51 protein-coding genes and 3 tRNA genes (1 of these 54 cut by a window edge) are annotated in these 45,184 nt (G+C 48.2%); 32 read left to right on the top strand and 22 right to left on the bottom strand.

All coding sequences use genetic code 11. The features are described from left to right. Positions 1–146: 146 nt before the first annotated feature. The 7 genes from ACHA8N_RS16525 to ACHA8N_RS16495 all read left to right on the top strand — a co-directional run bounded on the left by ACHA8N_RS16525 (position 147) and on the right by ACHA8N_RS16495 (position 3,592). Positions 147–223, top strand: a tRNA-Met gene (locus ACHA8N_RS16525). A 33-nt stretch (positions 224–256) separates the two neighbouring features. Next, a tRNA-Met gene (locus tag ACHA8N_RS16520) sits at positions 257–333 on the top strand. 107 nt (positions 334–440) lie between these two features. Then, complete coding sequence (gene tsaE, locus ACHA8N_RS16515; RefSeq protein WP_147510169.1) at positions 441–887, top strand: tRNA (adenosine(37)-N6)-threonylcarbamoyltransferase complex ATPase subunit type 1 TsaE; 447 nt, start codon at positions 441–443, stop codon at positions 885–887. Further along, on the top strand, positions 884–1,537 hold the full coding sequence (gene tsaB, locus ACHA8N_RS16510) for a tRNA (adenosine(37)-N6)-threonylcarbamoyltransferase complex dimerization subunit type 1 TsaB (protein ID WP_147510170.1): 654 nt from the start codon (positions 884–886) through the stop codon (positions 1,535–1,537). The genes tsaE and tsaB overlap by 4 nt, the downstream gene beginning before the upstream one ends. After that, positions 1,530–1,988: a ribosomal protein S18-alanine N-acetyltransferase gene (gene rimI / locus ACHA8N_RS16505; RefSeq protein WP_393966360.1), complete on the top strand. Its 459-nt coding sequence runs from the start codon at positions 1,530–1,532 to the stop codon at positions 1,986–1,988. Before tsaB ends, rimI begins: the two co-directional genes overlap by 8 nt. Next, a complete protein-coding gene (gene tsaD / locus ACHA8N_RS16500) occupies positions 1,985–2,992 on the top strand; it encodes a tRNA (adenosine(37)-N6)-threonylcarbamoyltransferase complex transferase subunit TsaD (RefSeq protein ID WP_393966359.1) in 1,008 nt (335 codons plus the stop codon). Before rimI ends, tsaD begins: the two co-directional genes overlap by 4 nt. A 30-nt stretch (positions 2,993–3,022) precedes the next feature. Beyond that, on the top strand, positions 3,023–3,592 hold the full coding sequence (locus ACHA8N_RS16495; protein ID WP_393966358.1) for a hypothetical protein: 570 nt from the start codon (positions 3,023–3,025) through the stop codon (positions 3,590–3,592). Positions 3,593–3,637: 45 nt separating this feature from the next. Here ACHA8N_RS16495 and ACHA8N_RS16490 read toward each other — a convergent pair whose 3' ends face one another. Beyond that, positions 3,638–4,303: a haloacid dehalogenase type II gene (locus ACHA8N_RS16490; protein ID WP_147510174.1), complete on the bottom strand. Its 666-nt coding sequence runs from the start codon at positions 4,301–4,303 to the stop codon at positions 3,638–3,640. 158 nt (positions 4,304–4,461) lie between these two features. Here ACHA8N_RS16490 and ACHA8N_RS16485 point away from each other — a divergent pair, with 158 nt between their 5' ends. Then, positions 4,462–5,115: a TVP38/TMEM64 family protein gene (locus tag ACHA8N_RS16485; protein ID WP_147510175.1), complete on the top strand. Its 654-nt coding sequence runs from the start codon at positions 4,462–4,464 to the stop codon at positions 5,113–5,115. A gap of 18 nt (positions 5,116–5,133) precedes the next feature. Here the strand turns inward: ACHA8N_RS16485 and ACHA8N_RS16480 are convergent, their stop codons facing one another. Together ACHA8N_RS16480 and ACHA8N_RS16475 are read right to left on the bottom strand one after the other, a co-directional pair. Beyond that, complete coding sequence (locus ACHA8N_RS16480) at positions 5,134–5,589, bottom strand: flavodoxin (protein WP_393966357.1); 456 nt, start codon at positions 5,587–5,589, stop codon at positions 5,134–5,136. Positions 5,590–5,695: 106 nt separating this feature from the next. After that, the gene (locus ACHA8N_RS16475) at positions 5,696–6,016 is read right to left on the bottom strand and encodes a winged helix-turn-helix transcriptional regulator (protein ID WP_012371654.1); all 321 of its coding nucleotides are present in this window, start codon (positions 6,014–6,016) and stop codon (positions 5,696–5,698) included. A 183-nt stretch (positions 6,017–6,199) separates the two neighbouring features. On the opposite strand from ACHA8N_RS16475, the gene ACHA8N_RS16470 reads away from it, so the two are divergent. Together ACHA8N_RS16470 and ACHA8N_RS16465 are read left to right on the top strand one after the other, a co-directional pair. Continuing rightward, on the top strand, positions 6,200–6,598 hold the full coding sequence (locus tag ACHA8N_RS16470; protein ID WP_026831818.1) for a DoxX family protein: 399 nt from the start codon (positions 6,200–6,202) through the stop codon (positions 6,596–6,598). Positions 6,599–6,621: 23 nt separating this feature from the next. Continuing rightward, complete coding sequence (locus ACHA8N_RS16465; protein WP_393966356.1) at positions 6,622–7,215, top strand: flavin reductase family protein; 594 nt, start codon at positions 6,622–6,624, stop codon at positions 7,213–7,215. A gap of 67 nt (positions 7,216–7,282) precedes the next feature. Here the strand turns inward: ACHA8N_RS16465 and ACHA8N_RS16460 are convergent, their stop codons facing one another. Both ACHA8N_RS16460 and ACHA8N_RS16455 read right to left on the bottom strand, forming a co-directional pair. After that, positions 7,283–7,675: a hypothetical protein gene (locus tag ACHA8N_RS16460; protein ID WP_147510179.1), complete on the bottom strand. Its 393-nt coding sequence runs from the start codon at positions 7,673–7,675 to the stop codon at positions 7,283–7,285. Further along, the gene (locus tag ACHA8N_RS16455) at positions 7,675–9,576 is read right to left on the bottom strand and encodes an ABC-F family ATP-binding cassette domain-containing protein (protein WP_393966362.1); all 1,902 of its coding nucleotides are present in this window, start codon (positions 9,574–9,576) and stop codon (positions 7,675–7,677) included. The genes ACHA8N_RS16460 and ACHA8N_RS16455 overlap by 1 nt, the downstream gene beginning before the upstream one ends. A 156-nt stretch (positions 9,577–9,732) precedes the next feature. Here ACHA8N_RS16455 and ACHA8N_RS16450 point away from each other — a divergent pair, with 156 nt between their 5' ends. From ACHA8N_RS16450 to ACHA8N_RS16400, 11 genes are all read left to right on the top strand, one after another. Then, a complete protein-coding gene (locus tag ACHA8N_RS16450; protein ID WP_012371649.1) occupies positions 9,733–10,392 on the top strand; it encodes a redox-sensing transcriptional repressor Rex in 660 nt (219 codons plus the stop codon). Continuing rightward, positions 10,392–10,595, top strand: coding sequence for a twin-arginine translocase TatA/TatE family subunit (locus ACHA8N_RS16445; RefSeq protein WP_026831823.1), 204 nt, complete (start codon positions 10,392–10,394; stop codon positions 10,593–10,595). Before ACHA8N_RS16450 ends, ACHA8N_RS16445 begins: the two co-directional genes overlap by 1 nt. Positions 10,596–10,602: 7 nt before the next feature. After that, entirely contained in the window at positions 10,603–11,382 is a 780-nt protein-coding gene (gene tatC, locus ACHA8N_RS16440) for a twin-arginine translocase subunit TatC (RefSeq protein ID WP_393966355.1), read from the top strand. A gap of 107 nt (positions 11,383–11,489) precedes the next feature. Further along, a tRNA-Ala gene (locus tag ACHA8N_RS16435) sits at positions 11,490–11,562 on the top strand. Between the two features lie 230 nt (positions 11,563–11,792). Continuing rightward, positions 11,793–15,536 carry a S8 family serine peptidase gene (locus tag ACHA8N_RS16430; RefSeq protein ID WP_393966354.1) on the top strand — a complete coding sequence of 1,248 codons (3,744 nt, stop codon included), beginning with the start codon at positions 11,793–11,795 and terminating at the stop codon, positions 15,534–15,536. A 151-nt stretch (positions 15,537–15,687) separates the two neighbouring features. Beyond that, positions 15,688–15,846, top strand: a complete 159-nt coding sequence (locus tag ACHA8N_RS16425) for a hypothetical protein (RefSeq protein WP_014971497.1) — start codon at positions 15,688–15,690, stop codon at positions 15,844–15,846. A gap of 96 nt (positions 15,847–15,942) precedes the next feature. Beyond that, positions 15,943–16,392 (top strand): hypothetical protein, encoded by a 450-nt coding sequence (locus ACHA8N_RS16420; RefSeq protein ID WP_393966353.1) that lies wholly within the window; start codon positions 15,943–15,945, stop codon positions 16,390–16,392. A gap of 14 nt (positions 16,393–16,406) precedes the next feature. Then, on the top strand, positions 16,407–16,883 hold the full coding sequence (locus ACHA8N_RS16415) for a hypothetical protein (RefSeq protein WP_393966352.1): 477 nt from the start codon (positions 16,407–16,409) through the stop codon (positions 16,881–16,883). 26 nt (positions 16,884–16,909) lie between these two features. Next, complete coding sequence (locus ACHA8N_RS16410; RefSeq protein ID WP_393966351.1) at positions 16,910–17,371, top strand: hypothetical protein; 462 nt, start codon at positions 16,910–16,912, stop codon at positions 17,369–17,371. Between the two features lie 21 nt (positions 17,372–17,392). Beyond that, positions 17,393–17,863: a hypothetical protein gene (locus tag ACHA8N_RS16405; protein ID WP_393966350.1), complete on the top strand. Its 471-nt coding sequence runs from the start codon at positions 17,393–17,395 to the stop codon at positions 17,861–17,863. Between the two features lie 33 nt (positions 17,864–17,896). Then, positions 17,897–18,382 (top strand): hypothetical protein, encoded by a 486-nt coding sequence (locus tag ACHA8N_RS16400; protein WP_393966349.1) that lies wholly within the window; start codon positions 17,897–17,899, stop codon positions 18,380–18,382. 248 nt (positions 18,383–18,630) lie between these two features. On the opposite strand, the gene ACHA8N_RS16395 is transcribed toward ACHA8N_RS16400, so the two are convergent. From ACHA8N_RS16395 to ACHA8N_RS16380, 4 genes are all read right to left on the bottom strand, one after another. Further along, the gene (locus ACHA8N_RS16395) at positions 18,631–19,638 is read right to left on the bottom strand and encodes a FecCD family ABC transporter permease (RefSeq protein ID WP_393966348.1); all 1,008 of its coding nucleotides are present in this window, start codon (positions 19,636–19,638) and stop codon (positions 18,631–18,633) included. After that, entirely contained in the window at positions 19,635–20,636 is a 1,002-nt protein-coding gene (locus tag ACHA8N_RS16390) for a FecCD family ABC transporter permease (RefSeq protein ID WP_393966347.1), read from the bottom strand. Before ACHA8N_RS16390 ends, ACHA8N_RS16395 begins: the two co-directional genes overlap by 4 nt. 69 nt (positions 20,637–20,705) lie before the next feature. Beyond that, a complete protein-coding gene (locus tag ACHA8N_RS16385) occupies positions 20,706–21,617 on the bottom strand; it encodes an iron-hydroxamate ABC transporter substrate-binding protein (RefSeq protein ID WP_393966346.1) in 912 nt (303 codons plus the stop codon). Positions 21,618–21,620: 3 nt separating this feature from the next. Further along, positions 21,621–22,412: an ABC transporter ATP-binding protein gene (locus ACHA8N_RS16380; protein ID WP_393966345.1), complete on the bottom strand. Its 792-nt coding sequence runs from the start codon at positions 22,410–22,412 to the stop codon at positions 21,621–21,623. A 184-nt stretch (positions 22,413–22,596) separates the two neighbouring features. Here ACHA8N_RS16380 and ACHA8N_RS16375 point away from each other — a divergent pair, with 184 nt between their 5' ends. Continuing rightward, the gene (locus tag ACHA8N_RS16375; protein WP_393966344.1) at positions 22,597–23,655 is read left to right on the top strand and encodes an NAD(P)/FAD-dependent oxidoreductase; all 1,059 of its coding nucleotides are present in this window, start codon (positions 22,597–22,599) and stop codon (positions 23,653–23,655) included. Between the two features lie 156 nt (positions 23,656–23,811). Next, a complete protein-coding gene (locus ACHA8N_RS16370; protein ID WP_393966343.1) occupies positions 23,812–25,107 on the top strand; it encodes a cation:dicarboxylate symporter family transporter in 1,296 nt (431 codons plus the stop codon). A 278-nt stretch (positions 25,108–25,385) separates the two neighbouring features. Here ACHA8N_RS16370 and ACHA8N_RS16365 read toward each other — a convergent pair whose 3' ends face one another. Together ACHA8N_RS16365 and ACHA8N_RS16360 are read right to left on the bottom strand one after the other, a co-directional pair. Beyond that, positions 25,386–25,619 (bottom strand): DUF4305 domain-containing protein, encoded by a 234-nt coding sequence (locus ACHA8N_RS16365; RefSeq protein WP_026831839.1) that lies wholly within the window; start codon positions 25,617–25,619, stop codon positions 25,386–25,388. Between the two features lie 21 nt (positions 25,620–25,640). Further along, positions 25,641–26,333 (bottom strand): CPBP family intramembrane glutamic endopeptidase, encoded by a 693-nt coding sequence (locus tag ACHA8N_RS16360; RefSeq protein ID WP_393966342.1) that lies wholly within the window; start codon positions 26,331–26,333, stop codon positions 25,641–25,643. 220 nt (positions 26,334–26,553) lie between these two features. Between ACHA8N_RS16360 and groES the strand changes: the two genes are divergently transcribed. The 4 genes from groES to ACHA8N_RS16340 all read left to right on the top strand — a co-directional run bounded on the left by groES (position 26,554) and on the right by ACHA8N_RS16340 (position 29,963). After that, on the top strand, positions 26,554–26,838 hold the full coding sequence (gene groES / locus ACHA8N_RS16355; RefSeq protein WP_012371631.1) for a co-chaperone GroES: 285 nt from the start codon (positions 26,554–26,556) through the stop codon (positions 26,836–26,838). A gap of 19 nt (positions 26,839–26,857) precedes the next feature. Next, the gene (groL, locus tag ACHA8N_RS16350; RefSeq protein WP_188004838.1) at positions 26,858–28,495 is read left to right on the top strand and encodes a chaperonin GroEL; all 1,638 of its coding nucleotides are present in this window, start codon (positions 26,858–26,860) and stop codon (positions 28,493–28,495) included. 303 nt (positions 28,496–28,798) lie between these two features. Further along, the gene (locus ACHA8N_RS16345) at positions 28,799–29,338 is read left to right on the top strand and encodes an ATP-binding protein (protein WP_393966341.1); all 540 of its coding nucleotides are present in this window, start codon (positions 28,799–28,801) and stop codon (positions 29,336–29,338) included. Positions 29,339–29,420: 82 nt separating this feature from the next. Then, a complete protein-coding gene (locus tag ACHA8N_RS16340; protein WP_393966340.1) occupies positions 29,421–29,963 on the top strand; it encodes a GNAT family N-acetyltransferase in 543 nt (180 codons plus the stop codon). Between the two features lie 92 nt (positions 29,964–30,055). Here ACHA8N_RS16340 and ACHA8N_RS16335 read toward each other — a convergent pair whose 3' ends face one another. Further along, positions 30,056–31,861, bottom strand: coding sequence for an LTA synthase family protein (locus ACHA8N_RS16335; protein WP_393966339.1), 1,806 nt, complete (start codon positions 31,859–31,861; stop codon positions 30,056–30,058). Between the two features lie 191 nt (positions 31,862–32,052). On the opposite strand from ACHA8N_RS16335, the gene ACHA8N_RS16330 reads away from it, so the two are divergent. Together ACHA8N_RS16330 and wrbA are read left to right on the top strand one after the other, a co-directional pair. Then, complete coding sequence (locus ACHA8N_RS16330; RefSeq protein ID WP_393966338.1) at positions 32,053–33,087, top strand: DUF2332 domain-containing protein; 1,035 nt, start codon at positions 32,053–32,055, stop codon at positions 33,085–33,087. 105 nt (positions 33,088–33,192) lie between these two features. Further along, positions 33,193–33,795 (top strand): NAD(P)H:quinone oxidoreductase, encoded by a 603-nt coding sequence (gene wrbA / locus ACHA8N_RS16325; protein ID WP_393966337.1) that lies wholly within the window; start codon positions 33,193–33,195, stop codon positions 33,793–33,795. Positions 33,796–33,843: 48 nt separating this feature from the next. On the opposite strand, the gene ACHA8N_RS16320 is transcribed toward wrbA, so the two are convergent. Further along, complete coding sequence (locus tag ACHA8N_RS16320; protein ID WP_393966336.1) at positions 33,844–36,282, bottom strand: ATP-binding protein; 2,439 nt, start codon at positions 36,280–36,282, stop codon at positions 33,844–33,846. 215 nt (positions 36,283–36,497) lie between these two features. Here ACHA8N_RS16320 and ACHA8N_RS16315 point away from each other — a divergent pair, with 215 nt between their 5' ends. Next, positions 36,498–36,674 (top strand): hypothetical protein, encoded by a 177-nt coding sequence (locus ACHA8N_RS16315; protein WP_393966335.1) that lies wholly within the window; start codon positions 36,498–36,500, stop codon positions 36,672–36,674. Between the two features lie 48 nt (positions 36,675–36,722). Here the strand turns inward: ACHA8N_RS16315 and ACHA8N_RS16310 are convergent, their stop codons facing one another. Then, positions 36,723–37,745, bottom strand: coding sequence for a zinc-binding alcohol dehydrogenase family protein (locus ACHA8N_RS16310; protein ID WP_393966334.1), 1,023 nt, complete (start codon positions 37,743–37,745; stop codon positions 36,723–36,725). Between the two features lie 288 nt (positions 37,746–38,033). On the opposite strand from ACHA8N_RS16310, the gene ACHA8N_RS16305 reads away from it, so the two are divergent. After that, positions 38,034–38,465, top strand: a complete 432-nt coding sequence (locus ACHA8N_RS16305; protein WP_393966333.1) for a VOC family protein — start codon at positions 38,034–38,036, stop codon at positions 38,463–38,465. A 344-nt stretch (positions 38,466–38,809) separates the two neighbouring features. On the opposite strand, the gene ACHA8N_RS16300 is transcribed toward ACHA8N_RS16305, so the two are convergent. From ACHA8N_RS16300 to ACHA8N_RS16285, 4 genes are all read right to left on the bottom strand, one after another. Then, positions 38,810–39,334, bottom strand: a complete 525-nt coding sequence (locus ACHA8N_RS16300; RefSeq protein WP_393966332.1) for a PCYCGC motif-containing (lipo)protein — start codon at positions 39,332–39,334, stop codon at positions 38,810–38,812. A gap of 93 nt (positions 39,335–39,427) precedes the next feature. Further along, the gene (locus ACHA8N_RS16295; RefSeq protein WP_393966331.1) at positions 39,428–40,345 is read right to left on the bottom strand and encodes a metal ABC transporter substrate-binding protein; all 918 of its coding nucleotides are present in this window, start codon (positions 40,343–40,345) and stop codon (positions 39,428–39,430) included. Next, a complete protein-coding gene (locus ACHA8N_RS16290; protein WP_026831856.1) occupies positions 40,342–41,202 on the bottom strand; it encodes a metal ABC transporter permease in 861 nt (286 codons plus the stop codon). The genes ACHA8N_RS16295 and ACHA8N_RS16290 overlap by 4 nt, the downstream gene beginning before the upstream one ends. Further along, the gene (locus ACHA8N_RS16285) at positions 41,199–41,939 is read right to left on the bottom strand and encodes a metal ABC transporter ATP-binding protein (RefSeq protein WP_393966330.1); all 741 of its coding nucleotides are present in this window, start codon (positions 41,937–41,939) and stop codon (positions 41,199–41,201) included. The genes ACHA8N_RS16290 and ACHA8N_RS16285 overlap by 4 nt, the downstream gene beginning before the upstream one ends. A 235-nt stretch (positions 41,940–42,174) precedes the next feature. Between ACHA8N_RS16285 and mgtE the strand changes: the two genes are divergently transcribed. Then, positions 42,175–43,527 carry a magnesium transporter gene (mgtE, locus tag ACHA8N_RS16280; protein ID WP_393966329.1) on the top strand — a complete coding sequence of 451 codons (1,353 nt, stop codon included), beginning with the start codon at positions 42,175–42,177 and terminating at the stop codon, positions 43,525–43,527. Positions 43,528–43,598: 71 nt separating this feature from the next. Here the strand turns inward: mgtE and ACHA8N_RS16275 are convergent, their stop codons facing one another. The 4 genes from ACHA8N_RS16275 to tnpB form a co-directional block, all read right to left on the bottom strand. Then, positions 43,599–44,231: a hypothetical protein gene (locus ACHA8N_RS16275; RefSeq protein ID WP_393966328.1), complete on the bottom strand. Its 633-nt coding sequence runs from the start codon at positions 44,229–44,231 to the stop codon at positions 43,599–43,601. Positions 44,232–44,246: 15 nt separating this feature from the next. Next, entirely contained in the window at positions 44,247–44,573 is a 327-nt protein-coding gene (locus ACHA8N_RS16270; RefSeq protein ID WP_147510201.1) for a potassium channel family protein, read from the bottom strand. Continuing rightward, positions 44,570–44,845 carry a diguanylate cyclase domain-containing protein gene (locus ACHA8N_RS16265; RefSeq protein WP_393966327.1) on the bottom strand — a complete coding sequence of 92 codons (276 nt, stop codon included), beginning with the start codon at positions 44,843–44,845 and terminating at the stop codon, positions 44,570–44,572. The genes ACHA8N_RS16270 and ACHA8N_RS16265 overlap by 4 nt, the downstream gene beginning before the upstream one ends. 74 nt (positions 44,846–44,919) lie before the next feature. Further along, positions 44,920–45,184, bottom strand: partial view of an IS200/IS605 family element RNA-guided endonuclease TnpB gene (tnpB, locus tag ACHA8N_RS16260; protein ID WP_393966361.1) — the 3' end only. The gene runs 908 nt beyond the window's last position; 265 of the gene's 1,173 nt are visible here — the last part of the coding sequence; the start codon falls outside the window, past its right edge — the gene reads right to left on this strand; it ends in the stop codon at positions 44,920–44,922.

Below are 45,184 nucleotides of genomic sequence, written 5' to 3'. Positions count from 1 at the left end.
ATGCAGGTCGGTTTTTCTCTATAAAAAGAAGTCTCAAAAATGATGTTAGTATAAGTTCTTTTAAGAAAAACAATAAGAAAATGAAATAAGACTTGTCTTTTTTTAAAGTACATGTTATATTAATATCTGTCGAAACGTTATATCATCGCGGGGTGGAGCAGTCTGGTAGCTCGTTGGGCTCATAACCCAAAGGTCGTCGGTTCAAATCCGGCCCCCGCAACCAATTTTTATAATTCAAATCCGAAACGTTTATCGTCGCGGGGTGGAGCAGTCTGGTAGCTCGTTGGGCTCATAACCCAAAGGTCGTCGGTTCAAATCCGGCCCCCGCAACCAATTTTAAACTTAACTTCAACTTTACTACGAAACGTTCAGCGTTTCGTATTTTTTTTTGTCTTTTTTGTTCGGTACAATGGAGTAAGAGAAAAGGAGGAGGGACACAGATGATAAAACTTGAAATGACGAGCCTCGAACAGACGACGGCTCTCGCTGTTGAGCTGGGACACCGTGCCTTCGAAGGGATGGTCGTGACGCTGGACGGGGACTTAGGGGCAGGAAAAACAACCTTCACCCAAGGATTCGCGAAGGGACTGGGTGTTACCCGAAACGTCAACAGTCCGACGTTTACGATCATGAAGGTCTACACTGGACGATTGCCGCTGTATCATATGGATGTCTACCGTCTTGAAGGCGGAGATGACATCGGTCTTGAAGAATATTTAAACGGAGGTGGAGTCGCTGTCGTCGAATGGTCGGAATTGATTTCTGATGTCCTTCCACCCGAACGCCTTGCGATCACGATTGAACGGACAGGCGATGACTCGCGTCGTTTTTTGCTTGAGCCGATCGGTGAGCAGTACATCCAACTATGTGAGGGGTTAAATCAATGAAAATCGTAGCGATTGATACATCGACGAAACAACTGTCTGTTGCGTTATCGGACGGCAAACAGATTTTGGCGGAAGCCTCTTATGTGACGTCTTTGAACCATGCAACCAAATTGATGCCGTTGCTTGAGCGTATGATGCAGGAAGTCCGCTGGTCGCCGCGCGATCTGACACGTGTCGTCATTGCTGATGGACCCGGTTCGTATACTGGTCTCCGGATTGGGGCAACAACGGCCAAAACATTGGCATACACATTAGGAATCGAGCTGGTTCCTGTGTCAACGCTTGAACTGATGGCAGCATCCGCCGGTTCAACCGGACGTATCGTAGCGATTCAAGACGCCCGCCGGGGAACCGGCTTCGTTGGTCTATATGAAAACGGTCAGTTGGTCGGAGAAGAGCAACATACATTGGTCGCAGATTTCGTCAAAAATCTGCCGGCGGATACGCAAGTAACAGGAGACGTGGACAAGTTCGTATCGGAACTGGAACCGTTTGTCATCGTTGATCCGGCATTCCGTGCCCCACGTGCCGGTGTTCTGGCATTGCTCGGAGCGACCCGGCAGCCTGTCGAAGCCCATGCTTTTGAACCACGTTACCTGCGTCTTGCGGAAGCAGAAGCCAAATGGATTGAGGCACAACGCCATGACTAATGTCTGCATTCGAAAAATGACGGTTGTGGACGCACCGGGTGTACATGCCGTAGAACTGGAATCCTTTGCGACGCCGTGGACACTGGAAGCATTTGTTGCAGAAATGACGCAAAATCCGAACGCCTATTATTTGGTCGCAGAAACAGAAGAAATCATCGGGTTTGCCGGACTGTGGCACATTGCGGATGAGGGTCATATTACAAACGTTGCCGTCAAACAGGCAGCGCGTGGCACGGGAATCGGAGAAGCCCTGCTCGTTGCGTTGATCGCGGAGGCCAAACAGCTTGGGTTACGGGCGATGACACTCGAAGTGCGCGTTTCAAATTCACCGGCGCGTACCTTGTATGAAAAGCTTGGTTTTTTATACGCCGGGACACGGAAGCGTTATTATCAGGACAATAATGAAGATGCAGCCATCTATTGGTTGGAACTAGAAGGAGACAAGCTATGACACAACCGTTGATATTAGCAATTGAATCAAGTTGTGACGAGACAGCTGCGGCTGTCGTGCGCGGGGGGACGGATGTACTCTCGAATGTCGTCTCGTCTCAAATCGAGAGTCATAAACGTTTTGGCGGGGTCGTGCCGGAAGTCGCTTCCCGTCATCATGTGGAACGGATCACGTATGTCATTGATGATGCGTTAACGGAAGCCGGTGTCACGATTGATGACATCGATGCGATTGCCGTTACGGAAGGTCCGGGACTGGTCGGTGCCCTCCTCGTCGGTGTCAGCGCGGCAAAAGCATTGGCTTTCGCTCACAGTAAACCATTGATTGGTGTTCACCACATCGCAGGTCACATCTATGCCAACCGTTTGGAACAAGAGCTCCACTTTCCACTCGTCTGTTTGATTGCTTCAGGGGGACATACGGAATTGATTTATATGCCGGAAGACGGCGTCTACGAAGTAATCGGTGAAACCCGTGATGATGCAGCCGGAGAAGCGTATGACAAAGTGGCACGGACCTTGAAACTTCCTTATCCAGGTGGTCCCCGAATTGATCAACTGGCGCAAACCGGTCAGGATACGTTCCATTTCCCGCGCATTTGGCTTGAAAAAGAGTCGTACGACTTTAGTTTCAGTGGCTTAAAATCTTCTGTCATCAATGCTGTTCATAACGCCGAACAACGCGGAGAGGTCATCATTCCGGAAGACTTGGCAGCCAGTTTTCAAGCGAGCGTCGTTGAAGTGCTCGTTACGAAAGCGATTCGTGCCGTCAAAGAAAAGGGCGGCAAACAGTTGCTTGTCGCGGGTGGTGTTGCGGCAAACCGCGGACTGCGAACAGGATTGACAGAAGCTTGTCAACGTGAAGGGATTGAGCTCGTCATCCCGCCGATGCACTTATGCGGTGACAATGCCGCGATGATCGGAGCGGCCGCCATTCATCCATATCGGGCCGGCCGCCAATCGACACTTGCCATGAATGCCGAACCTGGGCTAGATTTAAAGTAAGGAATTCGAGAGACATGGGGGAAAAACGGAATGAAAAAAGTCATCATCGCGTTATTAGGTGTGCTCGTCATTGTCGCAATCGGTTTACAGATTCGGGAAATCGTCGATGCGTACCAAATCGCCTATAAAGAAGAGCTCGTACCAGATAAAAAAGCAGTTGAAGCGAATACGAAACAGCAGCCCCTGTACGAAATTGGTCGTGCGGAAGGCGAACAGACACGGATTGAGAAGCTGTATGCGTTCGATCAGACCGTTAACGGTGAATTGAAGAACGTTGTGTTGGTCGACCGGAAATACGGTCTGACGAATAAAGCGAGTGATGACTTCTTTACGATCGCACCAGGCAAGCCGGCGACGGATCAGGAAAAGAAATCCTTCCAACCGATGATCGACCGACTCGACGCGGAACAAATCCAAGCGGAGGTCATCTCGAAGCACCAGGTCGTGGCCAGTGAGAACAATAAAAAACGAACGCTGATGCTCTATAAGGTCTTTTATAAAGATACCGATCAAAAAGAATACCTGTTTTTCATCGAGAAAGACGGTGGTTTGAAGCTGGATCTCTTTAAAAAAGGTTTCTCGCGTCTTGCGAACTATTAAAAGAAGCGGTGTTCTCCCACAAACCTTGGGAGAACGCCGCTTTTCTCATTTCCATTCGAGTAGACCCGTTAAGTCATCGTAAATGCTGTCCGGATCGAGATTCAACTCTTCGACCGGCAGACCTGCCCGATTGATCCATGCTGTCCGAAAACCAAAACTTTTGGCACCGGTGATGTCCCAGCCGTTCGACGACATGAACAGGACGTCTTCCCGTTTCAGCCCCAGTGTGTTGAGGGCATGCATGTAGGATGCCGGAGTCGGTTTATATTGTTTGATGTCATCGACGCTGATGATATGGTCGAATCGTTCGGCCAGTCCGGACTGTTCCATCAACGGATCGAGCATATCGTGTGAGCCGTTTGAGAAGACCGCCAGTTGTTTATCCCCCATCTGTCGGAGGACGGCATCGACTTCCGGGTAATGGTCGAGTTGCAAATAGACCTCCATCAAGTCAGCAATATGTTCTTCCGTGACATGCAGTTTGAGTTGGAGCAAGGCATACCGAAGTGCGTCACGCGTCACTTGACTGAACGGAACGTATTGTCCGTTCAACTGGCGTAAAAACGAGTACTCGAGTTGCTTTTGGCGCCAGGCCTGGCTGATGGCTTCCCCGTGTCCCGGATACAGTTCTTCTGCTTTTACTTTGACGGAATGGACATCGAATAAGGTCCCGTACACATCAAAGACTAAGGCTTTAATTGGTTGTGTCATTTTGATCACCTTTCTGGCTTTTCTGTTCTCTTTACACAGTTCCCGAAAACCAACGTCGTTGAAACACATATTCGAGGAGGGAGCCGAGGCGTGACGCGAGCCGGATTCGGGAACAGGTAAAAAAGACGAGTAGTACAGGAAGGAATATGTGACCTATAATGACACACCAACAAAAAATCATTCGAATTCTTTTGCTTGTCCTGATCATCAGCGGACTGATCTGGTTCAGTCGTTCGTATCTCAACATCCGTCCGACAGACATCAAGGAGTGGATTTTATCGTTCGGAATGTGGGCGCCGATTTTGTATATTCTTCTCTATACGATTCGCCCGTTGATTTTCTTTCCTGCATCGGTCCTGTCGATTACCGGTGGACTGGCCTTTGGTGCCTGGCTTGGGACGCTTTACACCGTCATCGGAGCGACACTCGGTGCTGTCGTAGCTTTTTTAGTTGCGCGAAAGCTCGGGAGTGGATTGATTAAGGAGAAGGCGAGTGCCGGAAAAATCGAACAGATTCAGCAGCAACTCGAAAAAAATGGATTCATCTATGTATTGATCTTCCGTCTGCTTCCGATTTTCAACTTCGATTTGATCAGCTATGCAGCAGGACTGTCGAAAGTCCGTTTGCTGTCCTTCTTCCTGGCAACGCTGATCGGAATCATCCCCGGGACATTTGCCTATAACTTTTTAGGCAGCAGTATCGTCTCGAAAGATCCGCAAATCATCATCGGTGCGATTGTCGTCTTTCTTGTCTTGACAATTGTTCCTTGGTATCTCCAAAAACGCTGGAAAGCAAAAAAGAACCTCGGCTGAAGTCGAGGTTCTTTCCAGTTAAGCGTGAAGCCGTTGTGCCCGGACGAAAAATTCACTTGCGAACGTGCGGCAGGCGGCTTGTTTCTCGGGTGTATTTGGATCAAACTCAATCTTCAGCCCGGGAACGACGATCGTTGCGCCGGCGGACGCAAGCGTCTGTTCCAATGTATCGACGGCTGCACAGTATTTGGGATAATCGAGGTCACCGGAACCAAAGGCGGCAGCGGCTAAACCGTTTAACGTACTTTCCCCCAACTCCTCGACGAAGTCTTCTGCTTCATACGGCAAATCGCCGTCCCCCCACGTGTAGGAGCCGAGTAAAACGGCATCATACTTGGAAAAGTCGGACGGGTATAACTGATCGAGCTCTTGTATGTGAACCGCACAGCCCTTGCGCTCGAGTTCCGACTGCAAGATCTGTACGATGTCTTCTGTGTTGCCGGACATGCTGACAAAACCAATCATGATGTTCATCTGAATCATCCTTTCTCCAAGATGTGAACCTCTTTAGTTTAATTGATAATCGTTCTCAATACAAACGTAAATAAAAAGTCTCCCCTGAACGGAGAGACTTTTTATGTCAGTCTTGGAGCTCGGCCCATTCTTCGATTGAACGAATGACAGGTTCAAGCTGACGACCTTTGTCAGTCAAACTGTATTGAATTTTAATCGGACGTTCCGGAATGACGGTCCGGATGACAATACCTTCCGCCTCAAGTTCCTTCATGCGCTCCGTTAACATACGACCAGATAACTCCGGAATCGCATCTTGAATTTCGTTGAAACGACAGGTCTTCGTCATGAGATGACGTAAAATCAAGCCCGTCCACTTCTTGCCCAAAATTTCAAAGGCATGTTCGACTTTCGGACAAAGGGCAGTCGGAATCAATGTCTCTTCCATCAGCACTCATCCTTTCTATACTTGTAGTATACCCGCTTCCACTAAAAAAATCGAATCATTTTACTTAATGTAACAAAAAGAACAAAAACAAATCTATTTACTTTTAGTAAGTATTAGTTTATAGTCGTATTTAGGTTACAAAAAGTAATTAAAAAACATTAAGTAAAAGGAGTTTTGATCAAGATGATGGATTTAGGATTATTTCTTATTCGATTGGTGATTGGATTAACATTTGCGGCACACGGGACACAAAAACTGTTTGGTTGGTTCGGAGGGCATGGCATTGCAGGGACGGGTGGCTGGTTCGAGTCAATCGGCATGAAACCGGGTAAAACACTTGCAATTACGGCAGGACTAGCGGAACTGGTCGGTGGTTTGTTGTTTGCCGGTGGTTTGTTCTTATGGTTCGCTGCCGCCTTGATCATCGGATCGATGCTCATCGCCATCATCAAGGTCCACGGTCAAAATGGTTACTGGGTCACACAGAACGGGTACGAATACAACATGGCCCTGATCGTCATCGCCCTCGGCGTCGCATTGATTGGTGCTGGAGACTATTCGCTCGCAGCCATGCTCGGGTGATCAGAGAAAGCGGGTAATGAACAATGAAGTTTGATCCACAGTCACTCAGTCCAAAAGAAAATTATAAATTGTTGATCGGGAGCATCATCCCGCGACCGATTGCCTTCGTGACGACAAAAGGTGCGGACGGAACGATTAACGCTGCGCCGTTTTCGTTTTTCACGGTCGCCTCAAGCCATCCGCCGCAATTATTGATCGCAGTCCAAAAGACGGATCAAGGGGAAAAGGATACGGCCAAAAATATCTTACTCAATCAGGAGTATGTCATCCATATCGTCAGTGAAGAGATTGTCGAAGCGGTCAACGAAACGGCAGCCCCGCTCGCTTACGGTGAAAGTGAACTGGAGCGGACGAATCTAACGTTGATCGACAGTGATTTGATTGACGTCCCGGCAGTTGCGGAAGCGAAGATTCGCTTTGAACTGAAACTGACACAACACGTTGATCTGGAGGCAGCTGATTTATTGATCGGTGAAGTCGTACGGTACCATGTCGCGGATGAACTCGTAGACTCGTTCCGGATTGATGCCGACGGTTTAGGCGCGATTGCCCGTCTCGCGGGAAATGATTACGCCAAGATTGGTGACATCTTCACGATTGCACGTCCTACGAAATAAGACAACGCCATACCAATAGACGAGGAAAGCAGATTCGATATCCGCTTTCCTCGTCTATTTTTGTTGCCTATTCCATTTTATGACGTTTACTGTACTGGAAACCGTCCAGTAGATAAAACAGAACGGCGAGCGCCCAAATTCCGACACAGCTGATCAAAAACGCGGTCAGAGGAGAGACAGCCCCGTAATACATAATGATCATCGGATCGTTCAGTGCAACGAACGATTGGGTCGTCAGCAACGTGCAAATCAGACCGGACAATAAACTGATGAACAGTCCGCTCCACGTCTGGATGACAAGACCGATCATACAGGAAATTAAGATGAACAACGGATAAACGGCGTTAAACGCATCCGGACGAATGAAAGCCGAGACATAGTCCGCATACATCGGGACGAAATAAAGCACACCGGACAATAATCCTTGGATCAGGTTGATGACATAACTTTTCGAGCGCATCAGTGGAACGACTCCCACTGTTCCATCAGGTCAAGCAGGTCAATATCAATCTGATCGCGTTCGGCTGAGAGGGCGGTTGCTTTCGGGATATCATTAAAGACTTCCGGTTCACACAACAACTGTTCGATTTCGACCGACCGGTTCTCTAACCGTTCAATCTCTTGTTCGAGTTGCTCGAGCTGTTGTTTCTTTTTGCGTGCTTCTTTTTGTGCTTCTTTATCAATCGTCTTCGTCGAAGCGACTTTGATCGCTTTGGCTTCTTCCGCTTCAAGTCGGGCAATTTCTTCTTTTTCGGCTTTTTTCTCCATGTAGTAGGAGTAGTCACCGAGATAATCGGTTACGCCATCGCCACTCATCTCAATAACACGGGTCGCGACACGGTCGATGAAGTACCGGTCGTGGGAGACGAAGAGCAACGTTCCTTCGTAGTCGACGAGGGCGTTTTCGAGGACCATCTTCGAATCGAGATCCAAGTGGTTCGTCGGCTCATCCAGCACAAGCAGATTCGTTTTACGTAACTTCAGCTTCGCGAGTGCCAGTCGTCCGCGTTCACCGCCCGATAATTCATGGACGAGCTTGAAGACATCATCTCCGCTGAAGAGGAACTGTCCAAGCACGGACCGGACTTCCTGCTCGCGCATCAACGGCCATTCGTTCCAAATCTCGTCGATGACTCGGTTGCGGTCGTTCAGTTCCGCCTGCTCCTGATCGTAGTAGCCGATCGAGACACCTGTGCCGAAACGATAGTCACCAAATAACGGTTTCAGACGGCCGACGAGGACTTTCAGCAACGTCGACTTGCCAATCCCGTTTGGTCCGACAAGCGCGAGCGACTCGGCACGTTGCAGCCTAAACGTGATATTTTTTGAGACGGCTGCTTCATAGCCGACCGCAAGTTGATTGACCTGTAACACGTCATTGCCGCTTTGTTTCTCAATCGGGAACGACAGGACAGTACTGCGTTCGTCGCCGTCCGGTCGATCGATCCGGTCGACTTTCTCAAGGCGTTTGCGAACACTTTGCGCCCGTTTCGTCGTCGTCGCGCGGGCGATGTTACGCTGGATGAAATCCTGCATCTTCGCGATGTCTTCCTGCTGTTGTTCGAACTGTTTCATTTCCTGTTCGTACAGCGCCGCTTTTTGTTCGAGATACTTCGTATAATTACCGGTAAACTTCCGGGAGACGTTGCGGGACAATTCATAGACGACGTTGACGACTTGATCGAGGAAATACCGGTCATGGGAAACGATCAAGGCGGCGCCGCGGTAACCGGATAAGTAACTTTCAAGCCAAGACAGTGTATCGATGTCCAGGTGGTTCGTCGGCTCATCGAGAATCAACAGTTCCGGTGCCTGCAGCAACATCTTCGCCAAAGCGAGCCGGGTCCGCTGTCCACCGGAAAGCGTCTGAATCCGGCGGGAATAATCGTCCGGATAAAAGCGCATCCCGTGTAAGACGGAGCGGATGTTGGCTTCGAACTGATAACCGCCGGCTTCCGAGAAGTCATGTTGCGCTTGATCGTATGTTTTCAAGAGACGGTCGTAGGCAGTCGGATCGTTTAATATGTGTTCCATGCCCATCTCGATTTCCATCCGGCGTAACGCCCGTTCTTGATCCTGCAGGTGTTCGAACACGGTCAGCATCTCATTCCAAATCGATTCGTTGGACTCAAGTCCGCTGTCCTGAGCGAGGTAACCGATCCGCACTTCCTTGCTCTTCATGATTTCCCCGGAGTCATGCGACAGCTCGCCGGCGATGATTTTTAAAAGTGTCGATTTTCCGGCACCATTTCGTCCGACGAGGGCAATCCGGTCCCGTTCCTGTACTTCGAGTTTAATATTTTCTAAAATCGGCTCAACGCCGAATGATTTTGAGAGTTGGTTTACTTGTAAGAGAATCATATCCATCCATCCTTCCACCCCTTAGTCTATCACGAAAAATCCTGCCGAATATAATATTTGTTACTCTATGTGAAGTGGTTTACAATCAAGGAGAGTAGAATTCTTTGCAATGATTTGGGTGCCACGTCAGAACGTGGACGAAGGGGGAACTGCAGTATGAATGGGCCAGACACAAAAATACCACAAGCAACGGCGAAACGACTGCCGTTATATTATCGTTTCATCCAGAGTCTTTACAACTCCGGCAAGCTGCGCGTCTCGTCAGCCGAGCTCAGCGAAGCGGTCAAAGTCGACTCGGCGACAATCCGTCGTGACTTTTCCTACTTTGGGGCGTTAGGGAAAAAAGGGTACGGTTACAATGTTCAACATTTGTTAACATTTTTCCGAAAGACACTCAACCAAGACGAGGTCACGAATGTCGCCTTAATCGGGGTTGGACACCTCGGAACAGCGTTTGCAAATTATAACTTTTTAAAGAATAATAGTACTCGTATCGTCATCGCGTTTGACGCGGATGAGGACAAGGTCGGAACGACGACACAAGACGTTCCGATTTACCACGTGTCAGATATGAAAGAACAAATCAAAGCGAACCATGTCGACGTCGCCATCTTGACGGTACCGTCCCAGTTCGCCCAGTCAGTAGCGGACGAGTTAGTTGAGTATGGTGTGACCGGCATTCTGAACTTTACACCGGCACGATTAAACGTACCGGCCCATGTTCGCGTCCATCACATCGATCTGTCGATTGAGTTGCAGTCGCTTGTTTATTTCATGAAGCATTATTCGCAATCAGCTGAAGGAGTGAAATCATAATGGAAAACTTAATCCCGTTGACACTTGGTATCGGCCCGGGGAGCATCGCCTTGATCGGCGTCGTCGCTTTAATCATCTTCGGACCAAAAAAATTACCGGAACTCGGCCGCGCTGCCGGTCAAACGTTAAAAGAATTCAAGAGCGCGACAAACGGCATCATGGAAGATGATAAAGACAAAAAGGACGAAACGAAAGAGAAGTGAGTGAATCATGGCGATCGATCAAGAGCAGAGTATGACGACGCACTTAGATGAACTCCGGAAACGGATCATCTGGTCGCTCATCATCGTGGTGGTCATGTTCGCTGCAGCTTTTCCGCTTGTCCGTCCGCTTGTACGTTTTCTGCAGGCTGACTTAAAGGAGCTCGGAATTGGTCTGAACGCTTTTAACGTGGCTGATCCACTGATGTTATATCTGAATCTTGCGTTCATCATCGCAATCGTCTTGGCGTCACCGTTTTGGATGTACCAGCTTTGGGCGTTCATCCGTCCCGGTCTGCATGACCAAGAGCAAAAAGCGACGTTGACGTATATTCCAGTAACGTTCTTCTTATTTTTAGCTGGTGTTTCATTTTCTTACTTTTGGTTGTTACCGTTTTTACTTGAAGTATCGACAGAGCTCGGACAAGAGCTCGGCATCGAACAAGTCATCGGCGTCGAGAACTATTTCAGCTTTTTGATCCGCTTGACGATCCCGTTTGGAATACTGTTCCAACTGCCGGTCGTGACGATGTTTTTGACACGCCTTGGACTCGTGACGCCGTTCTTCATGCGGAAGAATCGGAAGTATGCCTACTTTGCGTTATTCGTCGTCGCGGCGTTGATCTCACCGCCGGACGTCACTTCGCATTTAATGATTTCTGTCCCGTTGTTCGTCTTATATGAAATCAGCATCCTGATTTCAGCGCGGACGTATAAAAAAGTACTGATCTTGGAGCAACAAGCAGAACTGGAGCGACAGGCGGATTTGATGCGTGAGTTGAACGATTAATAAGAGATTCTCTCGTGCCATCGCGGCAGGGAGAATTTTTTTGTAAGCGGTCTAATTTTATATTGAAAAAATGAACAGCAATAGGTATACTCATAATAGAAACACACGGGGGCTTAGCTCAGCTGGGAGAGCGTTTGGCTGGCAGCCAAAAGGTCGTCGGTTCGAGCCCGATAGTCTCCATATCGTTTTACCTGAAAACTCTTGGGCAACCAAGAGTTTTTTTGTTGACCGGATAACAGATGGGGAATTTAGGATAATGGTTATAACGATGGCATAAAACGGTAAAAAAACAAAAAAGGATTGAAATTGAATTGTATATGATAAGAAAGTTAACTAAACTAAAAATACAGAATTTTCGTTTAATATTCTTTTTTTGTCAAACACTACATTTTTAGAAAAGAGGAAATCGAATGAAGAAAAAGAAGATTGCTCTGATGGCAGCTGCCCTCATGACATCTTCCAGCCTGGTTCATGCCGAGGGACTTACGTCATCACAAAAAGTGAATGTCCAAAAGCCACAAGCACTCTCAGTGAAAAAAACAGGGCAGGAAAAAACATACAGTCCAAATGAAAAAGTCCGGATTGTCGTCGAACTCGATCAAAAAGCGGCGATTGAACACGCACAAGCTCAAAATAAACGGTACAGCACATTAAGCAATACCGAAAAAGTCATACTCAAGAATCAAATCGTCAATAAGCAGAAGGAAGTCAAAGCAACGATTGCCCAAAAAGACATTGCGGTTTCTTATAAAGAAAGTTTTACGACCGTTTTGAACGGGTTCAGCGGAGAAGTCAAATACGGTGAAATCAAAGAATTGGAAAAATTAAGCGGAGTCAAAAGTGTACATATCGCCCATGAGTATGCGCGTCCTGAAGTCGAAAAAGGCGCCAAACCGAACATGGTACATAGTAAAGACATGATCAATGCAAAGCAAACATGGCAGGATTACGGTTATAAAGGGGAAGGAACGATTGTTGCCGTCATCGACACAGGGATTGATCCGACGCACAAGGACATGGTACTCAGTCCGGAGACGAAAGTCGATTTGACTTCGTCAAAAGTCGAAAGCTTTAAATCTTCAAAAGGCTTAAAAGGAAACTACTTTACAGAAAAAGTACCGTACGGATACAACTATGCGGATCATGACAGTGAAATCCGTGATCTCGGTCCGGGAGCTTCCATGCACGGGATGCACGTTGCCGGTACAGTCGGTGCCAACGGCGATGAGGCGAGCGGCGGTATTAAAGGAGTCGCACCGGAAACACAGCTTCTGGCAATGAAAGTATTCGGAAATGATCCAGGCATGCCGTCGACGTTCAGTGATATCTACATTAAAGCGATTGATGACGCGATTGCTCTCGGTGCAGATGTCATCAACATGAGCCTTGGTTCGACGGCATCATTCGTTCAAAAAGACGATCCGGAACAAAAGGCGATCGTCAATGCGATGAACAACGGAATTCTTTGTGCGATCTCTGCTGGTAACTCTGGTTATGCAGGAAACGGCGCCGGAAACCCATACGCGTCGAATCCGGATATCGGTGTCGTCGGTTCACCCGGACTGATCAGTGAGGCGCTGCAGGTCGCTTCCGTCGAGAACACACAGTTGACGCTTGAAGGGATGGCACTAACAGTTGATGGAGAAGACGCCGGTTATCTCGCTTACCAAAAACAAGATTCACCGAATCCGATTCCGGTGTTCGACAAAGCAGCAAAAGACGTGATCTATGTCGGTGACGGAAGTGAAACGAACTACACGGGGAAAGACGTGAAGAATAAAGTAGTATTCGTCGTCCGTGACGGCAGCTTTAATTACGGGATGATTCAGGCGGAAGCTGAAAAGCAAGGTGCAGCCGGTGTCATCGTCCGCGGTCGTGTTGATCACGGGGATTATGTCAGCATGTCGCTGAATAAACCGACGATTCCGCTCGTCTCGTTAAGTATCGCGGACGGGAACGAACTGGAAGCGAAAGCAAAGGCCGGTAAAGCGTTGACGGTGACGTTTGACGGAAAAGCAGTCTCGGCACCGAATCCGGTTGCCGGCGAGATGTCTGATTTCACATCGTGGGGCGTGACACCAAATCTTGACTTTAAGCCGGAAATCACGGCTCCAGGCGGAAAAATCTACTCGACACTCAACGACAACGAGTATGGTGTCATGAGCGGAACATCGATGGCAGCGCCACATGTTGCCGGAGGAACGGCACTCGTCATGCAACGCGTCGATAAAGATTTTAAAGTCAGTGGTGCAACGCGGGTCAAACTGGCGAAAAACATCTTGATGAATACATCCCGTCCGCAGCTAGACTCAGGATCATATAATCAGGAAGCGAAAACAGGCAACTATTATTCGCCACGCCGTGAAGGTGCCGGATTGATGGATTTGCGTGCAGCGATGAAGACACCGGTCGTCGTCACCGAGACGAAGTCGGGTGAAGGGAAAGCTGCCTTGAAACAAGTCGGTGACAAATTCAGCTTCACGCTCGACTTGAAGAACTACAGCAATGAAAAATTAACGTACAAGTTGGCCGGAACGGTCCAATCCGACCTTGTCGTCAAAGGGAAGAACTTACTGGAGACAGACGGAATCTTTAAGAAGGGAACAGTCGGGGCTGTTGACGCCAACAAAGGCACATTCCCGATTTCCTTTACAGTCGGCTCGAAAAAAGCAAGCTCGGTCGCGATTGATGCGAAGAGTACGAAGCAAGTCAATGTAACGGTTGATTTAAAAGATACGATCGACGGGGCAAACGGTGTACCGCTTGAGACACTCTTCGAGAACGGCTACTTCGTTGAAGGTTTTGTTCGTCTGATGGATACGAAAAGTAAAAACCCGGAATTGACGGTTCCATACGTTGGTTTTAAAGGGTCGTGGGATAAAGCACCGATCATTGATGCGCCGAGTTATGATGATCAAACATTTTACGGGGCGACCGGTCTCGCGACAGAAATAAACGAGGACTATACGTTGCTTGGACTTAATACAGCAGGAGATGTCCTCAAAGAAAAAGTATCATTTTCACCAAATGGAGATGGAAGCACGGATGAAGCGTTCCCAGTCCTGTCGTTCCTGCGGAATGCGAAAAAAGTGGAATATGCCATTCTCGACCGGAATCAAGCGGTGCTTCGCAAATTAGAGACACAAGAAGATGTCACCAAAAATTATTATGATCGTGCAGAAGAGCCGGGTTATACATCGGTGACAAATGCTGCGTGGGATGGAACCGTCAACGGCTCGAAGGTCAAGGACGGTCTGTACTACTATCAAGTGAAATCAATCGTCGATTATCCGAATGCAAAATGGCAGAATGCATTGTTCCCGGTGTATGTGGATACACAAGCACCTGCTACCACAACGAATTGGAATGCGGATAAAAAAATGGTTTCATGGACAGCCGGGGACTTAGGGACAGGTATCGCTTCATTTGATATTCTGGTCGATGGAAAAAGTGTCTTAAAAGAACCACTGGCTCCGTCGGTGAAGAGCTATACACTGACAGATCTCCCGAGCCGTGCGAAAGTGACACTGGTCGTATCGGATTATGCCGGAAACCGCATTAAGAAAAACGTCAACACGTCAGGTGTCGACAAGGCGGTTCCAAGCGTACAAATTGATACACCGGAAGCACTCGGGTTAGCGACATCACAACAAGTGACGGTTTCAGGAAACGTCGCGGATGAGTCGGATGTGAAGTCGTTTAAGATCAATGGAAAATCGGTTAAATTACGTTGGGATGCGGCGAAGCAACATTACACATTCAACCATGGCATCACGTATACGACGGACGGTGTAAAATCGTTTAAAGTCGAAGCCTATGATAAAAAAGGGAACCGTGTCGCGTTCAGTCGACAAGTCATTATCGATTCGGAACGTCCGACGATTCAAGTGACGGCTCCAAAAACAGTCTCCAGTAAAACAAAAACAGCGAAGATGACCATTGTCATCCGTGACAACTACGATGAGTTACGGTTTGATCTGAACGGCAATTCGGAATACCGACACGCTTTTAAAGAGCCGTATCAGATGCGCGCATTCAAGAAAACCATCAACAAGACCGTTACTTTGAAAAAAGGTCAAAACGTCTACAATTTGAAACTAAAAGACTTGGGCGGCCATGTCGTCGAGAAGAAAGTCGTCATCACGAAGAAATAAGCTTTGCAGGCAGTGCTGGTCCCGGTGGTATTTCCCCGGAGCCAGCACTATTTTTTTCGACACGCAGTGTGTTGCAGACATGCTTTTGGTGTTTATCAAGTTCCGGGAAGGGGAAATTTCTATACAGGTTACTTTTGAGGGGGAAATTCGTATGAATCCATTTACTACACTCATTGCCTTCATCGTCGGCTGTCTTGTTCTTTATCTCGGAATTCGTGATAAAAACGGTTGGCTGATTGGTGTCGCCATGATTCCGCTTGCCATTGTCGCGTACAGCGTGATCTATTTAATCATCCAAGTCTCGGCCTAGAAACTTCTTTTTTTCAGAAGTTTCTTTTTTTTTGAAACATAACTGGTAAAATGTAAGTATATGACAGTAAAGAACGACAGAAAGGAACGTGTTTCAATGAATACTGTGACAGTTCAACAGACGGAACTGCAGGAACTTTATCAACACATGCATCAACGAACAAGTGCTAAAGTATGGGGCATTTTAGCACTCTTCTTATTCGTCAGTAATTTTCTAGAGCAACCGCTGTTCGCCTTGATCATTCCGACTCTTTATTTCGCGTATGATATGGCGATGCAACACCGCCGTTTTCAAATCGTCGCCCGTCACACGTCGAAAGAATCAGCAGACCGGTTATTCCGTCTTCATGTCGGAGTCGGGCTGTTTCAATACGGAGCGCTGGCTGCTTTGATTGTGCTCACAGCCGATCGTTCAGCTACAGCCTTTTTACTTGGACTGTGTCTCGGAGTCATCCCGTTTTACTGGCTTTGTCGACGCATTTTGACCTACCGTTCAAAACAGATTGATCCGAGCTATATCAGTGAAACAGAAATCCAACAGGGATGAAGGAGGAAAGCAAGATGCAAACGGCACGAGACGAACGACTGCATGCGTTGACGCTTGCTTACATCGACAAAAGTCAATTGCAAAAAAACGGCTGGCTGATGGCGGCTGTGGCGGCGACGCTCGGCATCTTTTCGGAAACGATGGATTCCGCACTTTACTTCGGTCTATTGCCGCTTGTTTATCTGATTTTTGATTTCCCGTTCCAGTTGGAAAAACGGAGGATTTTAGAACGGTATCTTTCAAAAGATCAGATCATGACACAATCGATGCTGTGGCTTGGAATTCAGATTGTGTTATATGGCACGCTGCTCGTCGTAGTACTTGAGACAAACGATCTCGGCTGGTGGAAGACGGCCCTTTGGATGGCGTTGATTCTAGTGCCACTTTACTTTGCAACCGACTGGCTGTTTAAGAAAATGGCACGTTCAGGCGATCCCGATTTCGTCAGTGATCAGGAAGTGTATAAGCACGTGAAGTATCTGGAAGAATGACAGGGGTAGTTAAAGGAGAGAACATCATGCGTACGGCACGTGATGAACGGTTACATGAATTAACGCTGGCTTACATGGATAAGAATATCTTAGGGACAAAAATGATTTGGAGCATTTTACTATTCATCGGAGTCGGGATCCTGACAACATTGTTTGACTCGAGTTTAATGGTATTACTGATACCGGCAACTTACTTTTTGTGCGATTACCGGTATCAAGTTGAAAAGCGCCGGATTCTTGAATCCTATATCGGAGAAGAATTGGCAACCAAACAATGGCGTTTTTGGATCATCTATCAAGTCATCCTGTATACAATTTTTGTCGTCCTGATGGTAGCGACGATGGATCGTCCGTTTTGGCAGATGTGGTTGGCGCTTATGGTCATCCTGATTCCACTCTATGCGATCTGTGAACGCGTATATAAAAAAATCCAATTACGTGATGATCCGGATTTCGTCAGTGATCAGGAGGTTCATAAAAACGTATAAAAAAGTAGGAGAGAAAATTAAATGAATACATTGCTTGAAAAAAATGCACGGTTAAATCTGCTCGGACCGCCGTTGAAAAAAATCCAACACTTGATTCCGGTTCCTGTTTTAGTGCTGGGAGTCATCAGTTGGTTCATTCCGGATTTTTGGGAAACGGGACTGTTTACGTTATTTTCGATTCCGTTCCTTTGTCTCGGGGGCGTCGTCCGTGAAATCATGCGTCTGCGGATTTTAAAACGACGTCTGCCGGCTGAATTGTATCAAGAGACCGTCTTGAAGGTCGGTCGGGCTTCAATAATCGGCTATTTTGTGCCTGTATTGTTGTTCTACCTGGGCTATCTCTTCCCACAGTATTCAGGTGTCGCGTTTGCAATGATTCTGATCTGGGTGCTGGTGATTACGTTGTTTGTTTCCAAACTAAATGCGACGGCGAAACAACTGGATCCCGCTTTTGTGACGATGCGGGAGATTGAACAGTACCGGAAAAAGTAACTGGTGACTCTTGCAGAAAAGGGAGGGACAAATATGGAAAACATCGAACGCCAACGAAAACAAGATTATCTGCGACTGACGAAACGTGTCCGGCATGTCCAGACGGTATTTTTTCTACTCGTTTTGATCGTCTTTCTTTTTCTGGCAGATGATTTGAACTTATCTGAACCATCGATGCATTATTTTTTACTGGTCCCGGTGCTTGCCTACCAATGGGGTGTCCGTTTTTTGAAGTATCGTTACTTCACGAAACGGTTTGACCGGATGGAAGTCTGGGACCATTTGGGGTTACCGTACGTCCTGATCACGATCACCGAGCTGTTAATCGTCGTGGGCGCGCAGTTTTTAATTCCGTACGTCCCGCGACCGACATTGATCGGACCAATTCTTGTCTTTTTGCTGTCGGTCTTGTCGCTCGACCGTCTCGTCGATTCGCGGATCAAACGACTCGATCCGACCCACCTATCAGAACGTGAGCTGATTCTCGCGGAACGGGAAGCACGGCGCGTTAAATATTAAATAATAATGAACCGTTACGTAAAAAACAACAGCGGCGAAAGGAAGTTAAAATTCCTCTCGCCGCTGTTGTTTTTTTAGAAATGATTTGATTTACGAGACTCCTGCAGGAAGAAGCGCAAGGCAACTTGCGCTGTCAGAGACAAATAAGACCCGCTTTCCTGTCCAAATGGGCAGGAAAACTGGCTTGTGTCTCGCCTGAGGAAAGCGAGTGAAACAAGAAATCATTTCTTGTTGGTTGATTAGTGTTCTTACTTTTTCAGAAGCAGATAGATAAAGTACGGGGCGCCAATCAGCGCAACAACGATACCGGCCGGAACGCCGTCCGGATCAGCGATGTTTCGTCCGATCGTATCCGCCAAGACGAGTAACCAGCCGCCGATCAACAGTGCAATCGGCAAGAACCATTGATGGCGTGGACCGACGAGGGCACGGGCGATATGCGGTGCCATCAAACCGATGAAGGAGATGCCTCCGGTGACAGAGACGGCAGACGCCGCGAGTGCGACAGCCGTCAGCAACAGTTGAATCCGTTCCTTCTCAATTGCGACCCCAACACCGATCGCGACCGGTTCGTTTAAAGCGAGCAGGTTCAATTTATTGGCTTTATACAGCGTAAACGGAACCAAGACGATCAGCCAGGGTAGCAAGGCGTAGACGAACGTCCAGTCCGTCCCCCAAATGTTACCGGCGAGCCATTTGGCGATGAAATCGACCTTTTCGCGTTTCGTTGACGAAATCAGGATGACCATGATGCCGGATAACGCCATCGAGAAGCCGACGCCGGTCAAAATCAGCCGGATTGGTTGCAAGCCGCGATTCCGGTCGTAAGAAAGCGCGTAAATGGCTACGGCCGTCACTAAAGCACCTAAGAATGCCGCAACCGGTAATCCGTAGATAAATGAGCCGACATCAACCGGGAAATAGAGGAAGAAAATCGCCACCGCAACACCGGCTCCTGTGTTAATTCCGATAATGCCGGGATCGGCCAGTTCATTCCGAGTGATACCTTGCAAAATCGAACCGGACAAGGCGAGTGCCATTCCGGCGAGCAACGTAATGATAATTCGCGGCAGACGGAGCGAGAACAAGACGAAGTCTTCTTTGAACGTCCCTTGACCGAATAACGTCGGCAACAAGCGGTCGTACGAGACGGATGCTGGACCAAGCCCGATACTGATGACGATCGTGCCGAGCAATAACAAACTTAACAATAAAAAGATCAAGCGTTGACGTCGGCGTAAACGAGTTTCCATCATGAGAATGCGTGACCTCCTTTACGGACAATCAATAAGAAGAACGGTAAACCGAGCATCGAGACGATTGCGACGACCGGTGTCTCGTACGGCGCAAACAGCGTCCGACCGATTGTATCGGCGAGTAACATGAACGTCGCTCCGAATACAGCCGTCATCGGCAGAATGTAACGGTAATCGGTGCCGACGATGGCGCGGACGATATGCGGAATCATCAATCCGATGAACGCCATGTTGCCGACTAAGGCGACCGCTGCACCGGTAAGCAGGATGACGACGACATAAAGTACAGCTTTGATCCGGGTGATGTTTTGACCAAGCCCAAGTGCGACTTCTTCCGACAGACTGAGGATCGTCAACTGGCGCGAGAAGATCATCGCAATCACCGTCCCGATGACGATGACCGGCGTGATCGCTTGCAGTTGTCCCCATGTCGTGCCGACGAGTCCACCGGATGTCCACTGGGAAACATCTTGGGCAATCTTGAAGTAAATCCCGATGCCTTCCGCAATTGCGTATAAAAAGGCAGAAATCGCTGATCCGGCGAGGACGATCCGGAGCGGGGAGAAGCCGCCTTGGCGGGAAGCACCGATTCCGAAGACGAGTGCTGCGCCGAGGGCGGCACCGATGAAACAGGCGAGCATGATGCCGTAATAGTTGATGCCGGGAATAAAGACGATCGCTAAGGCAAGCGCCGCATTGGCACCGGCGGTCAAGCCGAGCAGACCGGGATCCGCCAGAGGATTCCGGGTCATCGCTTGCATGATGGCACCTGAGACGCCGAGTGCGGCACCGACGAGAATCGCCGCAAGTTCGCGGGGGAGACGGATTTCTTGAATGATTTTTGCTTTATCGTTGAGCGGACCAAACGTCAAGGCGTTCCAGACTTCGCGAATGGTGGTATCCGCAGCACCAAACGTCATTGAAAGCCAAAACATGACGACGAACAGGATCAGTCCGAATGAAATTTTTAAGCCAAAAGGTAGTCTAGCGGATGACACAGATATCGCCTCCAGTTTGTATGAATCCAAAAAAAGAGGGAGCGATGAGGCTCCCTCCTTTAGTATACGTTACGCGCCAAGGAAACTTTTCTTGAAGAACTCCAGTTGACGTTCCAATGTGAGTGGATCGTTGAAGTAAAATTCTTTTGAATCGACTTCGTAGACTTGTTTGTTTTTGACGGCAGGGATGTTTTTATACGTGTCCGTTTCTGTGAACGAGTTATCCGCTTCTGCTGTCTTGCTGAAGATCAGGTAATCACCTGCATATTCAGGTAAGACTTCAGGTGATAACGCGTAGTAGCCGTCTTTTAACGCCATTTCTGTGACTTTTTTCGGCATTTTCAATTTCATCTCTTGGTAGAGGATTTCTGTGCCGCGGCCCCAGTTGTCGCCGAAGACGTAGAGTTGTTTGTCGAAGCTTTCGATGACAGAAACTGTCGCATCTTCACCGATTTTAGCTTTGATTTCTGTTCCAGCGTCTGCTGCACGTGTTTTGAAGTCTTTGACCCAGTCGCGTGCTTCTTGTTCTTTGTTGAGCAATTTACCGATTTCGATGTGTTGCGTCAAGTAGTCGACTTTGCCGTATGTGTACGTGACAGTGGGTGCGATTTCTTTGAATTTATCGATGTTTTTTGTCGTATCGTATCCGATGATGAGATCCGGCTCGAGTTCGATGACTTTTTCGACGTTCTCTTCTGATACTTCTTGAACATCTTTCAAATCAAACTTCGGATTCGATTTTGACCACGAGTCGACACCGACGAGCGGTACGTCGAGTGCCATGACGTTTCCGGCGAAACCAGCCAGGACGACGACACGTTTTGGATCAGCGGGAACTTCGACATCCCCTTTTTCGGATTTATAGGTAATCGTTTCTTTTTTTGTATCGGCAGACGATGTCTCTTCTTTTTTCTCCGTGTTGCCACATGCGGCAATCACAAGCGTTAACAATAAAAGAACCGGTAATAAAAGCTTTTTCATGATTCAATCTCCCTTAATTAAGTTGTAGGTGACACACATCGGTTTATTCGTACGCGGATCACGACCGATTTCGGCATCGATATGGAATACATCTTTGAGGACGTCTTTTGAGATGACTTCCTCACACGTTCCGGCTTTGACGACTTCGCCGTGTTTCATGGCGATGATGTAATCGGCGAAACGCGCCGCTTGATTTAAATCGTGTAACACCATCACAATTGTCCGACCTTCTGTCCGGTTGAGTTGTTCGAGTAACTCCAAAACTTCGAGTTGGTGAGCGAGATCGAGGTAGGTCGTCGGCTCATCGAGGAAGATGATGTCCGTTTCCTGCGCGAGGGCCATCGCGATCCAGACCCGTTGCCGTTGACCACCGGATAAGGCGTCGACCGGACGATGCTTAAACGCCATCGTGTCCGTCGCTTCAAGCGCCCAATCGATGATCTCGTAATCGTGTTTCGTTAAACGACCAAATCCTTTTTGATAAGGAAAGCGACCGTATGAGACCAGCTCTGCGACCGTTAGACCACTTGCGCTTTCCGGTGTCTGGGGCAGGATAGCCATTTTCCGGGCAAGCAGTTTTGTACTTTCCTTCGCAATATCGAGACCATCGAGTAACGCGCGTCCCGATTGATGGGGAATGATCCGGGTCATCGCCTTCAGTAAAGTCGATTTACCGCATCCGTTCGCGCCGATGATCGTCGTGATTTGTCGATCGGGAATCTGAACCGTCAATTCCTTGACGATGGTACGATCTCCGTAACCAATACTGATTTCTTCTGTTGCTAGACGTACCATAGACAGAGGCTCCTTCTCGGTTAAAGCTGTTATCATTGATAATGATTATCACTATCGTCCACCTAACCATACCAGTTCCATAAAAACGCTGTCAACATTTTTTCTTGTCTTCAAGACATGTTCACGTTATCATTGGGAATGAGAATGATAATCAGTCGTATCGAATCGTGAGGGAGTGAGCAAGATGGAGCAGCAGGAATTGTTCGATGTAACGGTAATTGGTGGAGGCCCGGCCGGGTTATACTCTACTTTCTATAGTGGACTACGCGGAATGAAGACGAAATTGATCGAATATCAGGCAGAACTGGGTGGAAAGATTCACGTCTATCCGGAAAAGATGATTTGGGACGTCGGGGGTCAGCCACCTATTACCGGTGCAAAGCTGATGGAACAGCTGGTCGAACAAGGACTGACGTTTAATCCGACCGTTCATCTGAATGAAAAGATCATCTCGATCACGAAAGATGTGTTTGGCAATTTTGTGCTAGAGGCGGAATCGGGAACGGTCCACTATTCAAAGACGATCATCGTTGCGGTTGGCGGCGGGATTCTCAATCCGCAGAAATTGAAGATCGAGGGCGCGGAACGGTACGAGGTGTCGAACTTGAACTACACCGTCAAATCGATTGAACGGTTTAAGGATAAGACCGTCATCATTTCCGGCGGCGGCAACTCGGCGATCGACTGGGCGAATGAACTGGAACCGGTCGCGAAAAAAGTCTACGTCACCTACCGAAAAGACTGTTTCACGGGACATGAAGCGCAAGTCGAGCAACTCGTGAACAGTTCGGCCGTATGTCTCTTGAATACGACGATTCATAAATTAATCGCCAGTGACGACCATCACCGGATTGCCTCGGTTGAACTGATTGATTGTGCGACAAGCGAGACGATGGCTTTGGAAATTGACGAGGTCATCATCAATCACGGCTACGAACAGGATGCTGAGTTACTGGCGAACTGTGAACTGGATTTGAAGCAGGTCGATGACTTCTATATTGAAGGAACGGCATCCAGTGAATCGAGTGTTCCCGGATTGTATGCAGCAGGTGATATCTTATCGCATGACGGAAAAGTCCACCTCATCTCCGGGGCGTTCCAGGATGCGGCGAACGCCGTCAACCGGGCGAAAAAATTCATCGAACCGGACGCACCGAAAGTCGCGATGGTTTCGTCGCATAATGAAGTCTTTAAAAAACGGAACCGTGAACTGATTCAGGAAATGGTCAATCAAAACCATTAATATAAGATAAATATGAGATGGATGGCTTCTGTTCTTCGGACGGAAGCCATCTGTTTTTTTGTATTGTACTATAACAGATGGGTTTGACAACACTCTGTCTTTAGGACAAAATGCTCTTATGTGTTTTTTTAATTGCAAGATGTAGGAGGAATAATTATGGCAACAACAAAACGCAAGCCTATTGGTCTTGCTTGGCAGATTTTAATCGGATTGATTCTCGGGATCACTGTCGGCGGTGTCTTTTACGGGAATCCACACGTTGCGGAGTGGCTGAAGCCAATCGGTGACATCTTTATCCGAATGATGAAAATGATCGTTGTCCCGATCGTCTTTACGACGATCGTCCTCGGTGTTTCATCGGTCGGCAGTCCCAAAAGTCTCGGACGCCTCGGCGTCAAGACGCTTGGATACTTTACGATCGTGACAATGATCGCAATCTTTACCGGCTTGTTTGCAGCGAATCTCGTTGAGCCGGGTGCCGGCATCAACATGGCGACACTCGACAAGACAGACATCTCGACGTACGTGGAGACGGAAGAGACGACCCAAGATCAAGGGCTCGTTGAAAAAGTCGTCAACATCGTCCCGACAAACATCTTGGACGCGATGGTACGCGGGGACATGCTCGCAATCATCTTTTTCTCCGTTCTGTTTGGACTCGGTGTCGGGTTTGCCGGTGAAAAAGGTTTACCGGTCGTCCGCTTCTTCGAAGGGGTCGCAGCAGCGATGTTCAACTTGGTCAACATTGTCATGAAATTTGCACCAATCGGTGTCTTTGCCTTGATTGGGGTAACCGTTTCGACGTTCGGGATCGAATCACTCGGTTCATTGTTCAAATTGATCGGGACGTTGTACGTGACGGCGCTGCTGTTCATGGTCATCGTCTTTGGCTCCATCATGAAATGGGTCGGCATCCGCGTGTCGGATTTCGTCCGTGTCTTCAAAGATGAATTGCTCCTGACGTATTCGACGGCATCGTCGGAAACGGTCTTACCACGCGTCATGGAGAAGCTTGAGAAGATGGGTGTTCCAAAATCGATCGTCAGTTTCGTCGTTCCGACGGGTTATTCGTTTAACCTCGACGGTTCTGCACTTTATCAAGCACTGGCTGCTTTATTTATCGCGCAGATGTACGATATCAATTTATCGATCGGCACACAGTTGACGCTCGTCTTCGTCTTAATGCTGACGTCAAAAGGGATGGCAGCTGTACCTGGGGTTTCGTTCGTCGTCTTACTGGCAACGCTCGGGACAGTCGGGATCCCGGCTGAAGGGCTGGCCTTCATCGCTGGAATCGACCGGATCATGGATATGATGCGTTCTGTCGTCAACGTGACAGGCAATACGCTCGCGTCACTCGTCATTGCGAAATGGGAAGGGGTCCTCGACTCCGATCAACTCGATGAGTTCATGTCGACAGAAGGTAAACAGGATCGAATCAAGAGTGCATAATGTAGGATGGTAGACCAGATGAATCGTCATCTGGTCTTTTTTTCTGTTCACTGGATACGGTGTCGTGTTTGTCATCCCCGCTTTTCTCGGGCGGAACGCAAGCCGCGCTCGTCGTAGACGACCGGGTCTCGCCTGTTCCTGACGGAAGCAAAGCTTCCTTTTCCCGTAGAAGTCGGGCGATGAACACACGTCAACTTCCTTTTACCGCATCATTACATCGTTTGATAGGATTAGAAAAAAATGAGATCACCGAGTAAATTCGGCGATCTCATTTTGCATTATTTCTTGTCGTCTTTTTTTTCCTGTTCTTTCTTGATCATCTTCTTGGCTGCCATCCGGAAGCGGAAGATGAGATAGAGACGGTAAAAGTCGACGGCTGCGAACAGCGTCAAGAGGATCGTCCAGAAGTTGAAGACGGTTCCTGCCTCGATTGAGTTGCTGTACGCGAGGTACATGAACAGAATACCGAAGATGGCATAGAAAAATGCCATGAAGTTTGAACCTTGTCGCATGAAAACACTACCTTTCATTAATTAAGTCGTTGCATAGAGTGCGAGTACGACGATGCCGTTGTTAAAGACATGGATCGCGATTGGAGCGATGATGCGGCGTGTCTTGACGAAGACGAGCGAGAAGACGAAACTCATCGCGACGTAAATCAAGAACTTGTTGTCGCCGTGGATTAGACCAAAAATCACCCCGCTGAGAACAAAGCTGAAGATGAAGTTCAGTTTCGTCGACAGGTTTCCGAACATGATGTGGCGGAACAGAAACTCTTCCATGATCGGACCAAGCAGGACGACCATCAGTTGGAGAATCGGAATGACTTGGATCGCTTTCATGATGTCATCCGTATTTTGTGATTTCGCGATGTTTTCAATCCCACCGGACATCCAGGCATCAATCAAGTTGACGCTGATTAAAGAGACATACAGTAAGACGATCCCGATTCCGATCCACTTTAACGTATCCATTGTATCGGTTTGGTTGCCCTCTGCTTTCCACTTCTGCCAGTCAGGACGTAGACAATAGAAGGAAACGATGACGGCTACGGTAAAACCGATCGCGAGCCACCAACCTAGAACACTCGGAATTTGGCTTTTTGACAGGAAACTCGGAAAGGTTGCTGGGACAAGTTGCACGATTAAATAAATCACGATCGGAATGATGTGACGGATTTGCCACTTCTCTGCCATGTTGAACGGCAGATTGACGGAATTTTTCATCGGTCGGGACACAACTCCTTTGTAATGAAGGTACTGTCCCGATTGTAACAAACAAACCGACCGGGCGCACGAATGGTGATGGTTCAAAGATGTCGATTTCGGGAAAACGGATAAGGGTTCGGGCTTGAATTCCAACTGGAAACCGTTTAAGATAAAAATATGTTAGCACTCCAATTAAGTGAGTGCTAAAAAACAGTCATGTTCAAGGAGGATGTTTCGCATGTTAAAACCACTTGGTGATCGCATCGTGATCGAAGTCGTTAAAAAAGAAGAAACAACACTCGGAGGAATCGTTCTTCCTGGGTCAGCGAAAGAAAAGCCGCAAGAGGGTAAAGTCGTCGCTGTCGGTACAGGCCGTGTGACGGAGCAGGGTGTCCGTGTACCACTTGAAGTGAATGTCGGGGACCACGTCATCTATGCGCAATACGCAGGGTCAGAAGTGAAAGTCGATGGCAACGAATACTTAATCTTACGCGAAAGCGATATTTTAGCAGTAGCAAACTAATCAAAGGGGGATTTCAGTCATGGCAAAAGATATCTTATTCAGTGAAGAAGCACGCCGGGCGATGCTTCGTGGAGTAGACGCATTAGCGGACGCAGTCAAAGTGACGATCGGACCAAAAGGACGGAACGTCGTTCTCGAACGTAAATTCGGTTCGCCACTCATCACGAATGATGGTGTGACGATCGCAAAAGAAATCGAACTCGAAGACCACTTCGAAAACATGGGCGCGAAGCTTGTGGCAGAAGTCGCATCGAAAACGAATGAAATCGCAGGGGATGGTACGACAACAGCGACAGTCCTCGCACAAGCGATGATCCGCGAAGGACTCAAAAACGTCACTGCAGGCGCGAACCCGATGGTCATCCGTAAAGGGATCGAAAAAGCAGTCCGCCGTGCCGTCGAAGAACTGCACGCGATTGCGAAACCAATCGAAGGCAAAGAAGCGATCGCCCAAGTGGCGGCGATTTCAGCTGCTGACGAAGAAGTCGGTCAATTGATTGCCGAAGCGATGGAACGTGTGGGTCAGGACGGCGTCATCACAATCGAAGAATCACGCGGCTTCACGACGGAACTTGATGTCGTCGAAGGCATGCAGTTCGATCGTGGCTATGCATCACCATACATGATTACGGATTCCGATAAGATGGAAGCGGTCCTTGAGAACCCGTACATCTTAATCACGGACAAAAAGATTTCGAACATCCAAGAAATCCTGCCGGTTCTCGAGCAAGTCGTTCAACAAAACAAACCACTCTTGATCATCGCGGAAGACGTCGAAGGCGAAGCACTCGCGACACTCGTCGTCAACAAACTCCGTGGAACGTTCAACGCCGTTGCGGTTAAAGCACCTGGTTTCGGAGACCGTCGGAAAGCGATGCTCGAAGACATCTCGATCGTCACTGGCGCAGAATTGATCACGGAAGAGCTCGGTCTTGATCTGAAAGAAACACAAATCACGCAACTCGGTCGTGCGTCGAAAGTCGTCGTCTCAAAAGACAACACGACAATCGTCGAAGGAAACGGACACAGTGACTCAATCACAGCCCGTGTCGGTACGATCCGTTCACAAATCGAAGAAACGACAAGCGACTTCGATCGTGAAAAACTCCAAGAGCGTCTTGCGAAACTCGCAGGCGGCGTAGCCGTCGTCAAAGTCGGCGCAGCAACGGAAACGGAACTGAAAGAACGGAAACTCCGGATCGAAGATGCGCTCAACGCGACACGTGCAGCCGTCGAAGAAGGAATCGTTGCCGGTGGAGGAACTGCCTTCATCCACGTCACGAAAGCCGTTGAATCGATTCTGGCTGTCACAACTGGCGACGAAGCAACAGGTGTCAACATCGTTCTTCGTGCGCTCGAAGCACCGCTCCGTCAAATCGCGGAAAATGCCGGTCAAGAAGGTTCAGTCATCGTCGAGCGTCTCAAGCATGAAGCACAAGGCATGGGGTACAACGCGGCGACAGACGAGTATGTCGACATGATCGAAACAGGAATCGTCGATCCGGCGAAAGTAACGCGTTCAGCACTTCAAAACGCAGCGTCTGTTTCAGCGATGTTCTTGACGACAGAAGCCGTCATCGCCGATAAACCGGAACCAGCTGGTGCACCTGCAATGCCTGATATGGGCGGCATGGGTGGTATGGGCGGCATGATGTAATCTAACCATACAACCTATTAATCAATGGGATTTGTAGTGGAACCGGATTATAAAGTGCTAATTTAATGTAAAATTGGGGAGATCCTTTGTAAGTTCTTTGAACTTATAGAGGGTCTTTTTTTACTACGCCAGTACACAGAATTTCTTTTAAAGTTTGTTTTAAAAGATGATGGCTTCTATTGATTAGTATAAGGCTGTTTCGAATGCTTTAAAAAGAGTAGCAGGTGTCTATGAAAAAATGTAATGTGAAATTAAGGAAACTATATAATAGATACATAAAACGCTTGTAAGGGGTGAGAAAGAATGAAGAACAAAATCCATATCATAGGGGCTTCAGGATCAGGAACATCTACACTGGGCAAAGCTTTAGCAGAAGTCCTTCCCCATAAATCTTTGGATACGGATGATTACTATTGGATATCCAAGTTTACTGAACAGCGACCTGTACCTGAAAGAATAGAAATGTTGAAGAAGGATTTGTTACATTCTGAACAATGGGTTTTATCGGGAGCAACTGTAGGTTGGGGTAACTGCTTTGCTTCTTATTTTGACCTCGTTATTTTTTTATGGATACCACCGGGGATCAGACTCGAAAGACTGCAAAAACGGGAAATAGAACGGTATGGGGGAGAGATACTGCCGGGTGGTGAAAAGTATGAACAATCTCAAACGTTTCTTAAATGGGCTACTCTTTATGACCATGCGGGTCTGGAAGTTCGAAGTAAAGCCTTGCACGAGCAATGGATGGATGAATTATCGTGCCCGATATTAAGGATTGAAGGCGACTATTCAGTCGAAAAATGTCTGGCGATGGTTAAAGAATACTTAAGTACAGATTCTTAAAATTGATTTTGCAGTTCGAAAAAGTTTTGATCTTCTAATATGAAGAGTTATCTTGGAAATTACATAACAAAGGGTGAGAGCAATGCACCAATTTGAGAGAATCACAATTGAGCCGCTAAAAGAACAGTTTATAACTATCGTCAATGCAGCTAACGAACCCTTTCCAATTGTCGGAAAAGTTCTCCCGAGTCTTTCAAACGGCGTCTGGTCTTACGAAGAAGAGTTATATGATACTTCGACAGAAATTCGCTTCCCAGATGACAAATTGGACTGGTCTCCTTATATCGACAGCAGTGAAAAAATCGTCTTGTTAGCCTTTTATGAAGACGCGTGCATCGGTCAGATCCGTCTGGTCAAAGACTGGAACCGTTTTGCCTATATTGAAAACATCGCCGTCAAAAAGAATTTTCGAAAAAGCGGCGTCGGTCACTTGTTGCTTGAAGCAGCCGAAACCTGGGCGAAGGAACAATCGTTGATTGGCCTGTCGCTTGAAGCGCAGAACGATAACTTGATTGCCTGCCGTTTTTACGTAAAAGAAGGCTTTGTCCTTGGTGGAGTGGATACGCTCAAACAGTCGGCTAATCCGAATATTGATCTTACGTTGTACTGGTACAAAATTTTTTAACTTTGTTGAACTATTGCCAATCAAACTTCATGTAGTAAAAAAGTGAGACACGAAAAACGATCCGACAGATGTCAGGATCGTTTTTTTGTATTCTATTGTTGCTCCAAGCCATTCTTTTCGATGATCGCATCCGACAGGCGTAAATCCTTTCGTACTTGTTTCGTTTGCGATTGGCACATGTCACGGTCGATCTGTTTTTTCGTCGAGACGTCATAACAGATCCCGTTGCCGGCTTTTTCCGTCAGGTTCGCTTCGTAATAGTAGTCCTTGTAACGGAACGAACCGTCGCGGAAAGCGGTCAGATTCGGTTCGTCATCGAGCAACGAGTTGCCCATCATATACGGGGACTCGAGATTGAGTAAATCGACGATCGTCGGGGCGATATCGATTTGTCCGCCGTTCTCTTGGATGATTTGTCCCGTATCTTGATTTGGTTTTTTGATGAACAACGGGACTTGGCGGTCGAGGGCAAAGGCGTCGACGGCATTGTCGATCTGCGCTTTTTGTTGCATCTCACTGTCTTCGTTCGTCAAGCCGCTGTCATGATCCCCGTAAAAGATGACGAGTGTCTCATCCCACATGTCTTTTGCCTTCAACTCCTTGACCATCTGTCCGACGGCCTCGTCGACATAATGGACGGTCTGGTAATAACGTTTTAACATCGGATCCTCGTAACCGGACAGATCCAGCTCCCGTTTATCTTTTGGAATCTCATACGGCGTGTGACTTGTCAGGGCGACGAGGAACGAGAAGTACGGTTCCTTGAGTGTTTCCATGTGCTCGATCGATGTCGTCAAAAACTGTTTATCGTTTAACGCCATCCCGATTTCTTGTTGATCGGGATAATCCTTTTGGCTGAAGAAGTGATCAAAGCCCAGATTCTGATACACTTGATCCCGATTCCAGAACCCTTTTTCATAGGCATGCATGGCAGCGGTGTCGTATCCGTTGTCGCGCAACAATTCAGGCAATGCCCCGAATTCGTTGTCCGGGAACCGGGTGTAGACCGAACCCGATTTCAATGGATAGAGCGACGTGTTCGTGATGAATTCCGCGTCCGAAGTCCGCCCTTCATGGGTCTGATGATAAAACGACGGGAAGTACAGCGATTCTTGTTTCAACTTATTCAAGTTCGGTGTCAACGTTTGTCCGTTCACGGTTTGGTCGATGACCGATTCTTGGAACGATTCCAATTGGACGAGAATGATGTTCGGTGTTTTCGTGGTGCCGTCTGCGGCTGAAGTCGAGTTGTCCTCGATTCGTTGGCGCTCAGACGCGGTCAAGGCTTCGTCCGGAGCGATTGCCCCTTGGATGCCGCGGAACAGATCGAGTCCATGGTACCCCCAAAACCCGAGCTGATAATAGTCCCGCATGTCAGAGACCGACTGGCTGAGCCGTTGATCTTCTTTGACGACGCTGTAGGTGACTGGCGCGGCAAACAGGATCACACCTGCGAGGAAAACGAGACCTGCTGTCTTTTGGCGTTTGCTTTTCGTGACGGCAAACGTCTTGTTGCGTGTAAAGAAGAGAATCCCTAAGAAAATCAGGCTGTCCGCAAACAACAGGAAGTCGGACGGCAGAATCAGGGCGGCGAAGCCGCTGCTGACATCACCCATCTGCAACATCTGCGACATCAACGAGACTGACAGGAAATCTTCGAAGTAGCGGTAGTACCACAGATCGGAAATCAAGAGAAAACTGTGAGCGATTAAAAGACCGAGCCAAATCCAGCGGCGTTTGTTCCACTGGACCAACAGCGTCCAACTCGACAGCACGAACATCCCGCCGAGGTTTATTAAAAAGAGGTCAACCGGAAAAGCGGTGTTGGTATAAAAGCTGAACAGCACGAATTTTAACGTGCCTAACAATAAGTAGAGGGCGTAACCAAATACGATCATAATATTCTCCTAACGTTCGTCATTGTTGTGAAGTAGTCTATACCCTCAACTAAATGAGAACGAACGTTTGAAGTGTAGTTTTACACTTTAAGACTAAAGAGATGCTGCCTATGGATTTGCAGGGATGAAAACAGGTGTTTGGAAGAAACTAGGGAATATAAGGTGGAGTAAGGAAAAGGGAGGAACGATTCATGACACAAGCAGAAATCGCACAACGCTTCCAGACTTTCGCGGAACGAGAGTGCCGGGACTCGAGTCCGTTTTATGAGTATCTATCGCAGGAAATCGCAAAAAATCAGGCAATTCTTGAACTGTGCCGACACGCGCGCGACGGGCAACCGATTCCGAATCTCCTGTTTGGTGCCGTCCACTATCTGTTGCTGAAAGGGATTGATCATCCGCTCGCCGCATACTATCCGAGTGTAACGGAACAGCCGAAACCCTTTGCAGAGTCCTTCGCCGACTTCGAATCCTTTTGTCAGACTTACGAAGCAGATCTGATTCCGCTGCTGGCACAACGTCTTGTCCAAACGAACGAAGTCCGGCGCTGTACGTATCTGTATCCAGTCTTTGGTCAGATTCATCAACAGACAAGCCAGCCGCTCGCTCTGCTCGAAATCGGAACGAGTGCCGGCTTGCAATTGTTGTTTGATCAATATGCCTATGACTACGGAACAGGAGAGACGGTCGGCAATCCGGCATCCCGTCTGCATCTGACCTCCGTCATCGAGGGAACGGGAACACCGACGCTTCCGAAAACACCACCACCCGTCACGATGCGGACCGGACTCGATTTAAATATCGTCGATCTGACCGATGCCGACGAACAACTGTGGCTGAAAGCACTGATTTGGACGGAACATCACGAGCGGCTTGCGATGTTCGAATCAGCTGCCCGGTATGTTGCGGAGTTTCCACTAACATTAGTCGAAGGGGACGGCGTTCGACTTCTGCCACAATATGCAGCAGAGGCGCCGGACGACAGTATCCTCTGCATCTTCCATACGCACGTCGCAAATCAGATGCCCCTTGCCGTCAAAAAAGAACTGTTGCAGGTCGTCGGGGAAATTGGTCGGACACGGAATTTGTATCATATGTACAACAATGTCCAGGATCGTTATCTGCATCTCGATTCCTACATCGACGGTGTCGTGACGGAACAGACAATTGCCGAGACAGACGGTCATGGTCGTTGGTTCAAGTGGTTGGTTCCACAAGAAGTATAAAAATCTCTTGAATTCAAAGGAAAGGCGTTACTTTATCCAAAAATCGGGAAAAGACGACATGTACATTCATTGTCCGTCACTGTCTTGAAAAAAAGGAGCGAAGTCATGTCTAATGTGAAACTGGCTGTCATTTACTACAGTTCGACCGGAACGAATCATCAACTCGCCTCGTGGGCAAAAGAAGCAGGGGAAGCGGCTGGAGCCGAAGTGCGTCTTGCGAAAATCAAGGAGACGGCACCGGCAGAAGCGATTGCTTCCAACCCACTTTGGCAAAAACATACCGATGCGACGCGTGACGTCGAAGAAGCGACACCTGACTTGCTTGACTGGGCGGACGCCATCATCTTTAGTGTCCCGACCCGTTACGGACATGTCCCGGGACAATTCCAACAGTTCCTCGATACGACAGGTGGTCTCTGGGGTCAGGGGAAACTCGTCAATAAAGTCGTCAGTGCGATGTCATCGGCGCAAAATCCGCACGGCGGACAAGAAGCGACTGTCCTTGCTGTCTATACATCGATGTTCCACTGGGGAGCGATCGTTGCAGCACCAGGCTACTCGGATCCGGTTCTGTTCGCAGCAGGCGGTAATCCATACGGGACGACGGTGACCGTCGATCAAGACGGCAACATGGTTGAGTCCGTTGAACCGGCTGTTCGTCACCAAGCGAAGCGTACGATAGATATTGCGAGCCGTATTAAAGGATAATTCAAAAACCGCGCCGTTCCGAAAGGGAACTGACGCGGTTTTTTTGAATCATAACGGTGGAGAAGGATTAAGCGGTAAGTCGACCGTGAACGTCGAACCTTGTCCTTCGATGGATTCGACATGAATCTCACCATCATGGGCGCGGGCGATTTCACGGCAAATGGACAATCCGAGTCCGGTTCCGCCGATTTGACGGGTGTCGGAATTATCGACGCGGTAGAACTTTTGGAACAATTCACTCATCGCAGACGACGGAATTCCAATGCCGTGATCGGTCAGCGCGATGGTCACCCGATCGTTGCGCTCGCTTATACGGATGTCAATCGGACCACCGTTCGGTGAATACTTGATGGCATTATTGATTAAGTTTCCGAACAACTGACGGATTTTTTTCGAGTCGCCGTGAATCACTTGAGCCGAATGCTCCGATAAAATCTGGATATCGTGTTTGGAAGAAGACAGGCTGTGCAATTGTTTTAATTCCCGCATCATCGGTAACAAATCAAACGGTTCAAACGTATACTCCTGTCGATCCGCTTCCATCCGTTGAAGATCAAGGAAATCATTAATCAGCAGGGACAAGCGTTCCGTTTCCGAATGGACGGCTGCGAGATATTTCTTTTGGCGATTCGGCGGGAGATCCCGCTGAATCATCAGCTCCGTGAAGCCATAAATTGAAGATAATGGTGTCCGCAACTCATGTGAAATCGTCGAGACGAGTTCATTTTTAATCCGGTCGATTTCGACTTCGTTTGTGATATCGCGCAGGACGAGTAAAATCCCGCGGAATGTTCCGCCGTAATGAATTTCTTCCGAATACGTCTTGATGAAACGTTTCTCATGATTGATGGAGAAGGTGATACCTTCGCCTGTTTTCCGTTCGACGAACGTTTGACGTAAATATGCCTCAAACTCCGGCAGAGCATCGACCTGATACTTCAAGTGAGTGATCGAATCATCAATTTCAATCAGCCATTCGTCTTTTGAATCTGTCGCAGATGGGTAATTGAATAAATCAAGTAACGGACGGTTGATCAATTGAATCGGTCCATTGGGTTCGATGTAGACGATGGATTCCCGGATCGAGTTCAATAGACGGGCTGTTTTTTCCCGTTCGCGTCCGATTTCGTCGAACGTCCGCATCCGGAGTAACGACAAGGCGAGTTGTCGTGCGAACGCAGACAACTCTTCCCGTTCATATCCATCAAACGGACGATGCAGACGCATCAGGTAAATATAAGCGATGATTTCGTCGGTACTGGCATCAAGGACCGGTGTGACGGCGACGGCACGTTCTGCAAACTGGGCAATCTGCGGGACTTTATGTTGCCGTGCTTGTCGGATGACCGGCTCGATTCTTGCGATTAATTCATCTTGTTCCTGACGCGTCATGCCATACGAAATGATGTTCGTGACAGTCGTGCCTTCTTTAAAAATCAACGAACCGTTCGTCGAGTCGGTAATCTCGACCATCTTTTCGATGACGGCAGGATACGCCGTCACGGTGTCACGGGAAGCGAGCGTCTCCGTCAGCTGATTCCTGATTTTCAAATGGGCTTCATTCCGCAACGTCAATTGCAATGCTTGTTCCAGATTATCGTTTGACGACATCAACCGGTGTTTATTGTCGGTCAGTGCCGTCGCCATCTGATGAAATGATTTGCTGAGTTCGCCGATTTCGTCAATCCGGTTCACCGGAATCAACGGCGTGGTATGCTGGCCTTGTGCCAGCAACTTACTTTCTTTGCTGAGCAGTTGAATTTGACGGGTCGTTCGTTCGATGAAGGGACGAATGATCAACAGGATGACAAGAAACAGGACCAACAGGTTGATGAGCCAAATCCATTCGGCATATTTCGTTTGTTTAATCAATTTATCTTTTGCTGCCGTTTCTTTTGCCTGCAAACTTGCCCGGTAATTCGTGAAGACGCTCTCCATCGTATTCACACTTTTTCGCATCGTCTCACTGTTCGACGCATTCATCTTAAATTTCCGGTTCGGATCCCGTTTGACTTGCGGCATCATTGATTTCAGACTCGGCATCTGAAGGAAAGTTTCATCGACCGTCCCGTCTTGTTTCGCTTGAACATACTTGATCAAACTCGGCATGACGAACGTCGTATACGATGTATACAGTGACCGGACATCAGATGCATAAATCTGATCGGCTTGATACGTCCCGTTTTTCTCGAACCATTCCGTTTGTTGCTCGAGGGACGCTTTTTTCTCATTGACCGTCTCAAGTACGGCATCATCTCCAAATACGATATATCCCCTTATCTCGTATTGAAGTGATTGCCACTCATCCCATAACGATGTCGCCCGTTCCTGACGTTCGCTGATCGCATCAAGACTTTTTTTAGCACTTACGACTTGATGATTCGTATAAAAATAAGCGGCAACCGAAGACACCGACAGTGTGATCAGTATTAGGTAGAAAGCAGACATGATTTGTCGGCTTATTTTTTGATTAAACCATTTTCTCATATTCTATATGGATGCCCCTTTGCGTCAGCTTTCCTAGTCAATAAATAGATGTAACTACTATACCTATTTCTTACCGTAATCGTACATTTTTTAGACTCAGAAAAATAGTCTTATTAGAAAATTATCTTAAATACAAGAAATTCATACCAGAAAAATTGCATGTTGGGTAAGAAGTAAGAGGGAATGGTATTTTCGAAAAAAAGGAGGAAAAGAAGATGAATTATCGATTTTTAGCGGTTTTGTTTGCAGCGGATGCTGCGATTTTAATCGTTGGCGGGATGTTGTTGCGCGATACGTTTTCATACGCACCGATCATCGGCTGGGCAGGAGGGCTGTTGTCGTTGTTTGCAGCGATCGTCTTTTCCGTGAAGCGGCAAAAAAGTAGAGGATAGATAAAACGATTCATTTTTCTCGAGTGAGAAGAATGAACCGTTTTTTAATCAATGCTGTTCCACGACAATCTTTCCAATCGTCTCGCCGCTCTCGACGAGACGGTGGGCTTTTTTTAAGTTCTCCGCGTTCAGACCGATCAACGTCTGCGTGACAGTCGTTTCAAGCGTCTCTTCCTCGAGCCACGTAGCGACTTGCGTCAAGATTTCGTGTTGCCGGATCATGTCTGCTGTCTCGAACAGCGAACGGGTGAACATGAACTCCCAGACGAACGTCGCACTTTTTTGTTGCAACGCACTGAGGTTGAGTTTTTGATCTGTCTCGACGATGCTGCAAATGGTTCCTTGTGGTGCGATGACATCGACCATCGTGTCAAAATGCTGATCGGTTGCATTCAAGCAGAAGATATAGTCGACGTAGTGATATCCCAGTTGTTCAAGTTGGGCTCGGAAGTCTTCATGGTGATTGATTGTATGATGAGCCCCGTGTGTTTTAGCCCATTCGATCGTCTCCAGACGGGAAGCTGTTCCAATGACGGTCAGTCCTGCTTTGTTCGCGAGTTGTGTCGCAATCGAGCCGACGCCGCCGGCTGCGCCGATAATCAAAATCGTCTTCTCAAGATTTGACGTGGCATCAAACGTAAGATTCATCCGGTCCGTCAAGGCTTCGTATGCCGTCAAAGCGGTCAATGGCAGTGCGGCCGCTTCGCTGAACGTCAAACGAGCCGGCTTCTTCGCGACGATTCGTTCGTCAACGAGTTGGAAATCACTGTTAGAACCGGGTCGGTTGATGGCGCCGGCATAATAAACTTCGTCCCCAACGGAGAAAAGGGAAGCGTCATCGCCGACTTCAATGACGACACCGGCTGCGTCATAACCGATGACTTTCGGTTCTGGTTCATTTGTTCCGTGAGCCCGGACCTTCGTATCGACCGGGTTGACCGAAACAGCCTTAATTTCGACTAATATATCGCGTCCTTTGGCAACAGGACGTTCGATTTTGAGATCAATCAAACTGTCAGCTTCCGTAATCGGTAAGTGTTGATGGAATCCAATAGCTTTCATTTGTGGCATGACAAATCATCCTTTCACGAATAGGTATCCTTGGAACTTTTCCACGCCTCATGAAAAATGAAACGTCGTGAGCAATTCGCAAACCGGTTTCTTTTCTGTATGGTCCCGTCATTTGCCCGGGTATTTGTTATAAAATAATGAAAAGATTTAAAACGACAACGAAAGGAGTCGCATTGTATGCATAAGGATTGTATTGAGCATGAAGGCAATGAAAAAACGATTCGATAAAGCCGTTGAACAAAAAGAGTAGCCATTAGGAATCTTGATTGATACCCATAAGAAAAGGAAGTGTTTCAAACGATACAGTCTGTTGTTTATATTGCATTGGTTGTTGATGATTATGATGAAGCCATTGATTTTTATACAAAAAAGTTGAATTTCACATTACTTGAAGACTCCTATCAAGAAGAACAGGATAAACGCTGGGTTGTAGTTGCTCCTCCAGGAACAGTAGGAACTGCGATACTGCTTGCAAAAGCTTCGAAAACAGAACAGCTTCCGTTTGTAGGTAATCAAACCGGCGGCCGAGTTTTTCTATTCCTTGGAACAGATGATTTTTGGAGAGATTACAACAAAATGATTGAAAAGGGAATTGAAATTGAAAGAGAACCTCAAGAGCAGCCTTATGGAATTGTAGCTGTATTTAGAGACTTGTATGGAAACCTGTGGGATTTGATTCAATTCAAAGCAGATCATCCGATGTTCAAAAGAATCAAATAGTTGAAATGGGTAGTCGTGAAAGACAAACTGAGTGATAGGTTGACGATGAAAGAATCATGGAGAAATACGGAATCAAAAATAAATCTCAAGTCGAAATCTGGATGAGAGGTATCGTTTAAACGAACTTGAAGTCTGAGGAGTTCCAATACGTCAAATTTAATTCGTTTGGAGAATAGAAGATCTCTGAGCGGATGATACAAGATGTAAGCTTCGATAACAAAGAACAGATTCAAGAAAAATTAGGCTGCCCGTACACCGATAAAATGCGGTATACGGGCAGCCTAATTAACGTGTTGTATATGTGCCTCAGATTGTTAGGTCAGTCTACGAAGCAGCTTTTTACTTTAGAGCGCAGGAGTTTTTGTAGGAGTCGCACCTGTCTTGGCGTATGCTGCATCAATGTCATCACGGATTTGTTTGATTGGTGTGCCTTGTTGATAGGCGACAATCGATTGAGCCGCAATGTCGAGACACGTCCCACACGTAATGCCGTGTGTCGTCCACGTCGTTTCACCGCTCTGTGTCTGATCCGCGATGAAGCAGTCATAGTTACTCGTATGACCGGCGGATTCCCCGCAACCACAGTAACACGGCATCTTTTCGAGCAAGTCCTGATGTTTTGCGACAGACAGGTAAATCGTCTGAATCGAAGAATCGGTCTCTTTCAAGAACGACGGGGCAATTGTCGGGGAAGTCGTCCGCTCCAACTGATCACCACCTGTATGTGAAGCATGTCCTTCATGTTCAGCATGCGCTTCCTGTTTTTCCTGTTCGGCATGTGGTGCGGTCTTTTGTTCCGTCTGTCCACAAGCACCGAGGGCGAGACTCGCCGAAAGTGTCATGATCATCCATCCGGTTTTTCTAGGCATATTCATTCCTCCATCACGCGTTGATTCTTTCCTTAGTATACGGTGGAAGGATCAACGGCAGGTAAAGCAGGAATGGCGATCTGATGACAGTTCTTAGCGGGTCAATTGTTGTTCGATCGTCTCGAAGTTTGCTTTCATCATCGTCAAGTACGTCGAGCCGTCTTTTCCTTTTGCACCCAGCGAATCGGTGTAAAGCGTTCCACCGATCGGGACACCCGTTTCACGGGAGACCGTCTCCATGCTTCGGCGGTCGACACTTGTCTCGACGAACAAGACGGGGATGTCCTGCTGCTTGATTAAATCGACGATGCGGCGGACTTGATCGGGTGTGCCCTGATTATCGGAATTGATCTCCCAGATGTAGTCGGCTTTGAAGTCATAGGCGGAACTGAAGTACTTAAAGGCGCCTTCACTCGTGATCAGGTGCCGTTGTTCCTTTGGAATCGCCGCAAACCGTTCTTTGGCTTTTGTATCGAGCGTCTTGAGTTCCTTGATATACGCGGAAGCATTTTTTTCGTAATCCGCCCGATTATCCGGATCTTCCTTAATCAAGCCATCCTTGACGTTTTCGACGTACTGGATGCCGTTGTTCAGATCGAGCCAGGCGTGGGGATCGGTTTCCTGTTCTTTTCCGGCTGCCGTCAAGTACTTCGGTTCGACGCCTTTACTCAGTTGATAGACAGGTGCGTCTTTTCCGTCTTTGTTTGTACTCGAACGGAGTTTGTTGAACCAGGAACCGCCGGCTTCAAGGTTTAACCCGTTATAAAAAACGACGTCGGCATCGGCCATCTTCTGGACGTCCGTCGGCAACGGATCATACTCATGGGGATTGGCACCAATCTTGACCATGCTGTGCACCTCGACGTGTTCGCCGCCGACGACACGTGCCATATCTTCTAAAATCGAATAGGTCGTGACGACCTGCAGTTTTCCTTCGTCCGCGGAATCCGTCGAACAGCCTGCCAGTAAGACGGCGAGACCGGCCAAAGGAATGAATCGTTTGAATGTCATGTCGTGAGCTCCTTTTTAGATGATTTCCATTTCCGGAGCAGACCGTGACGGGGTGAGAACACGAAGACCAGTGCAAACAGGGCAGTCGCGACCAGCACGATCGACGCTCCGGAAGAAAGGTTGTAGGTAAAACTAAAATACAGACCAACGATGGAAGAGATTGTGCCGAATCCGGCGGACAGGAAGATCATCCGCGATAACCGGTTCGTCAAGAGATAAGCGGTCGCTGCCGGCGTGATCAACATCGCGACGACGAGGATGATACCGACTGTCTGCAGGGAAGCGACTGTGACGAGTGTCAACATCGTCATCAGCAGGTAGTGGACCAATCGTGTCGACAATCCATAAGCAGCAGCCATCGTCGGATCAAACGATGTGACCAATAACTCCTTGTAGAACAGATAGATCGCCCCGAGAACGATGATGCCGATGATCAGTGTCATCCACATATCACTCGGGCGGACGGCGAGGACGTTCCCGAACAGGATGTGGTACAGGTCACTGCTGCTGCGTAAGAAGGAAATCAGGATGATGCCGAGCGCAAAGGCAGAAGTGAACAAAATCCCGATCGCGGTATCGTTTTTGATCCGGCTGTTTTGACTGACAAACCCGATTCCGAGCGCCGTCAGCAGACCGGTCACGACCGCACCGATGAAGAAATTGATGCCGAGCAGATAGGAAATCGCGACGCCCGGTAAGACAGCATGGGAAATCGCATCCCCCATCAAGGACATACCGCGCAGGATGATGAAACAGCCGATGACACCACAGATGATCCCGACCATGACGGAGGTGATGAGCGCTTTTTGCAGGAAATCATACTGAAACGTCGCTTCGATGAAAGTTAAAAAGTTCATGAGGTGACCTCGACTTTCTGTAAGAAGGCGAGCGGATTGCCGTATGCGCCTTCAATCGTTTTGGCATGCAAGACGTCTTTTGGCGGACCGACGGCAATCAATTGCCGGTTCAACAACATGAGGGTATCGAAGTAATCGGCGGCCTTACTCAAATCATGGTGGACGACGACAATCGTTTTCCCTTCGTTGCGTAGTGTCCGCAATACGTCGATGATGACCCGTTCACTTCCGGCATCGACTCCGACGAAAGGTTCGTCCAGTAACAGCAGTTCTGCTTCTTGTGCCAGGGCGCGGGCTAAAAAGACCCGTTGTTGCTGACCGCCCGACAGTTCACCGATTTGTCGGTTGGCATAGTCCTGCATGCCGACTCGTTCGAGACAAGCAATCGCCAAGGCACGGTGTTGTTTCGTCGGACGCTTGAACAGACCGAGTTTTGGATAACAGCCGATCAAAACCGCGTCGAGCACCCGAATCGGAAAATCCCAATCGATGGCACTGCGTTGTGGGACGTAAGCGACCCGCGTCCGTGCCTCTTTTGTTGATTGACCCAACAAGGTGATCGTTTTCGCACCGGCCGGAATCAATCCCATGATGGCTTTGATGAAGGTCGATTTGCCGGCGCCGTTTGGACCGATGATGCCGACAAGCTGCCCTGCTGTGAAGCGAACGGACAATTTTTCTAAGGCGGTGGTTTCGAAATACGACACGTTTAATTGTTCTACTTCTATCGCGTACATGTGAAGACACTCCTTTCAACTGCTTGAATTTTAGTGTGGAAACAAATGTTTCCTTAGGGCAAGAAAAAGTCTAAAAAAAGAGATTGCCTTATCGCATGGATTGTTCTCCGAACTAATAATGTTTCCTTTAGGCAAATTTTAAGGCGTGACGAAAGAAAAGTCAACTGCTTTGATGGGCGTTCTTTTTGAAAGCATCGTGCTAAGATGGAGAAGGAGAAAACGTGGGGGTGGTAGTATGAGTCAGTCAAAGGAACAACAATGGAAGTTGCTGTTGCTGGATGCGTTGATGAAGGAACGACGGGAAGAAGCACAGCAAGTGATTGAGGAAGTCTATCCGTACGATTTGGCGAAGTGGTATGTCGAGTTGGCACCAACCGAGCAAGAACGTTTGTTACGCTATCTCGATCATGAACGTTTGGCGGATGTCATCGAGGAACTGGAACTGGAGCAACAGCTGGATGTGCTGCGGCGTCTCGACGTCGAACATGCCGGACACGTCATGGATTTAATGGAAAACGATGATTTGGCAGAAATCCTGGAAGAACTGCCGGACGAGGAAGTGGACCGCTTACTGTCCGGGATGCGACAGGACGAAGCACTGGTCGTCCGGAATTTGCTGACGTATCCGGCAGAGACGGCCGGACGTTTGATGACAAACCGTTTCATCTGGGTGACGGAAGAGTCGACGATCGGCGAGACGGTCGAGAAGATGCGGGATTATATCGAATACTCGGAAACGATCAACTACGTCTATGTCGTCAATCAGCTGAGTCAACTTGTCGGCGTCATCTCGTACCGTGATTTGATTTTGGCGAATAACGACGAACAGATTGCGGACGTGATGGATCGAAAAGTCATCAGCGTCTCGCCGGAGACCGATCAGGAGGATGTCGCGAAGATGTTCGAACGATACGATCTGGTGTCGTTACCGGTCGTCGAAGGGGAGGTTCTCGTCGGACTGATTACCGTCGATGATGCGCTCGACGTCTTACGGGAAGAAGCCAATGAAGATATCGAGAAATTATCCGCTTCCGGTAAATCGATTGATTTTGATACAAAACCTTGGGTGGCCGCGACACGCCGGTTGCCGTGGCTGATTTTGTTACTCTTCATCGGACTCGTCTCAGGATCGATCATCAGTCAGTTCGAGGAGACGTTGTCGAAGGTCGTCGCCTTAGCCTTCTTCATGCCCATGATTGCCGGCATGACCGGAAATACCGGAACCCAGTCCCTCGCTGTCGTCGTCCGCGGATTGATTACACGCGAAGTCGATAAAAAAGTCGTCACCCGGCTGATTCTTCGAGAGTTGCGAGTGGGATTGATCATCGGTGTGACGTGCGGTATCTTGATTGCCATCATCGCTTATGTTTGGCAGAGGGATCCGATTTTAGGTCTCGTCGTCGGCAGTTCGCTGATTATCACGCTGATTTTCGGTACGTTGGCCGGAACGATCATTCCACTGATTTTGCATCGTCTGAACATCGACCCGGCCATCGCATCCGGTCCGCTCATCACGACGCTAAACGACATCCTGTCGTTGCTCGTCTATTTTGGGATCGCGACCGCCTTCATCAGCCGTTTGATGTAACACATCAAATAACCGCTCCTCCTCATTTCTATTAGTCTGAGGAGGAGCGGTTATTTGTTTAATCTAATACACTATCGAATCCAGACCGCAAGCGGTCCGATGTCATCAAAACCAGCTTCAAGGGCCGTGATCAACTGATCCCCATACTCATAGCCGACGAGCGGCTGTCCAGGGAAATGGGCGGAACTGAGCCGGATGACATCATCCCACAGCCGTTCGTCGAGATAGTTTGAGGTCAGGTGGGACAGACCGGTCGTCTGTCTGTTCGAATAGGCGATGAATCCCGCTTGTTGCTGTTCGGAAAAAAACAGCCGGACATCGGAACGTTCAAACAGCTTGTGCGGGACATCTTCCGTTTCGAGGATGGCGAAAAAACGTGCCGCTTCCTGCACGTTACGCACGACGGTCCAATCAGCAGGTAAAGCCCGACGATCGAGAATCGGGCGGCGGGTGATCCATTCCGCTGTAAAGAGATGCGTCAAACCGGCACGTGAAAAATCGTAACCGGCCGTACAATCCTTGATGCTCCTGACACCGGACAGATCAAGTTGTTGTTGGTGAGCGCGGACCATCATTTCCGGATAGAGGAGCGGAACATCTCCTTTGGCGACCCAACTATCCGCCGTTTCCGTCACGGTACACCCATGCAACTCACAGATTAAACGACACCAGTCGAAATTGTTTTGAATGGCAGCGTGTCGCATCGATAGTCTCTCCTCTCACTCTTCCGGCTGTTTGATCAAGACATAGGACAGCGTCGCGATCAGCGTTAAAAACAACCCGCATCCGATCGTGATGTACGCCATCGTAAAGATTTTCCCGAGCGTCGTGACGGGGGCAAATGTCGGATGCCCGACTGTACTCAGTGTCGTGATGCAAAAGTAGAGCGCATCGACGACCGATAAATTTTCTTGGGTGCTGTAAAAAATCGTTCCGGAAATCAATGTCAACAGACAGAGAATCAATAACCCTTGGAAGTACGACAAGTGGAAAGCGCGACGTATTCCTTTGAACAGGCGTGAAAAAATAGCGAACGCGGAAATCATCTGGCTCCTCCTTCATACGGTCGTTGTATCGGATCCAGCGTATCATGAATCCGGTATCCGTTTTTGCCATTATGTTTGATATGGTACATCGCTTGATCGGCATGATGGATCAACGTATCGAGACTGATGCCGTGGTCAGGGGAATAACTGAGACCGATGCTCGTCCGAATCTCAATCCACGCTTCTTCCAAAATCAACGGATTGTCTTGGAACGTCTTTAAGAGTGACGACATGAACTGATGAAGCTGGTCCGGTGTCTGATCATACAACATTGAACTACCTCCACCTACGCTTCACTTAGAGGTGAAGGATTCCTGAGTTATCCGACCTAACGGTCGAAACCTGATCAGGCTAACCCCGTCGTCCCGACGGTTGAAGAAGCTAAGATACGTTCGGCTTCTTGTTTAAGATTCAGTCCTGCGTTCACATCCCGGTCGTGATGGATGCCGCAACTCGGACATGTCCATTCACGCAAGCCAAGATGTTTCACGTCTTTGTGTTGGTGGCCGCAACTGGAGCACAGTTGACTTGAAGCAAAGGTCTTGTCGACTTTTACGACGGTCTTCCCATACCAGTCCGCCTTATATTCGAGCATGCGGAAGAACTCCGAC

The organism is Exiguobacterium sp. S22-S28 (genome assembly GCF_043359615.1).
Taxonomy (GTDB): domain Bacteria; phylum Bacillota; class Bacilli; order Exiguobacteriales; family Exiguobacteriaceae; genus Exiguobacterium_A.
Note: the sequence above shows the minus strand (reverse complement) of the source record. Positions and strands in the feature narration are given on the sequence as shown.

Excerpts from the sequence above, each read along its gene's own strand:
- tsaE (WP_147510169.1), top strand. The coding sequence starts at position 441 with ATGATAAAACTTGAAATGACGAGCCTCGAACAGACGACGGCTCTCGCT.
- tsaB (WP_147510170.1), top strand. The coding sequence starts at position 884 with ATGAAAATCGTAGCGATTGATACATCGACGAAACAACTGTCTGTTGCG.
- rimI (WP_393966360.1), top strand. The coding sequence starts at position 1,530 with ATGACTAATGTCTGCATTCGAAAAATGACGGTTGTGGACGCACCGGGT.
- tsaD (WP_393966359.1), top strand. The coding sequence starts at position 1,985 with ATGACACAACCGTTGATATTAGCAATTGAATCAAGTTGTGACGAGACA.
- ACHA8N_RS16495 (WP_393966358.1), top strand. The coding sequence starts at position 3,023 with ATGAAAAAAGTCATCATCGCGTTATTAGGTGTGCTCGTCATTGTCGCA.
- ACHA8N_RS16490 (WP_147510174.1), bottom strand. The coding sequence starts at position 4,303 with ATGACACAACCAATTAAAGCCTTAGTCTTTGATGTGTACGGGACCTTA.
- ACHA8N_RS16485 (WP_147510175.1), top strand. The coding sequence starts at position 4,462 with ATGACACACCAACAAAAAATCATTCGAATTCTTTTGCTTGTCCTGATC.
- ACHA8N_RS16480 (WP_393966357.1), bottom strand. The coding sequence starts at position 5,589 with ATGAACATCATGATTGGTTTTGTCAGCATGTCCGGCAACACAGAAGAC.
- ACHA8N_RS16475 (WP_012371654.1), bottom strand. The coding sequence starts at position 6,016 with ATGGAAGAGACATTGATTCCGACTGCCCTTTGTCCGAAAGTCGAACAT.
- ACHA8N_RS16470 (WP_026831818.1), top strand. The coding sequence starts at position 6,200 with ATGATGGATTTAGGATTATTTCTTATTCGATTGGTGATTGGATTAACA.
- ACHA8N_RS16465 (WP_393966356.1), top strand. The coding sequence starts at position 6,622 with ATGAAGTTTGATCCACAGTCACTCAGTCCAAAAGAAAATTATAAATTG.
- ACHA8N_RS16460 (WP_147510179.1), bottom strand. The coding sequence starts at position 7,675 with ATGCGCTCGAAAAGTTATGTCATCAACCTGATCCAAGGATTATTGTCC.
- ACHA8N_RS16455 (WP_393966362.1), bottom strand. The coding sequence starts at position 9,576 with ATGATTCTCTTACAAGTAAACCAACTCTCAAAATCATTCGGCGTTGAG.
- ACHA8N_RS16450 (WP_012371649.1), top strand. The coding sequence starts at position 9,733 with ATGAATGGGCCAGACACAAAAATACCACAAGCAACGGCGAAACGACTG.
- ACHA8N_RS16445 (WP_026831823.1), top strand. The coding sequence starts at position 10,392 with ATGGAAAACTTAATCCCGTTGACACTTGGTATCGGCCCGGGGAGCATC.
- tatC (WP_393966355.1), top strand. The coding sequence starts at position 10,603 with ATGGCGATCGATCAAGAGCAGAGTATGACGACGCACTTAGATGAACTC.
- ACHA8N_RS16430 (WP_393966354.1), top strand. The coding sequence starts at position 11,793 with ATGAAGAAAAAGAAGATTGCTCTGATGGCAGCTGCCCTCATGACATCT.
- ACHA8N_RS16425 (WP_014971497.1), top strand. The coding sequence starts at position 15,688 with ATGAATCCATTTACTACACTCATTGCCTTCATCGTCGGCTGTCTTGTT.
- ACHA8N_RS16420 (WP_393966353.1), top strand. The coding sequence starts at position 15,943 with ATGAATACTGTGACAGTTCAACAGACGGAACTGCAGGAACTTTATCAA.
- ACHA8N_RS16415 (WP_393966352.1), top strand. The coding sequence starts at position 16,407 with ATGCAAACGGCACGAGACGAACGACTGCATGCGTTGACGCTTGCTTAC.
- ACHA8N_RS16410 (WP_393966351.1), top strand. The coding sequence starts at position 16,910 with ATGCGTACGGCACGTGATGAACGGTTACATGAATTAACGCTGGCTTAC.
- ACHA8N_RS16405 (WP_393966350.1), top strand. The coding sequence starts at position 17,393 with ATGAATACATTGCTTGAAAAAAATGCACGGTTAAATCTGCTCGGACCG.
- ACHA8N_RS16400 (WP_393966349.1), top strand. The coding sequence starts at position 17,897 with ATGGAAAACATCGAACGCCAACGAAAACAAGATTATCTGCGACTGACG.
- ACHA8N_RS16395 (WP_393966348.1), bottom strand. The coding sequence starts at position 19,638 with ATGATGGAAACTCGTTTACGCCGACGTCAACGCTTGATCTTTTTATTG.
- ACHA8N_RS16385 (WP_393966346.1), bottom strand. The coding sequence starts at position 21,617 with ATGAAAAAGCTTTTATTACCGGTTCTTTTATTGTTAACGCTTGTGATT.
- ACHA8N_RS16380 (WP_393966345.1), bottom strand. The coding sequence starts at position 22,412 with ATGGTACGTCTAGCAACAGAAGAAATCAGTATTGGTTACGGAGATCGT.
- ACHA8N_RS16375 (WP_393966344.1), top strand. The coding sequence starts at position 22,597 with ATGGAGCAGCAGGAATTGTTCGATGTAACGGTAATTGGTGGAGGCCCG.
- ACHA8N_RS16370 (WP_393966343.1), top strand. The coding sequence starts at position 23,812 with ATGGCAACAACAAAACGCAAGCCTATTGGTCTTGCTTGGCAGATTTTA.
- ACHA8N_RS16365 (WP_026831839.1), bottom strand. The coding sequence starts at position 25,619 with ATGCGACAAGGTTCAAACTTCATGGCATTTTTCTATGCCATCTTCGGT.
- ACHA8N_RS16360 (WP_393966342.1), bottom strand. The coding sequence starts at position 26,333 with ATGAAAAATTCCGTCAATCTGCCGTTCAACATGGCAGAGAAGTGGCAA.
- groES (WP_012371631.1), top strand. The coding sequence starts at position 26,554 with ATGTTAAAACCACTTGGTGATCGCATCGTGATCGAAGTCGTTAAAAAA.
- groL (WP_188004838.1), top strand. The coding sequence starts at position 26,858 with ATGGCAAAAGATATCTTATTCAGTGAAGAAGCACGCCGGGCGATGCTT.
- ACHA8N_RS16345 (WP_393966341.1), top strand. The coding sequence starts at position 28,799 with ATGAAGAACAAAATCCATATCATAGGGGCTTCAGGATCAGGAACATCT.
- ACHA8N_RS16340 (WP_393966340.1), top strand. The coding sequence starts at position 29,421 with ATGCACCAATTTGAGAGAATCACAATTGAGCCGCTAAAAGAACAGTTT.
- ACHA8N_RS16335 (WP_393966339.1), bottom strand. The coding sequence starts at position 31,861 with ATGATCGTATTTGGTTACGCCCTCTACTTATTGTTAGGCACGTTAAAA.
- ACHA8N_RS16330 (WP_393966338.1), top strand. The coding sequence starts at position 32,053 with ATGACACAAGCAGAAATCGCACAACGCTTCCAGACTTTCGCGGAACGA.
- wrbA (WP_393966337.1), top strand. The coding sequence starts at position 33,193 with ATGTCTAATGTGAAACTGGCTGTCATTTACTACAGTTCGACCGGAACG.
- ACHA8N_RS16320 (WP_393966336.1), bottom strand. The coding sequence starts at position 36,282 with ATGAGAAAATGGTTTAATCAAAAAATAAGCCGACAAATCATGTCTGCT.
- ACHA8N_RS16315 (WP_393966335.1), top strand. The coding sequence starts at position 36,498 with ATGAATTATCGATTTTTAGCGGTTTTGTTTGCAGCGGATGCTGCGATT.
- ACHA8N_RS16310 (WP_393966334.1), bottom strand. The coding sequence starts at position 37,745 with ATGCCACAAATGAAAGCTATTGGATTCCATCAACACTTACCGATTACG.
- ACHA8N_RS16300 (WP_393966332.1), bottom strand. The coding sequence starts at position 39,334 with ATGCCTAGAAAAACCGGATGGATGATCATGACACTTTCGGCGAGTCTC.
- ACHA8N_RS16295 (WP_393966331.1), bottom strand. The coding sequence starts at position 40,345 with ATGACATTCAAACGATTCATTCCTTTGGCCGGTCTCGCCGTCTTACTG.
- ACHA8N_RS16290 (WP_026831856.1), bottom strand. The coding sequence starts at position 41,202 with ATGAACTTTTTAACTTTCATCGAAGCGACGTTTCAGTATGATTTCCTG.
- ACHA8N_RS16285 (WP_393966330.1), bottom strand. The coding sequence starts at position 41,939 with ATGTACGCGATAGAAGTAGAACAATTAAACGTGTCGTATTTCGAAACC.
- mgtE (WP_393966329.1), top strand. The coding sequence starts at position 42,175 with ATGAGTCAGTCAAAGGAACAACAATGGAAGTTGCTGTTGCTGGATGCG.
- ACHA8N_RS16275 (WP_393966328.1), bottom strand. The coding sequence starts at position 44,231 with ATGCGACACGCTGCCATTCAAAACAATTTCGACTGGTGTCGTTTAATC.
- ACHA8N_RS16270 (WP_147510201.1), bottom strand. The coding sequence starts at position 44,573 with ATGATTTCCGCGTTCGCTATTTTTTCACGCCTGTTCAAAGGAATACGT.
- ACHA8N_RS16265 (WP_393966327.1), bottom strand. The coding sequence starts at position 44,845 with ATGTTGTATGATCAGACACCGGACCAGCTTCATCAGTTCATGTCGTCA.